The organism is Enterobacter sp. V87_3, from assembly GCF_029967835.1.
Taxonomy (GTDB): Bacteria; Pseudomonadota; Gammaproteobacteria; order Enterobacterales; family Enterobacteriaceae; genus Enterobacter; species Enterobacter cancerogenus.
This window is the reverse complement of sequence record NZ_JASCAM010000025.1, coordinates 113,627-170,168: the sequence shown is the minus strand read 5'-3', so window position 1 is coordinate 170,168 and position 56,542 is coordinate 113,627. Positions and strand designations below refer to the sequence as shown.

The 56,542-nt window shown below is 54.4% G+C and carries 54 protein-coding genes, 1 tRNA gene and 1 pseudogene (2 of these 56 cut by a window edge); 26 read left to right on the top strand and 30 right to left on the bottom strand.

The annotated features are described in order from the left end of the window. The 4 genes in view from QLG21_RS15010 to QLG21_RS14995 are tightly spaced (at most 53 nt apart) and all read right to left on the bottom strand, a layout consistent with a single transcriptional unit that may run on beyond the window. Positions 1 to 878: the 5' portion of a fimbrial protein gene (locus QLG21_RS15010; RefSeq protein ID WP_282484721.1), read on the bottom strand. The gene continues 187 nt to the left of window position 1, outside the view; 878 of the gene's 1,065 nt are visible here — the first part of the coding sequence; it begins with the start codon at positions 876 to 878; the stop codon falls past the left edge of the window. 15 nt (positions 879 to 893) lie between these two features. Further along, on the bottom strand, positions 894 to 3,386 hold the full coding sequence (locus QLG21_RS15005) for a fimbria/pilus outer membrane usher protein (protein ID WP_282484720.1): 2,493 nt from the start codon (positions 3,384 to 3,386) through the stop codon (positions 894 to 896). A 15-nt stretch (positions 3,387 to 3,401) separates the two neighbouring features. Continuing rightward, positions 3,402 to 4,094 (bottom strand): molecular chaperone, encoded by a 693-nt coding sequence (locus QLG21_RS15000; RefSeq protein ID WP_282484719.1) that lies wholly within the window; start codon positions 4,092 to 4,094, stop codon positions 3,402 to 3,404. Positions 4,095 to 4,147: 53 nt separating this feature from the next. After that, positions 4,148 to 4,732, bottom strand: coding sequence for a fimbrial protein (locus QLG21_RS14995; RefSeq protein ID WP_282484718.1), 585 nt, complete (start codon positions 4,730 to 4,732; stop codon positions 4,148 to 4,150). 372 nt (positions 4,733 to 5,104) lie between these two features. Here QLG21_RS14995 and QLG21_RS14990 point away from each other — a divergent pair, with 372 nt between their 5' ends. The 17 genes from QLG21_RS14990 (at position 5,105) to QLG21_RS14910 (ending at position 20,877) form a co-directional block, all read left to right on the top strand. Beyond that, complete coding sequence (locus tag QLG21_RS14990) at positions 5,105 to 5,917, top strand: helix-turn-helix domain-containing protein (protein ID WP_282484717.1); 813 nt, start codon at positions 5,105 to 5,107, stop codon at positions 5,915 to 5,917. A 3-nt stretch (positions 5,918 to 5,920) separates the two neighbouring features. Beyond that, positions 5,921 to 6,406, top strand: a complete 486-nt coding sequence (locus QLG21_RS14985; protein WP_006177661.1) for a hypothetical protein — start codon at positions 5,921 to 5,923, stop codon at positions 6,404 to 6,406. A 228-nt stretch (positions 6,407 to 6,634) separates the two neighbouring features. Beyond that, positions 6,635 to 7,258 carry a common pilus major fimbrillin subunit EcpA gene (locus tag QLG21_RS14980; protein WP_137903398.1) on the top strand — a complete coding sequence of 208 codons (624 nt, stop codon included), beginning with the start codon at positions 6,635 to 6,637 and terminating at the stop codon, positions 7,256 to 7,258. A 45-nt stretch (positions 7,259 to 7,303) separates the two neighbouring features. Next, a complete protein-coding gene (locus tag QLG21_RS14975; protein WP_282484716.1) occupies positions 7,304 to 7,981 on the top strand; it encodes a pilus assembly protein in 678 nt (225 codons plus the stop codon). A 6-nt stretch (positions 7,982 to 7,987) separates the two neighbouring features. Continuing rightward, a complete protein-coding gene (locus QLG21_RS14970) occupies positions 7,988 to 10,582 on the top strand; it encodes a CS1-pili formation C-terminal domain-containing protein (RefSeq protein WP_282484715.1) in 2,595 nt (864 codons plus the stop codon). Further along, positions 10,560 to 12,158, top strand: a complete 1,599-nt coding sequence (locus QLG21_RS14965; protein ID WP_101736748.1) for a receptor — start codon at positions 10,560 to 10,562, stop codon at positions 12,156 to 12,158. The genes QLG21_RS14970 and QLG21_RS14965 overlap by 23 nt, the downstream gene beginning before the upstream one ends. A 6-nt stretch (positions 12,159 to 12,164) precedes the next feature. Continuing rightward, on the top strand, positions 12,165 to 12,818 hold the full coding sequence (locus QLG21_RS14960; protein ID WP_006177666.1) for a hypothetical protein: 654 nt from the start codon (positions 12,165 to 12,167) through the stop codon (positions 12,816 to 12,818). Between the two features lie 73 nt (positions 12,819 to 12,891). Next, positions 12,892 to 13,086 carry a hypothetical protein gene (locus QLG21_RS14955; protein WP_006177667.1) on the top strand — a complete coding sequence of 65 codons (195 nt, stop codon included), beginning with the start codon at positions 12,892 to 12,894 and terminating at the stop codon, positions 13,084 to 13,086. A 23-nt stretch (positions 13,087 to 13,109) separates the two neighbouring features. After that, positions 13,110 to 13,295, top strand: coding sequence for a hypothetical protein (locus QLG21_RS14950; protein ID WP_001196016.1), 186 nt, complete (start codon positions 13,110 to 13,112; stop codon positions 13,293 to 13,295). Positions 13,296 to 13,361: 66 nt separating this feature from the next. Continuing rightward, positions 13,362 to 15,458, top strand: coding sequence for a peptidase domain-containing ABC transporter (locus QLG21_RS14945; RefSeq protein ID WP_282484714.1), 2,097 nt, complete (start codon positions 13,362 to 13,364; stop codon positions 15,456 to 15,458). Continuing rightward, positions 15,455 to 16,204, top strand: coding sequence for a hypothetical protein (locus QLG21_RS14940; RefSeq protein ID WP_006177669.1), 750 nt, complete (start codon positions 15,455 to 15,457; stop codon positions 16,202 to 16,204). Before QLG21_RS14945 ends, QLG21_RS14940 begins: the two co-directional genes overlap by 4 nt. A 6-nt stretch (positions 16,205 to 16,210) precedes the next feature. Beyond that, positions 16,211 to 17,461 (top strand): HlyD family efflux transporter periplasmic adaptor subunit, encoded by a 1,251-nt coding sequence (locus QLG21_RS14935; protein ID WP_088208968.1) that lies wholly within the window; start codon positions 16,211 to 16,213, stop codon positions 17,459 to 17,461. A gap of 222 nt (positions 17,462 to 17,683) precedes the next feature. Continuing rightward, positions 17,684 to 18,175: a type VI secretion system tube protein TssD gene (tssD, locus tag QLG21_RS14930; protein ID WP_282484713.1), complete on the top strand. Its 492-nt coding sequence runs from the start codon at positions 17,684 to 17,686 to the stop codon at positions 18,173 to 18,175. After that, positions 18,175 to 18,723 carry a DUF2778 domain-containing protein gene (locus QLG21_RS14925; protein WP_102891856.1) on the top strand — a complete coding sequence of 183 codons (549 nt, stop codon included), beginning with the start codon at positions 18,175 to 18,177 and terminating at the stop codon, positions 18,721 to 18,723. The genes tssD and QLG21_RS14925 overlap by 1 nt, the downstream gene beginning before the upstream one ends. Further along, positions 18,707 to 18,979 (top strand): hypothetical protein, encoded by a 273-nt coding sequence (locus QLG21_RS14920; protein WP_282484712.1) that lies wholly within the window; start codon positions 18,707 to 18,709, stop codon positions 18,977 to 18,979. Before QLG21_RS14925 ends, QLG21_RS14920 begins: the two co-directional genes overlap by 17 nt. Before the next feature lie 139 nt (positions 18,980 to 19,118). Further along, positions 19,119 to 19,898, top strand: a complete 780-nt coding sequence (locus QLG21_RS14915; RefSeq protein WP_282484711.1) for an MBL fold metallo-hydrolase — start codon at positions 19,119 to 19,121, stop codon at positions 19,896 to 19,898. 25 nt (positions 19,899 to 19,923) lie between these two features. Beyond that, positions 19,924 to 20,877 carry a helix-turn-helix domain-containing protein gene (locus QLG21_RS14910; RefSeq protein ID WP_282484710.1) on the top strand — a complete coding sequence of 318 codons (954 nt, stop codon included), beginning with the start codon at positions 19,924 to 19,926 and terminating at the stop codon, positions 20,875 to 20,877. Positions 20,878 to 20,881: 4 nt separating this feature from the next. Here QLG21_RS14910 and QLG21_RS14905 read toward each other — a convergent pair whose 3' ends face one another. From QLG21_RS14905 to QLG21_RS14890, 4 genes are all read right to left on the bottom strand, one after another. After that, positions 20,882 to 21,970, bottom strand: a complete 1,089-nt coding sequence (locus QLG21_RS14905) for an AAA family ATPase (RefSeq protein WP_006177673.1) — start codon at positions 21,968 to 21,970, stop codon at positions 20,882 to 20,884. 145 nt (positions 21,971 to 22,115) lie between these two features. Further along, positions 22,116 to 23,075 (bottom strand): DUF523 and DUF1722 domain-containing protein, encoded by a 960-nt coding sequence (locus QLG21_RS14900; protein ID WP_006177674.1) that lies wholly within the window; start codon positions 23,073 to 23,075, stop codon positions 22,116 to 22,118. A gap of 103 nt (positions 23,076 to 23,178) precedes the next feature. Next, the gene (uraH, locus tag QLG21_RS14895; RefSeq protein WP_088208973.1) at positions 23,179 to 23,589 is read right to left on the bottom strand and encodes a hydroxyisourate hydrolase; all 411 of its coding nucleotides are present in this window, start codon (positions 23,587 to 23,589) and stop codon (positions 23,179 to 23,181) included. Positions 23,590 to 23,690: 101 nt separating this feature from the next. Next, positions 23,691 to 24,416: a MerR family transcriptional regulator gene (locus QLG21_RS14890; protein WP_282484709.1), complete on the bottom strand. Its 726-nt coding sequence runs from the start codon at positions 24,414 to 24,416 to the stop codon at positions 23,691 to 23,693. A 118-nt stretch (positions 24,417 to 24,534) separates the two neighbouring features. On the opposite strand from QLG21_RS14890, the gene QLG21_RS14885 reads away from it, so the two are divergent. Next, positions 24,535 to 25,059: a lipocalin family protein gene (locus QLG21_RS14885; protein ID WP_137903403.1), complete on the top strand. Its 525-nt coding sequence runs from the start codon at positions 24,535 to 24,537 to the stop codon at positions 25,057 to 25,059. A 3-nt stretch (positions 25,060 to 25,062) separates the two neighbouring features. Here the strand turns inward: QLG21_RS14885 and QLG21_RS14880 are convergent, their stop codons facing one another. Genes QLG21_RS14880 through QLG21_RS14855 form a run of 6 tightly spaced genes read right to left on the bottom strand, consistent with a single transcriptional unit; the run spans position 25,063 to position 31,103 of the window. Further along, the gene (locus QLG21_RS14880; protein ID WP_282484708.1) at positions 25,063 to 26,073 is read right to left on the bottom strand and encodes a fimbrial protein; all 1,011 of its coding nucleotides are present in this window, start codon (positions 26,071 to 26,073) and stop codon (positions 25,063 to 25,065) included. Beyond that, positions 26,073 to 26,591, bottom strand: a complete 519-nt coding sequence (locus tag QLG21_RS14875; protein WP_282484707.1) for a fimbrial protein — start codon at positions 26,589 to 26,591, stop codon at positions 26,073 to 26,075. Before QLG21_RS14875 ends, QLG21_RS14880 begins: the two co-directional genes overlap by 1 nt. Next, positions 26,582 to 29,107: a fimbria/pilus outer membrane usher protein gene (locus tag QLG21_RS14870; RefSeq protein ID WP_282484706.1), complete on the bottom strand. Its 2,526-nt coding sequence runs from the start codon at positions 29,105 to 29,107 to the stop codon at positions 26,582 to 26,584. The genes QLG21_RS14875 and QLG21_RS14870 overlap by 10 nt, the downstream gene beginning before the upstream one ends. 24 nt (positions 29,108 to 29,131) lie before the next feature. Next, positions 29,132 to 29,809: a fimbria/pilus periplasmic chaperone gene (locus QLG21_RS14865; protein WP_101736756.1), complete on the bottom strand. Its 678-nt coding sequence runs from the start codon at positions 29,807 to 29,809 to the stop codon at positions 29,132 to 29,134. Between the two features lie 53 nt (positions 29,810 to 29,862). Next, positions 29,863 to 30,447 carry a fimbrial protein gene (locus tag QLG21_RS14860; protein WP_137903406.1) on the bottom strand — a complete coding sequence of 195 codons (585 nt, stop codon included), beginning with the start codon at positions 30,445 to 30,447 and terminating at the stop codon, positions 29,863 to 29,865. Positions 30,448 to 30,500: 53 nt separating this feature from the next. Then, positions 30,501 to 31,103 (bottom strand): LuxR C-terminal-related transcriptional regulator, encoded by a 603-nt coding sequence (locus QLG21_RS14855; protein WP_137903407.1) that lies wholly within the window; start codon positions 31,101 to 31,103, stop codon positions 30,501 to 30,503. An 845-nt stretch (positions 31,104 to 31,948) separates the two neighbouring features. Between QLG21_RS14855 and QLG21_RS14850 the strand changes: the two genes are divergently transcribed. The 3 genes from QLG21_RS14850 to QLG21_RS14840 all read left to right on the top strand — a co-directional run bounded on the left by QLG21_RS14850 (position 31,949) and on the right by QLG21_RS14840 (position 34,374). Next, entirely contained in the window at positions 31,949 to 32,761 is an 813-nt protein-coding gene (locus QLG21_RS14850) for a winged helix-turn-helix domain-containing protein (protein WP_282484705.1), read from the top strand. 19 nt (positions 32,762 to 32,780) lie between these two features. Further along, positions 32,781 to 33,242: a hypothetical protein gene (locus tag QLG21_RS14845; RefSeq protein WP_282484704.1), complete on the top strand. Its 462-nt coding sequence runs from the start codon at positions 32,781 to 32,783 to the stop codon at positions 33,240 to 33,242. Positions 33,243 to 33,372: 130 nt separating this feature from the next. Beyond that, entirely contained in the window at positions 33,373 to 34,374 is a 1,002-nt protein-coding gene (locus tag QLG21_RS14840; RefSeq protein ID WP_282484703.1) for a helix-turn-helix domain-containing protein, read from the top strand. On the opposite strand, the gene QLG21_RS14835 is transcribed toward QLG21_RS14840, so the two are convergent. Next, positions 34,359 to 34,796 (bottom strand): hypothetical protein, encoded by a 438-nt coding sequence (locus tag QLG21_RS14835; RefSeq protein WP_101736760.1) that lies wholly within the window; start codon positions 34,794 to 34,796, stop codon positions 34,359 to 34,361. The two genes, QLG21_RS14840 and QLG21_RS14835, sit on opposite strands and share 16 nt — an antisense overlap. Positions 34,797 to 34,904: 108 nt before the next feature. Here QLG21_RS14835 and QLG21_RS14830 point away from each other — a divergent pair, with 108 nt between their 5' ends. Further along, positions 34,905 to 35,345, top strand: a complete 441-nt coding sequence (locus QLG21_RS14830; RefSeq protein WP_282484702.1) for a GNAT family N-acetyltransferase — start codon at positions 34,905 to 34,907, stop codon at positions 35,343 to 35,345. 60 nt (positions 35,346 to 35,405) lie between these two features. Here QLG21_RS14830 and QLG21_RS14825 read toward each other — a convergent pair whose 3' ends face one another. The 4 genes and pseudogenes from QLG21_RS14825 to QLG21_RS14810 form a co-directional block, all read right to left on the bottom strand. Continuing rightward, positions 35,406 to 35,900, bottom strand: a complete 495-nt coding sequence (locus QLG21_RS14825; protein WP_282484701.1) for a YrhA family protein — start codon at positions 35,898 to 35,900, stop codon at positions 35,406 to 35,408. Between the two features lie 18 nt (positions 35,901 to 35,918). Then, a pseudogene (locus QLG21_RS14820) lies at positions 35,919 to 36,074 on the bottom strand (hypothetical protein); the annotation flags it as partial. Positions 36,075 to 36,131: 57 nt separating this feature from the next. Then, entirely contained in the window at positions 36,132 to 37,160 is a 1,029-nt protein-coding gene (rhuM, locus tag QLG21_RS14815; protein WP_282484700.1) for a RhuM family protein, read from the bottom strand. A gap of 58 nt (positions 37,161 to 37,218) precedes the next feature. After that, a complete protein-coding gene (locus QLG21_RS14810; protein ID WP_282484699.1) occupies positions 37,219 to 37,560 on the bottom strand; it encodes a SymE family type I addiction module toxin in 342 nt (113 codons plus the stop codon). A gap of 125 nt (positions 37,561 to 37,685) precedes the next feature. On the opposite strand from QLG21_RS14810, the gene QLG21_RS14805 reads away from it, so the two are divergent. After that, on the top strand, positions 37,686 to 37,877 hold the full coding sequence (locus QLG21_RS14805; RefSeq protein WP_282484698.1) for a toxin-antitoxin system HicB family antitoxin: 192 nt from the start codon (positions 37,686 to 37,688) through the stop codon (positions 37,875 to 37,877). A gap of 19 nt (positions 37,878 to 37,896) precedes the next feature. Here the strand turns inward: QLG21_RS14805 and QLG21_RS14800 are convergent, their stop codons facing one another. Beyond that, positions 37,897 to 40,266: an ATP-binding protein gene (locus QLG21_RS14800; RefSeq protein ID WP_282484697.1), complete on the bottom strand. Its 2,370-nt coding sequence runs from the start codon at positions 40,264 to 40,266 to the stop codon at positions 37,897 to 37,899. A 143-nt stretch (positions 40,267 to 40,409) separates the two neighbouring features. Then, positions 40,410 to 40,504, bottom strand: a tRNA-Sec gene (locus tag QLG21_RS14795). Between the two features lie 290 nt (positions 40,505 to 40,794). Here QLG21_RS14795 and QLG21_RS14790 point away from each other — a divergent pair. Next, on the top strand, positions 40,795 to 42,186 hold the full coding sequence (locus tag QLG21_RS14790) for a glycoside-pentoside-hexuronide family transporter (protein ID WP_058610858.1): 1,392 nt from the start codon (positions 40,795 to 40,797) through the stop codon (positions 42,184 to 42,186). A gap of 12 nt (positions 42,187 to 42,198) precedes the next feature. Further along, complete coding sequence (gene yicI, locus QLG21_RS14785; protein WP_282484696.1) at positions 42,199 to 44,517, top strand: alpha-xylosidase; 2,319 nt, start codon at positions 42,199 to 42,201, stop codon at positions 44,515 to 44,517. Between the two features lie 91 nt (positions 44,518 to 44,608). Here yicI and QLG21_RS14780 read toward each other — a convergent pair whose 3' ends face one another. The 7 genes from QLG21_RS14780 to gmk all read right to left on the bottom strand — a co-directional run bounded on the left by QLG21_RS14780 (position 44,609) and on the right by gmk (position 53,781). Then, entirely contained in the window at positions 44,609 to 46,297 is a 1,689-nt protein-coding gene (locus tag QLG21_RS14780) for an AsmA family protein (protein ID WP_282484695.1), read from the bottom strand. A 119-nt stretch (positions 46,298 to 46,416) separates the two neighbouring features. Next, the gene (locus tag QLG21_RS14775; protein WP_282484694.1) at positions 46,417 to 47,808 is read right to left on the bottom strand and encodes a uracil-xanthine permease family protein; all 1,392 of its coding nucleotides are present in this window, start codon (positions 47,806 to 47,808) and stop codon (positions 46,417 to 46,419) included. Between the two features lie 103 nt (positions 47,809 to 47,911). Further along, complete coding sequence (recG, locus tag QLG21_RS14770) at positions 47,912 to 49,993, bottom strand: ATP-dependent DNA helicase RecG (RefSeq protein WP_006177707.1); 2,082 nt, start codon at positions 49,991 to 49,993, stop codon at positions 47,912 to 47,914. Positions 49,994 to 49,996: 3 nt separating this feature from the next. Beyond that, complete coding sequence (trmH, locus tag QLG21_RS14765; protein ID WP_058610855.1) at positions 49,997 to 50,686, bottom strand: tRNA (guanosine(18)-2'-O)-methyltransferase TrmH; 690 nt, start codon at positions 50,684 to 50,686, stop codon at positions 49,997 to 49,999. Positions 50,687 to 50,690: 4 nt separating this feature from the next. Further along, on the bottom strand, positions 50,691 to 52,808 hold the full coding sequence (gene spoT, locus QLG21_RS14760; protein ID WP_006177709.1) for a bifunctional GTP diphosphokinase/guanosine-3',5'-bis pyrophosphate 3'-pyrophosphohydrolase: 2,118 nt from the start codon (positions 52,806 to 52,808) through the stop codon (positions 50,691 to 50,693). 19 nt (positions 52,809 to 52,827) lie between these two features. Then, the gene (rpoZ, locus tag QLG21_RS14755; protein ID WP_000135058.1) at positions 52,828 to 53,103 is read right to left on the bottom strand and encodes a DNA-directed RNA polymerase subunit omega; all 276 of its coding nucleotides are present in this window, start codon (positions 53,101 to 53,103) and stop codon (positions 52,828 to 52,830) included. Between the two features lie 54 nt (positions 53,104 to 53,157). After that, positions 53,158 to 53,781, bottom strand: coding sequence for a guanylate kinase (gmk, locus tag QLG21_RS14750; protein ID WP_006177710.1), 624 nt, complete (start codon positions 53,779 to 53,781; stop codon positions 53,158 to 53,160). A gap of 251 nt (positions 53,782 to 54,032) precedes the next feature. Between gmk and ligB the strand changes: the two genes are divergently transcribed. Next, positions 54,033 to 55,703 (top strand): NAD-dependent DNA ligase LigB, encoded by a 1,671-nt coding sequence (gene ligB, locus QLG21_RS14745; RefSeq protein ID WP_282484693.1) that lies wholly within the window; start codon positions 54,033 to 54,035, stop codon positions 55,701 to 55,703. A gap of 2 nt (positions 55,704 to 55,705) precedes the next feature. Here the strand turns inward: ligB and QLG21_RS14740 are convergent, their stop codons facing one another. Both QLG21_RS14740 and QLG21_RS14735 read right to left on the bottom strand, forming a co-directional pair. After that, positions 55,706 to 56,323 carry a trimeric intracellular cation channel family protein gene (locus QLG21_RS14740; protein ID WP_282484692.1) on the bottom strand — a complete coding sequence of 206 codons (618 nt, stop codon included), beginning with the start codon at positions 56,321 to 56,323 and terminating at the stop codon, positions 55,706 to 55,708. Positions 56,324 to 56,528: 205 nt separating this feature from the next. Then, positions 56,529 to 56,542 carry the final stretch of a YicC/YloC family endoribonuclease gene (locus QLG21_RS14735; RefSeq protein ID WP_042321337.1) on the bottom strand. 850 nt of this gene lie beyond the right edge of the window, so only the last 14 of its 864 coding nucleotides appear in the window; its start codon lies off the right edge, out of view; it ends in the stop codon at positions 56,529 to 56,531.

The following is a 56,542-nucleotide window of genomic DNA, read 5'->3' as shown; positions in this document are numbered from 1 at the left end:
GGCGTCTGGGGCGTATCCTGCTTGATGAGCCGTAGCCCGATGCCCTGCGCAGCGCTACTGCTGCTGTCGACCAGTACCGAATTGTCCGTGGATGACAGCTGTGTGCTGGAGAAGAACATCTCAATTGCCCGGTCTGAATTGCCGTTCACGCCCACGTTCTGACAGCCCATGTTCAGCGTAAAAGGCGTCAGCCCCGGCTGGGCGGAGGCGCTGAGCTGGGGAATACCCAGCGTCGGCAGATTTACGGTCAACCCGGCGTTATCAAAAGAGCAGGTTGTCAGCTTAGGCGCATATTTGATGGTCATCGGCTGGCCAAACATATCGCGGTTATCGTAGGGCCACTGAAAACCGTTGAACAGCCACTGCACAATTTTCACCATCTGATTGATCGGCCAGGTGATGATCTCCCAGAAGGACATGCCGCTCATATCGCTGACGAACATGACGTCGCTCATGTTGGCCGTGTCGCCCGTAAGGGTGGTGCCGCTTTGGTTCACCAGCGTGAAGCGGACCGTAAAAGGGGTGTTCAGCTCGGCCGCCGTGTGGCTCCCGCCAGCCGTCAGCGTTTTATTGGCCTGGGTGCTGGTGATTTCCGCCCGCACCATGTACTTGTTATTGCTGAACCCCAGGATCGTGGCATATTTGCTGTCGGTAGAAAGAATCGGCGTATAGGAGAACTCGCTGTTGCCGGTTGTACAGTTAAAGGTACCGCTGTACTGCGTGGTAAAGCTCCCCGTCCAGGTTGGCGTCGCCGGGCTGAGTTTGTCCGATAAATCCACGCTGATCGGCGTGCCATAGACAATGCTGCCCCCGGAGCAGGTGGCGTAGCTGGCGGTACTCAGGCAGGCCAGCAGCAGAAAGGTGAAGAACCGTATCATAGTGATATTCCGTGATTAATGGCAAACAGAGGGCGGGCTGTTCAGCCCCCACGCTGGCGAGGAAATTTCACACTTCCCGCCACGAAGATGAACGTTAAGCGTCTGCGGTGGCTGCTCGGCACGAATATAGAGAATGCTTGCCTGGCCGACGTATCCCACCGACTCACCGCGTTCATCCAGCACTTCGGTACCAAAAGGCAGCGGCTTGCCGTCCTGGCGCGTGGCCTGAAGTACCCAGGACTGACGTTTGTCGGTCTCAAAGCGGACGTAATTCACCGCGCCGTCATACGGGGCGACGTTTGCGATATTGCCGAGCACCTCTGCGCCCGTGCTGCCCGGCGTTTCGGACAAGGTGATAGAGTTTTTGCGATAAGGCGTGGCGTAGGGGACCAGCGCCACGCCGTCGTGGTTGGTCACGATACTTTCGTCGCCGTTGACCATCAGCCCTTCCGCCTGCGGCGCATCCACAATGGTCATGGTGGTGCCGGTTTCGTTGGAGGCGAGAACATGCCACGGGAACGCCACCAGGCTGCCGCGTCCGCTCAGCCCCGTTTGACGGTAGTCGGAAGATTCACTGTAGGAGCCGCCGAGCGTCGCGAAGTTGGAGCGGTACGCCGTGTTAACGCTCGCGGTGTTATTTCCTCCCCGGGCGTTGCTGCCGGAAAGGGTGTAGCTCAGGCGGTTTGATTCCAGCGCGTTGCCGCTCATGCTGATGTTGCTCTGCTCATAGTGGGAATCGCTGGCCGTCACGCTGGAGGTGATCCACGCGTTGTTGTCGAAGAGCGAGAACGGCAGGCTCAGGGAGAGGTAAAACCGCGTCTCCTCTTCGCTCTCACTGTTACGCACCCGGCTGGCCGACAGGGTATAGCTGGCGCGGCCAATGGCGTTGGAGTACCCCGCCTGATATTCGCGCGTGGTCTGCTGCGAGTTCCAGTAGTCGCGCTGTGTGCCGGAGATAAATACCGTGCCCCAGTTGTCAGCCAGGCGCTGGTTGAGGTTGAGCGTTAAGGTGTTTTTAGGCTGGGCGGCGCGCAGGGCATCCCAGGTGCCCAGCGACATCTCCGGTGCAACGCCAAACTGGTCTTTGTAATCGTCGTACTGTTCTTTCAGACGCCGGTAGCCTTCGCGCGAATAGAGCGCATCGCTGAAGCTGTAATAGCCTTTGGTGGAGTAGCGGTAGGCCGCCAGCGTGAAGTTGGTGGCGGTGGTATCAATAAATTTGCTGTACGACACGCGAAAGCTCTGGCCGCTGTCGGTGCGATCCTGCAGCGTGGTTTTCGCGTGGGTGACGTCAACGGAAACGGCGCCAAAGGGCAGGTTCCAGCCCGTGCCGATCAGCCCGGCCTGATAGTTATCGCTGAGTATCGTGCCGGTGTAGCCGGTAATAAGGTTATTAAAGCCGTAGCGCAGGGTCGCCTGCAGGAAAGCGGGTTCGGCATCGAGCGTATTTTGATGGACTTTACCCGCCACCACGCTGTACTGGCTCACTCCCTGTTTTAACATACCGGGCACGGCGGAAAACGGAACCGTGAAGGATTGCTGTGAGCCGTCGGCCTCACGCACCACAACCAGCAGATCCCCGGCTGAACCGGTGGGCTGGATGCTGTCGAGCGTGAACTGGCCGGGCGGGACGTTTTCCTGATAGATCACGTTACCGTTCTGGATCACCTTGACCAGCGCATTGGTGCGCGCCACGCCATGTACTACCGGTGAAAAGCCCTGCTGCGAGTTGGGCCGCATTTTCATGTCTGACGCCAGCGAAACGCCGCGCACACGAAGGGAATCAAACAGATCGCCAGGGATATAAAAGTCGCCCATCGTCAGGTTTGATTTGATCCCGGCAAGCGGGCGGCGCAGGTAGCGGGTGTTGTTTTGCCAGCTGCTGTCGCCGCTGGCTGCCCTGCGCCAGATGCTGCTGTCGCGAAACTGCCAGCCGAGCAGGTTCGCACCGGAATCCAGCCCGGCATAAAAATCATCATTGGTCTCTTTCGCCGACCCTTTTGCCCGGGTGTTGTACCAGGTGGTATTCCACGAGAGCATCAGCGCCGGGATCCCTTCGTCCCAGAACTGCGGCGCAATGTACCCCTCTTCGGTGCGTAATATCGCCGCCTGCGGAACGGTAAGCGCCAGGCTCAGGGTACCGGGATCGGTTTTAACTTCACCGCCCTGCACCAGGTCGTGCAGCTGCACCTGACCCTGGGGGATGGCGGGCGCGGGCAGGGATTTTGTGTTAATCCCCAGCGTTTGGGCATCCTTCCAGGCAAGCCGGATGTCATCGCGCTGCTCACCGTAGGTCACGTTATAACGCCCCTTCCAGCTCCCGTTGACGTAGATATCCATCTCCTGCTTACCCGCGGGCATGGCGTTGTTTTCGTAAAAACGTGACAAATCAGACTCACCGGATGCGCCAGCAAGCAGGGAAGGGTCAAACGACACCGCACCTGATTTATGCGAAAGCAGAAGCGAGCAGACTGCCAGAAGATAGAGCCTGTTTTGTTTCAATGTCATGGTGAGTCTTTCCGGTCACTGGCTGGTGAAGGTCCGTGTTTTGTAGGCACCCAGATCGTCTACGTACATCAGCTGGACGCTCTGGCCGCGTTTAACCTCGTTTTTTGTCGCTACGGTCAGCTGCCCAAAAGGCGAAACCATCGGCGATTCCTCGAGAAGCTTATTTTTGCCCCGGGAAATATTGGCGATCGTAATAAAGAACGGGCTGTTATTGCTGATGCGGAATTCATGTCCGTTGGCGACCAGCGTCAATTTTCCCACGGCGTCATCGAGCGTGCCCGTCAGCGATGTCGGACGATAAAAAAGCTTGATGCGGGACTTAATCGCCAGCTGAACGGTATTTTGGTTTTGCAGGTTTTCGGGTCTGGGTGGAATATCCAGAACGTTCAGGAAAAAGACCGATTCACGATCCGCAGGTAACGTTGCCGGCAATTTTTTAATGCGAAGCTGTTGACCGTTATGTTCGTTGACCTTAATGACCGGCGGAGATAACAGGAAGGGAACCTTTGCCGTTTCCGGGGTTGAATTAATATCGCCGTCATCAATCCAGGATTGCACCAGGGAAGGCGCATCGCCGGTATTGATTAACTGAACAATCACCTCTTTATTCTTTTCAGGATAAATAATTCGGGTGCCGTTAATGACAATATTGGCCCATGAGTGACCCGTGCTCAACAGCAGCATTGCCAGCAAAATAGCCTTACGCATGATTAAAACCTTTACAACAGGCTCTGCCAGAACAGAGCCTGAATAATGTGATATTACAGATAGGAAATTGTGTAGGTAACGTTAGAGCTTAAATCACCAACCGTCGCCGCGGTGGCGTTGGTTTTATAGTAATAAACATCCAGGGTCAGGGTTTCTGAATCTGGTGCTTTGGCCGTTCCCATAATATCGGTGGAGTAAGGCTGGTTCAGTGAAATAGGGGTAGAAGAACCCGGTTCCACTAATGCAAAACCAACGTTACGGGCTACGCTGGCATCGCTTTCATTGACGCTGTTATTCAGCAGGTATTTCCCGTCGGTGGAGATATTATCCGCGCTGGAGAAGTACACTTTCAGTGGTGTACCGGTGGTGCCCGCCGCAGGTGAACAACCGGAGAAGGTCAGAGCGATGGATTTCTTATTTTTGGTAATCAGACCCACTGCGGTGCCAGCGTCTTTAACCGAAATTGGAGCGAGCGCAACGGTAAAATCAGCGCTTTTGCCGCCGTTAATGGTACAGGTGGTATCGGTAATGGCCCCGGTAAAGTTAATTACGCCACCCGCTGAGTTATCGGCGGCAACCGCGCTGGTAGAGGCAATGGCTGCGGCCAGCATTGAAACGGTCATGATCGATTTGAACATGATAAACTCCATAATGTTTGTTTTGTATAAGATGAATGTTATTTGCAGCGCAGCACGCGGTGACCGGGCCAGGCGCATAGCGACTTGAGATACAAGCCTTGACGAGATTATGTTGCATCAAAATGACACATAACAAAACATTATTCCGAAGAAACGAAGTAATCGAGATTATAATCTTGCTGTAAGGTTTTTTTTAAGATCATAACCCAAATGTTATCTTACAAAGATTTTAATTAATGATTTAATAATCGTTAATTAATGAAGTTTTCTATATCCCCCCTCCAAATAATATTACATGACTTGACCCTACCCGCTTTAGACTTATTATTGCCAGGGAAATACAAAAACTTATAACAGTGGCGAAATAATATTATGAAGTATCTCATTGATCTTGCAATGCTTTATGAAGTGGACACCGGTATGATCATGATTAATGGAGAAGAGGAATCTTCCATTAAGTTATCTAACCAGGCCGCACGTTTACTTTACGAACTTATCATCAATAATGGTAAAACTCTCGACAGAGATGACCTGATAAAAAAGGTCTGGGAGGAGCACGGCTTCTCGGGTTCTTCCGTCAGTCTTAATGTTGCCATAAGTGAAATTAGGAAAGCGTTTCGTATTTTGGGGCGCGATCCGATGCTGATTAAAACGATTCGTGGGAAAGGATTTAGCCTGGCGGCGCATATTGAACACCATACGGTAAGACCGCCGGTCGCGCCGCCCGTGCCCGAACTCCCTAAGGCTGAAGAGACGGATTTGCTTATTCCGCAGCGCGATCCCGATCCCCCTAAACGATTTCAACATTTCCACACCCTGTTTATAACGCTATGTGTGGTGATGCTGATCGTCATTGCCGGAATAGCGGGCTTTCTGATTTATCAAACCTCCTCCTCGGCGGACAGCCTGAAAGAATCTGACATTCATCTGCTCGGCAAAGTGGATCGCTGTACGGTATACCTGGTCGATAAGAACATGTTCGAGCCGCGACAATACTATTTTAACCGCGTGAAAGAGGTCATCGCGAGCCGGCACATCGACTGCGAACATCAAACGGCTGATGCGTACTATTCAAATTTCAAAAAATCGCAGATGGAAAACTATTTCCTTGCGGTTTGTTACCAGCAGGATAGCGTCGATGACTATAAGAATTGCCTTTCTTACAGAAGCCTGACCGGGAGTTAAAATATGTCAAGGACCAAGCTTAGTGTGTTATTGGGCGTCGTACTGCTGCTGTCAATCATTGCTTTAGCGTTGTTTTACTTTATGAGACCTCAGGAGACGGGATTTGGCTGTCAGTCAGATACGGTTTCCTGGAAAACGTATTCTACGGGCGACTCTACCGATATGTCGTTAACCACGCTATTTATGTTCAACAGCACCGATGCGATAACGGTTATCCATAAAGGTGTGCTGAGAAAGGATGGCAAAAGTTATCTGATCGACAGAAATTACCTTCTTAGCGTCGAGAAAATTGACGGGAGTAACATCTACTATATTACCGATAAAAAGCTGAACAAATCTGAAGATGATGCGGCACCCGATGGTGTCGTCAACGAAATGTTGCTCGACAATATCAACTTCTTTTATATCACCAGTGTAAAAAGACACGCATGGCTAATTAAGGGGCTGGTTTTGCCTGTAATGATGTGTGTTGCTGTTCCCACGTCCTGATAATTCCTCATCAGATAAGAATCGATGAATATCTATTATCCACCCGGTGGAATATTTATTCATTATGTAACAACAAGATACCAGGGGTGTATTTTTATATTCATCTTTTCATGCAGGTGAGTGAATTTTTCTGTATTGCCTCGCTATTTTCGGGCTGACTATACTCCGCCTCGAAAAAGGGGCACCCCCTTTTTATACATGTGGATTCTTTTTTGAAGGACTAAATAAATGAACAAACTGAACGCTATCGTTCTGGGCTCACTGCTGTCTGTTTCTGCCCTGAGCGCGGTTAACGCTGCTGAAACCACGGCCTCTGCAACCTGGCAGGCCTCTGCGACGAAAGACAGCGAATCCGATCTGGTGGTTACCCCGACGCGTGCTCTGAACTTTGCCTACAGCGCAAATACCAAATCATTCAACACCGATACCGGTCTGTTTGATGTGGCCATTCGCGGCGATCACTCTTCTGCCACGACGTTCAAACTCGAAGCCATCCTCGACGATTCAAACAACACCCTGTACAGCGTTGGCGGTGAAGCGACCAAGCTGAAAGTGGGTGCTCGTTGGGGCGGAAACGACCTGGGCTCCGTAGGCGGTACCGTAGGGGCGAAATCTACCGCGTGGACCACGCTGGTTGATTCTTCTTCTAACACCGGCGTCTCTTCCGGCCTGTGGAACCTGACCACCAGCGCTGGCGCGGCGGCAGATACTGAAATCACCGGCCAGGACAAATTTGTCTTCTACGTTGATTCCGCTCAGGACAATGCTGGTGCGAAGAAAGAGTTCAAAGACCTGACCAACAGCCTGTGGGAAGGTACCGTGTCCGTTGCGTTCCGGGCAACCTGGGGCTAAGGCCTGACAGATCCAGGGGCGCAAGCCCCTGTTTAGGGAAATATCATGTTTAGCCTCAAATCTGCCATTTTCTTCTTACTGTTCGTCTCCTCTTCCGCGCTGGCGATTAACGTCGGCAAAATCACCACCATTATTCCTGCCGACGCGGATTCCACGTCGAAGGAATTAAAAAACGAAGCGGACAGCGTACGTATTGTCTCCATTAGCGCGCAGCGTATCAGCAGCCCGATGGATGAAGGTGTGGTGATTAACCCCGAGAAAGTGGACGAGCTCTTGCTCACCCCCACGCGCATGGTGATGCCCGCTGGCACCAGCAATATCGTCAAATTTTACTACCACGGTAACGCCGACAATAAAGAGCGCTACTACCGCATCACCTTTGTCGATGAAGGGGTGAGCGAAGAGCTGGACAACGCTGCGCAAAAGAACGGTAAAGGGATGACCCGCGCCGTGGTGAGCACCATCCTCGTGGTTCAGCCCCGCGACAAAAAAGTCGATTTCGTTTACGTGGCGGGAAAGATCACCAACAAGGGCAACACGTCGTTTCGCGTCAACGCAACGGGGACCTGCCTGAAGCCGAACCCGGAATCCCCGACCACGCCGTGTACCAAAAACTTCTATCTGATGCCCAATACCTCGCGTGCTATCGAGGATATCAACGTGACGGACAACCATTTTCATCTCGGAATTTGGGACCTGAAACGGTTCATTCCTGTTAAGTAAGGATGCATGGTGAAAAATAAATTAGTGTTGCCGGTGTTGATGGCTTGCGCATCCGGCACGCTGCCCGCGCTCGCGTCTGCCGCTCCAGGCTCCGTGGTTATCGCTAATTACCGTTTTCCCGACGCGCTTTATGGATTACTGGAGCAGGGGATCAAAATCCCCGTCTATTTAGTCAATACGCGATCAGAGGCAGCAACGCAGGGAAGCGACGGCAGCAATACGCATGAATACGTGCGTATCGGTGATGTGACCCTTTTCGCGAAAGATCTCAAGCTCGGGCTGCGTGACGTGCAGGTCCAGGAGTCTGATAACGGCATTCGTCTCTCGAAAGAGATGCGCAAGCTGCTGAAGAGCATCAATAACAAGCAGTTTGATGACCAGATGCGGATCCCCGTCAGCGCGGGATCGTCGTTTACGCTCGATCAAAAGAAGATGCGCCTGCTGCTGAACCTGTCGAAGAACGACTATGGGGTGAATATTCGTCCACGCGAGGTGGATATTGACGCCCCCGAGTCGGACGACCTGAGCGGCACCTTCTCTTATAACCTCGGGGCTTACCACACCGAGAGCGGTTACGGCGACGGCTGGTCCTCCGGGTATCTGAATGCGAAAAGCTGGATCTCGATGGGGGTCGATCACCTGCTCATCGACGGCTCAGGCTATGTGAACGAGAACAGCAGCGATACCCAGATGAATGCGGCCATGTGGGAGCGCGACTACCAGGGCATGCGCTACGCCGCAGGGATGCTCAACGGCTGGGCGATGCAGTCTCTCGCCAGCGTGAGCGGCATCGCCGGGGGGGAAGTGTACGGCGTGTCGGTGGGCAACCAGGCCAACTCGCGCAAGCGTGACAATACGCTCTCCCTGACGCCGGTGGTGGTGTACTTCCCCACGGCGGGTGAGGCGCGCATTCGCCGCGACGGCCAGCTGATCGGCATTCAGCGCTTTGACGTCGGCAACCATGAGATTGACACCAGCAGCCTGCCTTACGGGATCTATAACGTTGAGGTGGAAGTGGTCAGCGGCAGCCGCACCGTGTCGCGCAGCATGTACTCCATCAATAAACCCTTCTCCAGCAACGTGTCGGAAACGCTGCGCTGGCAGATGTGGGGCGGCCTCTACAGCCGCGATAAATCCGTCGTTAACTATAAAAAATACGCTAAGCGCAAAAACGAGCAGGACAACACCTGGTACTACGATTACAACACCAAACATAAAGACACCATGTCGCTGGTCGGGGCGTCGTTCAGCAAGCGCAGCGGGATGGTCGACTGGAATGCCTCGGCGTACATGATGCGCGAGTACGCGGTCAGCGAACTGTGGGCCTCGCTTAACCTGACGAACATGCTCTCGGTCAATACCCAGACGATGGCGGCCACCGATGGCACCTACCGTGCGAACTATGGCGTGAACCTCAGCCTGCCGTGGCAGATTGGTTCGGTCTGGTACTCCCACGAGCAACTCTCCAGCGGCAAGTTCCTCGATATCTATGAAAGCAAGGGTAACACCTGGGGGGCGTCGTTGAGCTTGCCCTCCTTCGGATTACCTTCTGCGGGCAACCTGAGCGTGATGCGCCAGGAAGACAAAATGTATCGCTATAAACGCGATCAGCTGGATTATTCCCAGGGGCTATATGCCGGGCGATACGGTACCGCGCGCCTGCGCGTCGGATTGTCGCGCAACAAATACGAAGGGTATTACGAAGAGAAAGATCGCTACGTGATGCTCGACTTTTCTATTCCTCTCGGAAATAGCGTGTCGGTGGGCGTTTCCCATAACCGCGACACCGGCACGGCGCTCAACGTAAGCGCCAGCCGCCAGTTCGACGGCGATTACCTGAAATCGGCCACCGCCAACGTCTCGAAGGCGTTTAACAGCACCTACGATCGCAGCGTGAGCGGCGGCGGCAGCGTGAACTTTGATACGCCGTGGAACAGCAACATCCTCAGCGTGCAGAGCGGCATGAGCAAAGGCTGGAACTCCACCCTGACCAGCGACGGTAGCGTGGGCTGGTCGAAAGAGGCCATCGCCGCCGGGAAAGGGACCGACAGCGCGGGGGTGATCGTCAGCACCGGTCTTAAATCCGACGAAGCGCTCACCCTGAAGCTCAATGGCCGGGCGGAGCGGATCAAAGGGGATAAAACCTGGCTGTCGCTGCCTGCCTATCAGGCTTACGACCTCGAAGTGATGAACAGTGAAACCGGCACCGAAAGCTATGAGATTGGCGCGAACGCGCGTCGCCACATCACGGTTTACCCGGGTAACACGGTGGTGATGAAGCCGCAGGTGAAGAAAATCGTCACGCTGTTTGGCCGGCTGGTGGACGCCAACGGCTCCCCGATTGGTGAGACGCAAATCAAAAACCACGTCGGCCTGACCCGCACGGAAAATGACGGACGCTTTGTGATTGATGTGGATAAAAACAATCCGATTCTGAGCATTGCCACGCCGGACGACAGCGTCTGTGAGGTGCGCCTGGACATCGAGTCCAACCGCGGCGCGCTGTGGCTGGGGGACATCTCCTGCGATAAGGGCAATTACGTCTGGCAGGAAGCAAAAGGAACACGGGAACGTGACGATGAAAAAGATATTCGCTCTTAATTTGCTCCTGATGAGCGCGGCGGCTCAGGCGCAGCAGTTGCCCTATTTCGCCATTAATAATCCCGACAACAACGGGACGGGGAATACCGCAGGGCTGTTTAGCCTGAACAGCACCTCGACCGCCTTTTTACACGGTTCGCGCGAGTGGCCGACGCTGAGCGCAAAGGCCAACAACGGGGTAGCTACCTACATCCCGGACAACAGCTACAGCGGGCCTGCGGGCAGTGCGTTGACGATTAACTTTTCCGTAACCGGCTCCAGCGCCTCGCCGTTTTTTAAAGGGACGTCGTGCTCATCAAGCTGCGGTACCGCCGGCTACACCCCGACCACCAGCTACAGCGACACGTCGATGGTGGTGAAGCCGCCGGTGATGGAGCCGGGGACCTCCTATGGCCGCTGGGTGTTGGGCGATCCGTTCTTTAACGCGCTGCTCAACGCCGCGCCGGGTGACGAGGTGACCATTACCTCCACGCCGCAAACGTCGTCCATCAACAAAGTGACGACCACCAACACGCTGCACAAGGTGGGGACAATGACGATGACCAACTCCCGGGAGTTGGACCTGGGAATTGACCCGATCAGCGGCGAGGTCACGATTGTTGACGGGTCGACGGGGGCCGCCTGCACCAAATACACCCGAAATACGATATCGGGGGTGCTGTGCGACCTGATGGAATACACCTTTATCGGCGAGGATGTTACCGGCTACAGCCCCGGACTGGCGCTCACCTCATCACGCGTGAACAGCGTGCTGCAGTCGCACATGAGCGGCGGCACTGGCCTGGCCGCCGAGCTGACGTTTGATGAGAGCAACTGGTACAGCATCTCCGGCGGTATCCAGAGCGATACCCGCGTGCTGGCACAAACCTTCCTCGCAGCGCCGCAAAAAAACGGCGGCAAAGCCTACCTCAAAATCTTTTTGCCAAAGGCGCTGATTTTGAGCGTGGCGCAGGCGGGTGACGGCACCGGCATTGGCAATATCGTTAGCCTGTGCCTGACGCCGGGCAACAGCTCGCTGGCGGCGGACTTCTGCTTCCAGCCGGGCGGCGGCGTGGTGATCAACCCGATCGAGCCGGGGCTGGAGATTGTGCCGGATAACCCTGACTATACGCTCGACCCGAACGGTCTGGGCGGGTCCGGCACGGGGATCATTGGCGAAACGCCCATTGAGATCCCCTACACCATTACCTACAGCGGCGCACAAAGCGATGCTGCCGTGGCGGTAACGGTCAAAGTGACCGGGCCAACGCGGAGCCTGAACGGGGTGGATTACTGCGCCTTCAGCGGCAACGGTTTTACCGTCCCGATCCCGGGCAACGTGCTGGTGGGCAAAAGCCAGACGCTGCTGGCGCATAACTGCAAAGGCGAGGTCCTCCAGGTACCAGCACCTGCCACCCACGCGTCTGAGTGGGACAAAATGAGCTCCGGGGTCACGGACCTGTGGCTGTGGAAAACGCCGCTGGTACTGCAGTTTGTGATGGATAACCCGGTATCGAAAACAACCTATGACGGGAATGACTGGTTTGGCGAAGTAACCGCGCAAGGGAAAATAGACGTCAGTGCATCCTGGAATTAAACGAATATGACTGCAAAAATCCTGGCTATTTTCGCAATAAATTGCTTCATTTCTTTCGGGGCAAATGCTTTAATTATCGAAAGTCTGAATATTGATTTTTTGCCAGAAAAGGAAGTTGTTTTTCAGCCTATAAAAAACGATACCAGTGAAAGGCAGAATTATACTGTCTCACTTATCCAGGTAGACGTCCCTAAACAAAAAGGGAAAGAGACTGAAATAAAAGATGGCGAGCTGATGTTCTCGCCAAAACAATTGACGCTGGGGAGCGGCGAGCGCGCCGGGTTTAAGTTTTACTATACCGGCCCGCACGACGATAAAGAGCGTTATTATCGCGTAAAATTCACCGAGACGCCGCTACAGGCGCGGGTTGTAATGAGTAAAGGCCAACGCATTCAGTCGGATGTGGTGGTTTCGCTTGAGGCGATTTTGATTGTCCGTCCGTGGACAAGACATTTTGATTATGCGTTTAGCAACGGGGTGGTAAGCAATACGGGGAATACCTATTTTAAATATGTTTCCTCGGTCGGGTGCAGCACGCAATATAACAACTCAAAATATCTTCCACCGGGACAACGGCTGGAAATAGATAATGCCGGGCAGCCAGCAAGGCGGATGATTATTTATGGAAATAAAATCATTCCGCTTTCTACCTGCCCGTAGCAACCGCTTTCCTTCATAAAAGGAAATTAACCTTTGGTCTAAAGCCAAAGATCTCAATCAACAGGAGAATAAAATGAAAGCGATTTCATTCACAGAAGCGAAAGACATTATCGGTGGCGCGCTGAACCCGTTCGCGGGTCTGGTTAAAGGTGCACAGCTGGGTTACGACACTGGCGCAGGCATCATGGGTATGGTGGGCGGCGTTGTTGGCGGGATCCTGGGTGGCGCAATGGGCTTCCTTGGCGCGCTGGTTGGCAGCTACAACTAATTCACGATTACAGGAACAGAAACATGCAAGTTATCGATTTTAAGAAAGCACAGGCCATCATCGGTGGTTGGGATCCGTTTGCCGCTGCAATTCAGGGCGCAAGCGCGGGCTATAACGCAGGCAGCCAGATGTTAGGCGCGCTGGGCGGCACCATCGGCGGCGTGTTCGGTCTGGTGGGCGGCTTCATCGGCGGCTTCTTCAGCGCATAAGTTTTCGACCTATGCTCCTATGGCCCGCCTTGCCGGGCCATTTTTTTATTTCAGCCACGGATCATTATGTTTTCGCTTTTTCAGTATAAGAAGCAGGGTAAAACCCCTGTTATTCGTCAGCATGAATTTACCGAATGTGGTCTGGCCTGCCTGGCGATGGTGATGGGGCATTACGAGCACCATGTCTCTGTAAGCCAGCTACGCCGGGAGATCTCGGTGTCTGCCGACGCGGGCACCTCGATGGCGGAATTGATGACCCTTGCCAGCGATAAAAATATGACGGGCCGGGTGTTAAAAGGCGAAATCACTGAAATAGAAACCTCGGAGCTGCCGCTTATCGCCTTCTGGCGCGGGAACCATTTTGTGGTCATCGTGAAGGTCGACAGCCGCAGCGTTACCGTCCACGACCCTGCGAGCGGCGTACGTCGTTATCGCCTTAAGGAAGCGGAAAAACTCTTCTCCGGCTATGTGCTGGAGCTAAAACCCACCCCGCGTTTTGAAAAGAAAACGCCGGACGACACGCTGACCCTCGGGCGGCTGGCGAATAAATCCCCGAGCCTGTTCCAGCGCCAGCTGCTGCTGTTCGTGCTCTCTATTTTTACCCTTATCACCATGCTGGCCAGCCCCACCTACGTGCAGCTGATTATGGATGAGGCGATTGCCCGCAGCGACAGTGACCTGGTGATCCTGCTCACCGCCATCTTTGCGATCGTCTTTATTTTTGAAGTGATAGGCAAATTCCTCAAGCAGCTGCTTGAGATCCTGATGCGCAACATCGCCTATGACGACCTGAGCCAGTCCGTGCGCCACTATATGCTGCGCACCCAGACCAGCTGGTTCCGCTCGCGTCCGCCGGGCATCGTGCTGGCGATTGAGAAATCGCTCCACGCCTGCGCGGAATTCATCAGCAATGGCTATGTACAAATCCTTTTTTCCTGCCTGATCGCTTTCACCAGCCTGCTGTTTATGCTGCTGTATAACGTGAAGATTGCGGTGCTGACCCTGCTGCTGATGGGCGTCTTCTTCCTGATCCGCTTTTCACTGATTGGCCCCTATCAGCGCGCCGTGGATGATTCCATTGAACGCACCGCGCAGTATGAATCCCTGCTGGTGGAGACCCAGAAAGGCATCATTACGCTTAAAGCAAACAATATGGAGCAGGCGCGGGATGCGGTGATGGATAAATCCCAGCGCGAGCATATCGCCGGCCTGATGCGCAAAGAGCGGCTGCTGGCCCGCTTTGACGTGGCCTCGCTGCTGGTGATCAATGCCGAACAGCTGCTGGTGGTCTGCTTTGGCGCGTGGCTGATTCTGGAAGGGCAGATGAGCATCGGGATGCTGTACGCCTACATCAGCTATAAACGCTATTTTTCCGACGCAATGGTGCAGGTGGCGCAAAAGCTGCTGGACAAAAATGCCCTTAAGGGGCCGCTGGATCGCGTAGGCGACCTGCTGTTTGCCCCCTCTGAAGCCAGCCAGTTCGGCAAACGCATCGTCACCTCGCCGGTGAGCCTGGCGTTTGAGGACGTTTCGTTTGCTTATCCAGGACGCGATGCCACGCTTAAACACATCAACATGACCCTGAAGCAGGGCGAAGAGGCGGTGATTGTCGGCCAGAGCGGTTCCGGCAAAACCACGCTGCTGCGGCTGATCTCCGGCATGCTGCTGGCGACGTCGGGTTCGTTGCGGATCAATGCGATCCCCATTCACGAGTGCGATCTCTCCTCGCTGCGCCAGCAGATCCGCATCGTCCATGCGGACGATATTCTCTTTACCGGATCGATTCTGGACAACATTGCCTGCTTCGACAGCGCCCCGGATAAAGAGCGGGTTATCGCGGCCTGTCGGCTGGCGGAAGTCGATAGCGTGGTGGCACGTCTGCCGCACGGCTATGAAACGCAGCTGCTGCCGGGGAATACCTTTTTCTCCGCGGGAGAGATGCAGCGTCTGGTGCTGGCGCGCGCGCTGTACAGCCAGCCGAAGCTGCTGCTGTGCGATGAAGTGACCGCCAACCTCGATAAAACCACCGCGCAGAAGGTGCTGGCAAACCTGCGAAGCCTGGGGATCGGGCTGGTGTTTGTCACCCACTCGCCTGACGTGGTCGGCTGCGAGGGGCGGTGTTACACCATGGAAAACGGCACCCTGCGGGAGAGTGAGCCATGATGTTGCTTCCGCGGATCTACGCTCATCTTTGTGCCCGTCAGGTCGGGCGCACGCCGCTGGGAAGCCGGATTACGCAAAACTACAGCCAGTTTATGCGCTGCGCAGAGAGCGATGTCCCGGCCGAATTCCTGCGCGAGAATGCCCGCGAGCTGAGCGGATTCGGCTTCGTGGAGCAGGTTTTCCCGCCCGCGCTCTGGCGGCGTAACGTGCGCTTCGATCTGCATCCGCGCGTGGCGGCGTTTACCCGTGAGCAGGACTTCTACGCCTCACAACGCACGCTGCTGCTGGGGATGCGCTGGGCGGGGTTTGGGCTGGTGATGGACGCGCTGTTATCCACAGCGCCGGACGATGTGCGCTTTCAGTGCATCAGCCACTATCCCGCGCTGCACAAGCTGATGGCCGCGCATGAGGCGCGTCGCGCAGGGTCCTTCTTTGCCCGCCAGCGTCTGGTAACGGTGCTGATGATGGACGAGCGCCTGCCGGGCGCGCCGCTGTTTATGGCCCGGGCGGGCGATCAGGCGGCGTGGCTTACGGATGTCTCAACGCGATTTCTGACGCGATACGGCTACAGCATTCGTACCTTGCTGCCCACCGGTTCGCTCCATTCCCCGGCGTTTGGACTGGAGAGCCAGCGCTATGCGCCAGCGGATTACCGCCAGGCCGCGACCGCCACGCTGAATGCGCTGCACAGCACCCCCACGCTCTGGAGTGCGTGGGACGATCTTTCAGTGATTTATCATGGATGACATGTTGTGAAATTAAAAAACCGTAGCCGACAGCGTCGGGCGCTGATCCCGAACCACTTTTCAAAGAGTTACCAGATTAACGCCCCCCGGTTAAAGGCCGTGCTGGCGCTGTTTATCTCCTTTTTTCTCTGCTTGCTGATTTTTTCCGTGGTGTTTAATTTTTCCGAAACCACGCTGGCGCGCGGGGTGCTGATCCCCGCGCAGGGCGATGTCGAAGTGCGGGCCAGAGAGTCCGGCACCATCGTCGATTTCGCGGTGCGTCCGGGCGATTACGTGAAGGAAAACGACCCGCTGTTTACGGTATCGCAGGACTATGGCGGCAAGCAGGGGTCGGTGGTGCAGTTCGACCGCCAGCAGATGGAGGCCGAGAAAAAGCGCAGTGAACAGCGTATTCAGGCCATTGATGACTCTATCGCCTCATACCGTAAGAATCTGGCGCAGCAGCTGAATATCACCGACCGGCAGATCGCCGTGTCGCGGGACAAGGTCAAGAAGCTGCGCGCGCTGCTGAAAAACAGCACGGATACCTACAACGCGTGGAAAGCCATCTCCGGGAAGGGGTATGTGTCGAAGGTTGACCTCGATAAAAGCCATAACGATGTGCTCAACGCCCAGCTGAACCTGACGCTGGAGGAGAGCACTATTCTCGATCTTGAGGCGCGGAAAACCAGCCTGTCGGACAGCACGCAGTCGCAAATCGACTCCCTGAGCGAAGAGCAGCTGTACGTGAAAAACCGCATCAGTGAAATTGACCGCAATCTCTCCAGCCGGGGCAGTTCGACCATGTCGATGCTGGCTCCCGCCGAGGGGTACGTTGTGGCCATCAATTTCCCGCCCGGACGCGCTATTACGCAAAACAGCGAGGTGGTGGTGGTGATCCGCAAAAACACCACCGCGACGATGGAAGGGTATCTCTACGTCCCGGCGACGGGCGTTGGCCGGGTGGCGAAAGGGGACAAGGTCAAACTGCGCTTCGACTCCTGGCCAGTGGATAAATATGGCTCGGTTGACGCCACGCTGTCCGATTTTTATGAGGTTAATATCGACGCCCATTCGGCGCTGATCCCGCTCCAGGAAGGGCAGAACTACTATCTCGCGAAGGTGCGCGTTCCTTCGTGGTTTAGCGACCCGGACAAGAAAAAACGGCTGCTGATGGGCGGAATGACCGTGAACGCGGATATCGTTATCGACCGCAAGCCGCTTATTAATTTACTTATCGCCCCGCTTGAAAGGGTGAGGAAGCGGTTTATTGATTGACATGTGAATGGCGTATAGCGTTGTGTTATACGCCTTAATAAATAAGCCATGTGAATTAAACGTAAGCGTAAAAAACAAAAATAAATTTGCTAACTCTGTGCTAAAAAATGATTGCGATAGATATTTTCATTTAAAGATTAACGGAAAGCATTTAACGCTTACATGATCCAGATAAAGGAGTGTATGAAAGGGCCATAATCAACCTGTTGAAAGGAAAGGCAAATGGCTGTTCCCGCTTATATCTGGATTTATAATGCTACAGGATCGCTTATTCAAGGAAGTAGCCGCGTTACGCTACGAGAGGGCGCGATAGAAATGCAGAGTTTTCACCACGGCGTGCACATTCCTTACGACCACACGTTTGGCAAACTCACCGGGACACGCGTACACGATCAGCTCAGTTTTACGAAAGAGTTTGATAAAGCTACGCCGTATTTAAACCGGGCGGTTTGCCAGAGTGAAAAACTGAAGCAAGCTATTATTAAATGGTATCGGATTAATGATGCAGGCCTGGAAGAAGAATTTATGCACATTATTCTGGAAAACGTCAAAGTGGTGGCCGTTACGCCGGTAATGCATAATTTTAAAAATACCGGAGGCCAAATCAATAATCCTGCCGAATCCATTTCACTGGCTTATGAGACTATTACCTGGCGCTATCTTGACGGTAATATCGCCTATACGGATGCATGGAATCAGCGGGTGATGGCTTAATGTTAACGTGCCGTGTGGATTTCAATCATCTTTATGACGAAGGTCGCGTGGCTCGTCTGGATGTCGGAGGCGTAGGTTCGTTCCCTGTTTTCAGTGGCCTGGGCAATCTCGTAAACAGGAGTGAGTGTTCATTCCTGGAGAACGCCACGGTACCACCGGGCAGCTACTGGATTGTTGATCGTCCGACTGGAGGGCTTCGTTCACGAAGTGAGACGTGGTTTAAGCACGCCTATACCGGGAATCATTACTACGACTGGTTTGCGCTCTTTCGCAAAGATGGTGTAGTGGATGACTATATGACATTTGACGTTGATCGTCGCCATCACTACCAACGCGGCCATTTCCGTTTACATCCTCCCCGGCCCGACGGTTCAGGCATCAGTGAGGGATGCATCACTTTTTTCCTGTCTCAGGATTTCTACAGGGTGCGTGCTGCACTGTTAAAAGCACACCGCCATCGTATTTTACAGGGAGACCAACTCTGGGCTTACGGTGAGATTACGGTGATTGGTCATACGCGGGGGGATTGCCGTGTCACGCCCGATTAAATGGACTTCTCGCGTCGTGGCGTTTTTAACTATCGCATTTGTGCTGATGCTATCAGGCGTATTTGATCCGCTGGCTGAAAGCCTGAAATATACCCTCACTAACGCGTTGAACGCCCTTCCGACGGATAAACCAGAACCTTACCCCAACCGCGTAGAGAACAGCTATTTTACGGTGTACGTAGCGTTAAATATGCTCGCAGCCTCGGTTGCTGTTTTTGTCTGTGAGACATTAATTGGGTTGGCTCGCAGCAGTTAACCCACTGATTTCCGGTGTTGAACGAGCCGCAATGGTCTCAGACAGATTGACCCGATTTCATCGATCATTGCCCGATAACCCACATCGTTACGCGCGGCATCTGGCTATCCTCCTTATCACATACACTGGAGGATAGCCCATGAACATCACCCACATTCGCAATGCCACCCAGATGATTACCTACGCCGGGAAACGCTTTTTAATCGATCCGATGCTGGCACCCAAAGGCGCTTACCCGGGCTTTCCGGGGACCGCCCGCGCGGAACTGCGCAACCCGATGGTAGAACTTCCCGTGGACGTGAAGACGCTGCTGGAGGCCGACGCGGTGATCGTGACCCATACGCATGACGATCACTGGGATCGCGAGGCTATTGCGCTGATCCCCAAAGATAAACCCATTTTTGTTCAGAACGAGCACGACGCCGCGCTGTTGCGTTCGCAGGGATTCACTCACCTGACAGTGATGACCGATGAGACGGCTTTTGGTGATATCCGCATCGCCAAAACCCACGGCGGCCAGCACGGTACCGATCGCGCTTACGCCGTGCCCGAGCTGGCTGAGCGGCTGGGAGAAGCCTGTGGCGTAGTGTTCCGTCATGCTGATGAAAAAACGCTTTATCTCGCCGGGGATACGATATGGCGCGAAGACGTGGCGGCGGATCTGCTGCACCATCAGCCGGATGTGGTGATACTTAACGCCGGTTATGCGCACGTTATTGGTTTTGGACCGATTATTATGGGCGAGCAGGATGTGCTGAGCGTGCATTTCCTGCTCCCGCAGGCGAAGCTTATGGCGGTCCACATGGAAGCGATTAATCACTGCCTGCTGACCCGCCGCGCGCTGCGGGAATATGCCGAAGCCAACCAGTTTAGCGATGCGCTGAGCATTCCACAGGACGGCGAAACCGTTATATTCTGAGCCTCACTGAGGGTAGGAGAGACAGATGCCGCTTACACACGTCGCGATTGTTGCGGTGGACGGGTTTAGCCCGTTCCACTACGCCGTTCCCTGCATTCTGTTTGGCGATACGGTCTCGGGTGAAACGCGTTTTAAGGTCACGATATGCGCCGAAAAGCCGGGCTTATTGACCTCGAAGGACGGTTTCGCGCTGAATGCGACGCAGGATTTTTCAGCCATTGGGCAAGCCGATATCGTCGTCGTGCCCTACTGGCAGCATGTTCTGGAGCGCCCGCCTCAGGCCTTGCTCGATAGCCTGGTGCAGGCAAAAAAGAGAGGCGCGGCGATTGTCGGCCTGTGTCTGGGGGCATTTGTGCTGGGCTATGCGGGGATCCTCAACGGCAAACGCGCCGCCACGCACTGGGAATTTGAACGCCAGTTCCAGTCGTTATTCCCGAAGGTGCAGTTGGATATCAACGCGCTTTATGTTGATGACGACCACATCATTACCTCGGCGGGTACCGCCGCGGCGCTGGACTGCTGCCTGTATATTATCCGCCAGCGCTTTGGCAGCGTGGTCGCTAACCAGATTGCGCGACGGATGATTGTGCCACCGCACCGCGAAGGCGGGCAGGCGCAATTTATTGCCCAGCCTGTGCCCAAAGATACCCGCGACGCGCGGATTAACTGCCTGATCGACTATCTTCAGCAGCACATCGCGCAACCGCATAATCTGGATTCTCTGGCGGCGATCGTCTCTATGAGCCGTCGCACCCTGACCCGCCATTTTACCCACGCAACGGGCATGAGCGTCGCCGACTGGCTCAGCGCCGAGCGCCTGCGGCGCAGCCAGATTTTACTGGAATCGGGCAATCTGCCGATTGAGAGCGTGGCTGCGGAGGTTGGGTTTGCGTCGGCGGTCACCTATCGCCAGCAGTTTAAGGCGCGCTTTGGCGTCAGCCCCATGGAGTGGCGCAAAACGTTCCGCACGCGTGCGTAACGCGCTATCCCAGCCGTTCCATCCTCGTTTCACCGTCCGCCATTGACAGCTGATACAGCGAAAACGAGCGCTGTTTTTCAATCAGGTTCGCCAGCTCCGGCGAGTGGCTGGTCAGCCAGATCTGCGAGTAGCGGCTGGCCTCGGCAATCAGGCTCGCCAGCGCGGGCAGCATCTGCGGATGCAGGCTGTTTTCCGGTTCGTTGAGAACGATAAATGCGGGCGGGCGCGGGCTTAACAGCGCCACGGCCAGACAGAGAAAACGCAGCGTGCCGTCGGAAAACTCGGTCGGCTCCAGCGGCCTGCTTAAGCCCTCACGCTGCATCATCATGCGGAAACGGCCATCCGTGTTATCGCTGTAAAACACGCAGCCGGGGAAGGCCTGGTCGAGGATACGCATCAGGAGCAGTTCATCGCCAATCTCCACGATGGTCTGGAACGCCGCGGCCAGGTTTGCCCCGTCGCTGGCCAGCACCGGCGAGCGGAAACCGACCTGCGGGGCGCGGATGGCCGAGCCGGACGAGACCGAAAATTCATGGTAAAAGCGCCAGTTGCGCAGGGATTCACGCATCTGTGACACTTCCGGGTACAGGTGCGGCTCACCGAGCTGGCCGAAGACCGATTCGTTCTCGTACAGCGTACCGCTGTGGGTCACTTTCTCGTGGTGCACGTTGTTGAGAAACACCGTCTGGTTTTTGCGCTGCATCAGCCGCGCCGATGGGCGGCGATGCTGATCGCTCAGCCAGATTGTCTCTTCTTTGATAACCGGATCGAGCTGGAACTGCGAGGGGTAAGGCAGCCGCTCAACAAAACCGACCTGAAGTTCATACTCATAGGTTTCGGTTTCTACCGCCAGGTTCATCCGCCGCAGCTGGTCGGTGCGGGTTTTGCCCGCCCAGAACACCTTCAGAATGCCCCCTTCGTTCGCCAGCGCCTGCGAGAACTGCCCTTGCGCCGCGCTGTGCATCAGGTGGATCGCCTTATAGATGTTTGACTTGCCGGTGCCATTCGGCCCGAAAACGATGTTGAGCTGTTCAAGCTCCAGCGACATCCGGCGAATGGAGCGATAGTTTTCGATATGCAGCGTTTTGATCATCTGGCAGTCCCGATTTGCGGATAAAGACCTGTATATAATGCCAGTATTTTTATGTGAAATGCAAAAAAAGACGACAGTGAGGTGTCGTCTAAACGGGGTACTGCTTTGGGCCTCTATGGGTCAATTTGGGCCCTTGCATACTGCCTTAGGTCACGGCGAGACGGAGACCCAGATCGTCCGGATAGGGGTCAAAATAGTTTTGCGTTTGCAGATAGCGGTCGGGGTATTCCGCCATATAGTGCTTCAGCAGCGTAAGCGGGGCGAGGATAGGCAACAGCCCGTCGCGGTAGTGGAGGATCACGTCGCGTAACTCCCCGCGCTGGCGGCTGTTGAGCTGGTTGCGGAAATAGCCCTGAATATGCATCAGTACGTTGGTATGGTTTTTCCGCGAGGCTGGCTTCTTCAGAATGGCCATCAGCTTGCTGCGGTATTCGACGAAGAATGCCTCAAGATCGTCCCACTGGTGCAGCGACGCCACGAACGGCCCGATTTCGCGATAGCCTGCCTGATGGTGCGCCAGCAGCTGGAGCTTATAGCGGCTGTGAAAATCAAGCAGCGCCCGGCGCGTCAGGCCGTTGGCCCGCAGGGTATTCAGTTCGTGAAGGGCAAACAGGCGCTCGACAAAGTTTTCCCGCAGAACGGGATCGTGCAGGCGGCCATCTTCTTCGACCGGCAGCCACGGGTAGGTTTCAAGGAGGGCGGCGGTGAACAGCCCGACGCCCTCCTTGCGGCCCCGATTGCCGTTTTCATCATACAGGCGCACGCGCTCCATGCCGCAGCTTGGTGATTTGGCGCAGACGATAAACCCGGCGAGATCGCCGATTTTAGGCAGATATTGTGCCGTAAAGTCGGCCATTTTCTGCGTAACGTCTTCATGCGGTGCTTTGCTGAAACGCATTTGCGTCTCGCCTGCGGGGGTTATCGTCAGGCGCAAGGCCGGGCGAGGCGTCGGCAGGCCGATGCCCATTTCAGGACATACCGGCCTGAAATTCACCCACTGGGCCAGCTCATCCATGACAAAGCCCATACGCTTATGCCCGCCGTCGAAACGCACGGCGGAACCGGTCAAGCAGCCGCTAATTCCCAGTACAGGTTTTGTCGTCATGGTGTAAGCCTCCAGAATCTCTTCTTTAAAACTTACACAACATGACTGATTTGTCCAAGTATTGGCACGATTATTTTTCCTAATCGTTGTAAATCAACGCGGTTTAGCTGCCCTTGTAAGTGGAGTAACCGTACTGGCTAAGCAACAGCGGGATGTGCAGCTTTTCGTTCGTGCGGGTCACGGTAAACAGCACCGGAATTTCCGGGAAGAAGGTGTCCAGCTTTTTGCCCTGGAAATAGTCCGCGGTTTTAAACGTCACTTTGTAGACGCCAGGCTGCATGTCCTGATCCTGCGGATAGAGTGATTTGATGCGGCCATCCTGGTCGGTTTTACCGCTGGCAAGCGGGGTCCATTTATCCTGCTGCTGTTTTTCGAGCGTGACGGTGACACCCGGCGGTGGCGTGCCGGTTTGCTGGTCGAGCACGTGCACGCTCAGGGTGCCCATCGGGGCGCTAAAGGCAACGGGCGCAAAGGCCAGCGAGGCGAGGATCAGCAGCGGGGTTGTTTTTTTCATCACGTTTTCCTGTTGTTGTGGTTAGGTCACAGGAAAACGTTAGCACTCCAGAGGCGGGAAAATATTCAACTTTTCGTGACAATTCCCACCGCAGAAAATGTTTAGAGGATAATCACCTCAAGGGAAACCTGCTGCTGCCACTGCTCAAGCTGCTTTTTGCGGGCAGCGTTGAGCTTTCCGCTGGTGACCAGAAGCCATTTGCGGTCCGGGAAAATCTCCGGCGCCAGCGCAGCAGGTGGAAAGGGCAGGACGTCGATGCGGTGACCCTGCCCGGTGCGGGCTAAGGCTTCGAGCCAGACTTCGCACGGATCGTTGAGGTGCCAGCCGCTGAGCAGGAAATTATCGCCGGGCGCTTTTTTATCGCCCTCCAGGCAAAACGAGGTGTAGGCGATGATAATGCCGTCGAGGATTTCACGCAGGGTCATGGCCGCAGGCACGTTGGCCGACATCTGGCTGCGCAGCGGGCGTAAGACGTTGGCAACCAGGTCGGGCCGGGGATATTCCCGACCGGCGTCGTAAATCGCCTGGCGCAGGGATTCGATTTTTCCCGCTTTCAGGCGCTCCAGCAGGGTTTGCTGCAGCGTTTGCCAGTTGTTGGTACGACGCGGGGCGGGGCGCTGCAGCAGGGATTTCACCTGGCCGATAGGGACGCCTTTTTTGACCCAGTCGAGGATGATTAACGCCTGCCGGACATCGTCTTCGCTGTACAGGCGATGCCCGCCCTCGGTGCGCTGCGGCTTGAGTAAACCATAGCGGCGCTGCCACGCGCGAAGCGTAGTGGCGGTGATCCCGCTGAGTCTGGCGAATTCGCCGATGGAGTAAGCCATGTCCGTGCCCGCAGAGAAAGAATATTCCCAATATACTACGAATTCTTCCCGATGGGATGAAGCGCCCGAGCGGTGCACTACACTTTAACTTCCAACCGCGCAAATGAAAGGAATTCTCATGAAGCTATGGCCTGTTGTAACCGGTGTCGCCATTGCCCTGACTCTGGTTGCCTGTAAATCCCCAACGCCGCCGAAAGGCGTGCAGCCAATTTCCGGCTTTGATGCCAGCCGTTATCTGGGCAAGTGGTACGAAGTGGCCCGCCTGGAAAACCGCTTTGAGCGCGGGCTGGAGCAGGTAACTGCCACGTACGGCGAACGCAGCGACGGCGGCATTAGCGTGCTAAATCGCGGCTACGATCCGGTGAAGAAAAAATGGAATGAGAGCGAAGGTAAAGCCTACTTTACCGGCGAGCCGACCACGGCCGCGCTCAAGGTCTCGTTCTTCGGCCCGTTCTACGGCGGGTATAACGTCATCAAGCTGGACGACAAGTACCAGTACGCGCTGGTCAGCGGCCCGAACCGCGACTACCTGTGGATCCTGTCCCGCACGCCAACCATCCCGGATGCGGTGAAACAGGATTACCTGAACACCGCGCGTGGTCTGGGCTTTAACGTCGATCGGCTGGTCTGGGTGAAGCACTAACCGTTACTGGTACGAAAACGTGATGCTCGCCAGCGCATTTGCGGTGCCGGGCACCAGTTCGCCCGTGCGGATGTAGTGCGCCTGAAACGGCAGCGACAGCGTTTGTGCCGAGGTGAGCGTCTGGACAGCGAACTGGTTAGTGGTGCCCGCGCCGGAGCTGTCTGGCCCCATCATCAGCGGCCCGGTACCGTTGTAGAAGAACTGCACGCCCACGCCTGAGGCCGTGGAGTCACCGGTTAAGGTGACAACGGACGAGGTGTTTGAGGGCGTGGTCTGATCGGTCATCACCGCGTGAACCGCCACGTTTGCATCGCAGGTCAGGCCAATGTTAAAGGTGCCTGATGGCGACGTGCTGCCTACGGTGGGCAGCGTGCGGATATCAATTGTCCCCAGATTGACGTTCGCGCTTTTGGTTTCTACCGTGCAGCCGCTGGCGGTAACCGTGATGGTGGTGGGGCTGATAATCACCTGCGCGGTTTTGGTTTCGTTGTTGTAGGCGGTCAGGACCGCGGCGTTGATGGTCGGGATTTGATATACGCCGGATTTCAGCGCCGTGCCGGTTTTGATAAAGGTGACTTTTGCCGACCAGCCTAAATCAGCGGCGTAGCCGTTGGTGCCATCTGCAGGATAGCTTTGGGTGATCCCGGTTTGCAGCGGGACGTAACTGGAGCCGTTAAAATCTTTCAGCCCGATGATATAGCCCACGCCGGGCACGCCGGTTTCGAAAATGGTGTAGTTCACCCCATCGACGGTGACCGTCATGCCGCTTGAGATGGCGCTGCTGCTCGGTTCCAGGGTGCCTTTCGAACAGGTAAATACCCACCCGCACCAGAAAACCTGCTGAACGTCTGCGGTCGCGCTCCAGGTTGAGCCGATAATATTCCCCGGTACCACCGAATCTGCGGGGCCGCTGTAGGTCATCGGCTGGGGAGAGAGCGTGATATCCGATTTCCATTCCATCGCGAGAACGGGGGTACAGGCCAGTAACCAGCCGATCAGCACAAAAATACGCATTATCGATACTCCGTAGTCCAGGTCGCCACTGCCGATACCTCGCCGGCACTGACGGGCGCGCCGGTGGCCGCCAGCCGCGCATAAAAGGTCATGTTGACGCTGTCATCACCCGCCGTGCCGTAGGCGGTTGTTTGGGTGTTCAGCGGGATCAAGGCGCTCTCGTTATCGAGAATTTGTACCGCCACGCCGGTAGCACCGCCCTGCGCAATTTTGATGAGCTGGGGGTCGTCATCGTCCGGTGTTCCGCTGAAGCGAATTTTCACCCCCGCAAAGGTAGGGCCGCACTCTTCAAGCGTCAGCGTGAAGGGTGCTTTGATATTGCTGACCGCGCCCGCTTTACTGAACTGCTTGATGCCAATGGTGCCCAGCGGCACGTTTTTCTCGAGTGAATCCGCCGCGACAACGCAGGTGTTGCCGATCAAATTCCCGGTGACGGAAACCAGCACGTCGTAACCGCGAACGGGAACCGTAAACGCCATCAGCAGGGCGATGCTGGCAAGACGAAAGGCTACTGGCATACCACCTCCTGTGAATAAAGGCCGGTGCGCGCGTTGTAATTCTGCGCGTTTAACCGGTAATGGATGGTGCAACGCTGGCCGCTGCCGCGCCCCCATTCCGCCCGCAAGGTACCCTCTGGCGTCAGCCCGGAGAGATAAAGGCTGCCGCCATCCCCGACGATGCCGCTGACGTTTTCATCGTCCAGCGATACCAGCGTGCCGAAAGGCAGCACGTCATTGCGGTGGCGCACGATGAACATCGCTTTTGCCCCCCGGCGGGTGGTGAGGGTTGCGCGCACCAGCGCGCCGTCGGTGGGGGTTTTATTGACGATGGCGTTTTCCAGCTCCACGTCATTGCCCACGGTGGTGACGTCCAGCGCCACCTGATTCACCCGATACGGTGTGGCGTAGGGGATCACCGCGTAGCCCCGGCTGTCGGTTTTGATGCCTTTGTGGTTAAGTACGGCGACATCGCTGGCACCCGGCGCTTTCACCAGAATGTTGGTGTTGCCCAGCGGCTGGCTTAGCGTCAGACCATCTTCATGCAACACTGCGCCACCGCTCATGCCGTAGCTGAGGTTGCGCGAATTTTTCGCGTAGGCGTAGCCGAGGTGGTAATCCCCCCGCTGGCCTTCGTACTGGAGCGTCGCATCGCCGCCGTATTTCTGCTGCGTGCCGTAGCGCTGGTTCACGCTGTAAAACAGGTTTTCCTGACCCGGCATATAACCGCTGACGCCCGTGCTGGTGGTGGTGCCGCCAGACCCCGCCTGCGTGGTGGTGACGCGGGCGCGGGTCGCCAGCGTCGGATTACCAAACGGCAGGGACAGGGACACCGCCATCAGCGTGTCTTTTTGATTGTCATACAGGCTGGTGCTGCGCTGCAGGCTCACGCCGAGCGAGACGTTGCGAAACGTGGCGTTCCACGCCAGCTGCAGGCTCTGCGTTGTTTTCGGCGTGCTCCAGTACGTCTGCTGATCCCACGACAGCGACAGCGCGCCGTACTCTCCCATCGGCTGCGACAGCAGCAGCTGGTTCTTCGCTTTGCGTGACATATGCAGGTTGTAGACGGTGTCATAGTGGGTGGTTAGGGTGCCGTCATCTTCCACGACCTGCCGGGCAGTGCCGCCCGCCATACCTTTGTAGGTGGTATCGCTCAGGGTATAGAACCCCTGCGTCGAGTAGCGCAGCGAGAAGAAGTTGATGCGCGTGCCCATCTCATTCAGCAGCTTGCTGTAGCGCAGGCGCACCGAATCGCCGGTGTAGGTTTTGTTGTCAGCCAGCTGGCTGCGGGCATGCGTGATATCGGCGGACCAGGCCCCAAAACGGCCAAGGTTCTGCCCGGCACCGAGCGCCAGGCCGGTGTAACGATCGGAAAACTGCGCGCCGCCGTAGAAGGTCAGCCCGTACTGCCAGCCGTAGAACAGCTCGCCCTGTGCAAAGGTCGGCGCATCCTGATTGCCGGTCGGGCGATATTTTCCCGCGCCGAAGGCATATTTCATCTGCCCGTTGCGCACCAGGTTTGGCACGCTGGCAAAGGGCAGGGTGTACTGCGTAATGCTGCCGTCGCTCTCCTGAACGGTGACCGCCAGATCGCCGCCCGACGAGGTGGGATAGAGATCTTTCAGCACAAACGCCCCCGGCGTGACGGACGTTTGATAAATGATGTTGCCGTTCTGGCGCACCGTGACGGTGGCGTTGCTGCGGGCGATACCGCGCACTTCGGGCGCGTAGCCGCTCAGGCTGGCGGGCAGCATATTGTCGTCGGTTTTCAGGGCAATACCGCGAACGCCCACGGAATCAAACACCTGCGCCGACGTATAGGTTTCGCCCGCATAAAACTGGGCGCGCAGGGCGGGAATATCCCGCTGCAGCCAGGTTTGTACGTGGGTCAGCTCGTTAGCGTCTTTGGTCCAGGTGGTGAAATCACGCAGCCGCCACGCGCCAAGGTTGACGCCGCTGTTGAGGCTGACGAAAAGCTGGCTGTCGCGCGTGCGCGTCTCGCCCTGATACTCATTGTTTGAGCCATTCAGCACGTAGTTCAGCCATGCGGCAGTGATCCCCGGCTCCCAGCTTTCCGGGCTGACGTAGCCGCGCGGCAGGTTGCGCATCATGCTCTGCGGTACGGTAAAGCTCAGGGTTAGCGTCTTCTGATCGTAGTCAACGTGGCTGCCCGGAAAAACGCTCTGCAAAACAATGCAGCGCTGGGCGAGCGGCAATGCGCCGCCCTTCGCCTGATGAGGATCGATACCCAGGGCATCAATTTGCTGCGGCGTGACGCAGGGCTGCGCATCGCCGGCCCCTTGTTCATCCGCACGGAAGGCCACGTCGCCGGTGAAGGCGTAGGCATTATTGATGTAGACGTTAAGGTTGTACTCCCCCGGCGGCAGCGCGCTCCCGGCGTTGACCCAGGCGAGATCGGCGCTGTTCGCGCTCTCGCCGTTGAGAAACGCGGGGTTAAATTGCAGCTCACTTTCGACAGCCATGGCTTGCCGAATGACCAGGGACATCGCCATGGCGCACAAGGTTTTTATTTTCACGTGGTCACGCCCTCGGGATGCTGATTAAGGGGATAACGACGAGCGGGTCACGGGCGTCCATGCTCCGTAATCGTTAATGGTCTGGTAGCTCACGCTATTTGCATGGCTAAAGCTTTCCGCCAGCGTCACGCTCCCCTTCGGAGGCAGCATGACCGGCTTAACCGGCTTGCCGTCCACCTTCACATTGATGGTGGTGAGGTAGTACGGCGTAGGGTTCGTCAGGGTGACCTGGCCCGCGCGGAAACTGCCGCGGAGGGATTTCCACGCTTCGCCCGCGCCTTCCCTAAGCCCGTCCGGGCGGTAGAAAATTTTGATGCGGTTGGCCGAGGCAAACTGCAGGGAGTTGCCCGAGCTGTTTTTCATCTGCTGCGGGATCGCTTTTACCGTTATCCAGTAGAGCGTTTCGCGATCCTGAGGCAGGGATTTGCCGTTAAACATGATTTTCACCACGCTCTCGCTGGCCGGTTTTAACACGTACAGCGGTGGCGTAATGACGAAGTCGTGGCTGCGTTCGCCGTTTTCACTTTCTATCCAGGACTGGATCAGGAAGGTGGCATCGGGATGGGTGTTTCTCACCTGCAGCATGGACTGTGTGGTGGAGCTGGAGTAGACCATTCGCGTTGCGCCAAGCCCGACGCCGCCTGCATGGGCGGCCGTTGCACATAACGAACCTGCCAGACAAATCCATGGTAATACGCGCATAGTGTTTCTCCTTAAAACGGTGTCAGGCCCGGCCCGCAGACCGGGCCTGATGATTACGAATAGGTCACGGTGTAGGTTGCCGTTGCGCTGGCATCGCCTGCGGTGGCATGACCTTCCGGGGAGATGTACTTCGCGCTGAAGTTCAGGACGTTAGGGCCGGCACGCAGGGGCACCGCGGCGGCTGCCTCTCCCAGACGCACGATGTTGCCTTTTTCGTCATACAGACGGATCGCAACGTTTTGAGCCGAGTCAGCGCTGCCGTTTGACCCGACGGCCAGACTGTGGGCATCGGCGCTGTCCGGCGTGCCGGTAAAGGTCACGGCGATGGTGGTTGCGGCAATCGGGTTCGCCTCCGTGGAAGCAGAGGTATCCGCGATTTCGCAATCCTCCAGCGTGATGGAGAAGGCTTTTGCCGTGCTAGCCTCGCTGCCCGCCGCTGCCAGGGTTGCGGTACGGACTTCACCCATGTCGACGTCAATGTTGGCGCTACCCGCGCTGATGGCGCAGGCGGAGGTCACGACGCTACCGTTAAAGTTAACCGTACCGCCGCTGGTGCCAACGGCCAGGGCATTGCCCGCTGGCAGTAAGGCCATAGCAGCGATTGCCAGCACTGTTTTTTTTGTGAATTGAGCTTTCATTGTCTTGATTCCATTGTGTTGTTATTACGAGATTTGCTCTGAAGTTGGCAGGTCTAACTGGTTAAAAAGACCAGCAAATCTGTCTTGTTCCTGAGCCCAAGTTTTTTTATCGCTGAGCTTTTTAACGCGCTGACACGACGGTAAGAAAGCTTCTCCATTTCGGCGATGTAGCGCATATCCAGACCTTTACGCAGCTCCTTCAATACCCTCCATTCACCCGGCGTCAGCGATAACGCCGTTGATCTCTGTTTTGGCCGATAGCGGTTATCGACCAACCGCATTAAATTAGTTCGCCAGTGATAAAGCGGATCCTGAAGCGACATATAGGCGTCTATATCTCCTCTGACCCACAGCATGGAGTTCGCGGGGGCGGAATAAAGACAAATCACTGTTTCCGGATGCTCGGCTTTAATTCTTTTCAAATAGCGTAAGTAGTCGTATCCCGTATGGTATTTATCAGCCCCGGACATAAAGAGAATATCTATGCGGGTTGTGGCTAACATCGCATTAAGCTGCTGATAATCTTCCGTCGATATTTTTACCTGCACCTTTGAGTTAATCTTCATTAATAAAGCGGTAATGCCCTGGCGTGCATAATGATCGCCACCCATCAACGCAATATGAATCGGTCTTTTTATATAGGGTTCATTCGCCATGTTATTCCCTCGATTTATAATTGTAATGAGGCGAACCAGTATGTTGATATCGGCCTGTACTTTCGAAGCAATCACGTTGTGCTGTGTAGGGCTAGTATAAGTCGGCCAAAAAAGAGGTAACCTGAATTAATCTAAATTTATATTAATCTTTAAGATTGATAATGGTAACGCCGTTTTCCTCTTACTGGTTCTGTGCTGCGTGTTGTTTCAATTAATCATACCTGCGCTTTTTCATGCTACTTACGCTTTGATAAATGTTTTGTAAGCCTTTTGTCTGCTCATGTAAGAGCAGGCGGCGGCTTGCTGACAATGAATAACAAATGGCGGGAATTTATCCTGGTTTAAACGAATGCTCTGGCAGGGTGAGTGCGATGTTTATACTCCTAACTTATTGATATTTAGCATGGTTCACAAAATATCAGACGTGTCTCTGTTGAATGATTCAGACACGCATGTCCATTGCGTACAATTTGGTTATTTGTCTATTTTTGTCAATGTCAAGATGGCGTGTTAACGCTATTTCAACGCGGCCGTGCTCGCCCGGCAAAAGGCGGTTTGTGAGAAGTTTCTGAGGCATTAACGCCACTTCACAAAAAATGAGAGAGAATCAATAAAGGCCCCGGGAAGCCCGTCAGCAGGCGCTTTAACGCAAATGGCGAACTTCTCTCGCTTCAGTGAAGTTAAAGAGAAAATAAGAAATTAAGAATTTTCGCTACTTGCTAAGATATACAGCGTTAATTTTATCAGTCACATTGATTTGGACGTGAAGGGAGAACGTTTTTCTTTATGTAAACAAGAAAACGATAACATCATGAGAGTGTTTCAGGAGGACCGTCGCTGACCCTATGCACAAGCACTACATAATAAATAATATTGTTGAGTTTCATCCTGCAGCCAGCACGCTTCGCGATATCAACAATCCGGATCGTGTTGTCGTGCTGAATTCGCCTGCGGGCCGTTGCCTGTTGTTATTAATTGAAAGAGCGGGGTCGATTGTCACCCAGCAGGATTTTCTCGATATTGTCTGGCAACGCCGCGGTATGCTGGTTTCGCCGAATACTTATTACCAAAATATCTCGATTCTGCGCAAAGGGCTGAAGAAAATTGGTTTTGACGTCGATCCTATCGTCACCATCCCCCGCATCGGCTTAACGCTGGCAAGCGACACGCAGATTGTGATTAAAGAGCCGGTCACGCCCGCGCCGGAAATGGCGGTGCCGGAAACGGCGGTGCAGGTGCAGGATACCGCCGACTTGCGCCTTAATGAGGAGCCTGGAGAGAATGCACTGCCCGAACGGGACAGCCGCCTTGCTCGTGCTCGCTGGCTGGCAGGGATGTTAATGGTCCTGCTGGTGTTGCTGGTGAGTGTGGGCATCATCGGCCATAGCAACGCGCGTGAAAACCGCTTTATTGAGGATTATCATTTTGCCACCACCATAGGGGCCTGCCAGGTGTGGCTGGCAAATGGCATCCAGACGCAGAGTGAACGTGCCAAAGCGCTGGCCTATGTCGATCAGTTTAAAGCCGAATGTGCAGACTACCCGTGGATCTATATCAGCTGGTATGAATTGTTACCGCGCGCTTCCGTTATTCGCTGTGACAAGCCGATGAAAGAGCCTAACCGCTGCATCTCTGATTATTTTATTGAGGACCGCTAGCATGACCCGTCATCGTCAAATGCTCTCCCTGCTGGCTCTCTTATTTATCGCCGCCGCCGTGGTGCTGGGCTATTTTTTGTGGCAGCGATACGCCATAAAACCCTTTTCCTGTCAGGCTAACCTGGTACAGCACCATAAGGACGAGAAGGTGTCGCTCTGGCTGAATTACCGGTTTGACGGCAAAAGCGGCACGCTCAGTATGAACGGCAGACTGAAAAGCGAACCCGGCTCGATTATCGACCGGAAAATATCCTTCCGCGTGGCGCGGAAAGACAATGTCTGGTTACTGACGTCTGAAAATAATTTGACGTTCCCGGGAGATAACGTCGGGGATCGCCTGCTGGAGAAATACGAACCGCAATTTTTTGTTTATTCCGGGAAAAGTATTTATATCCGCATTAATGAACAACAGAATGATAACTATATTTTTACCTTAGGAACATTACCGACATATGTATGTCGAAGTACCAAAAATGAATAATTTTGAAAAGATTATGCAATAAAAACCTTTATTCTCATTTATGCTTTATTTAGTATCTAAGAATTACCTTAGAAAAATAAAAGCAACCGTTGTGTTGCAATAATGTAATTACTCTAAATTTGGCAAGTTAATGAAAATGATAGTTGAACCGTCCGGGGGCAGTATCGCTGCGCCCACTACACGGCTGCATATCGGGTTGCTGCTGTGGCCCCGGTTTTCGCTGCTGGCGTTATCCGGATTGATGGAGGCGCTGAGGAATGCGGCAAAGCGTGAGAAGACACGTGCTTTTGACATTACGCTCATCAGCGAGCACCCCGATATCCCGCTGTGCAGCAATGTGGGGGTGAGCATCAGACCCGATGCAGCGCATGCCCCGCCTGAGAACTTTAATTATGTCGCGGTGATTGGAGGGGGCCTGAAGTATCTGGCGCAAGGGTACCCGGGAGACAGAGAGTATCTTGCGCATGCGCATCACATGAACGTCCCGCTGATAGGCATCGGCACCGGCAGTTTTGTGCTGGCGCAGGAAGGGCTACTGAACGAGCGGCGAGCGTCCATTCATCCTTTCCACCTTGAGATATTCCAGCACGCTTTTCCTCAGGTTTATGCGGAGCAGGGTTATGATTTTATTAATGAAGGGGATGTCCTGACCTGCCCGGGCGGTATTTCGACCATTACCCTGGCCACTGAGCTGATTCGGCTTCATGCCGGTAATGACACGGCGAAGACCGCCGCTCAGCAGCTCTCCCTTGCCCCGCTTGAGAATGTCACTCCCCGACCAGCCAGCCTTGCCCTCATTCCTGATTCGCGTTTGCGTCGCGTGGTGCTGCTCATTGAACAGTACCTCACCCGGCCCCTTACCCCTGCGGGGCTTGCCAGCGAGGTGGCGCTTAGCGAGCGGCAGCTCAATCGCCTGTTTCATGCCGAGTTTGGTAAAACGACTCGAGAGTTCATCCGCAGTGCCCGTCTTCGTTATGCCTGCTGGCTGCTAAAAAATTCGCAGCAGAGCGTAACGGACATTGGCCTGCGGATGGGCTTTAGCGACTGCGCGCACTTTATCCGCCATTTTCAGACGGAGTATGGCTGCACGCCGGGCGTCTGGCGCACGTCGCAGGGTTATGAGCACATGTAGTTGAACGGACCTGGCGGGCAGGGACGCAACACGCCGTCAACGGTGTCGTTTTTGAAGGTGTACATCCCGCCGAAGAACGGATCGACAATCAGCCAGCCGGGCACGCCCAGGAATATCACGTTCCCCAGGGTGTACCAGTGGCTCAAGCGGGTATCCAGCGGCACGATAAGCGAGTAGTAGCCGTCCTGTTTGAGCGTGAGCGTGTACTCGCGTTTGCCAAAGTAGCTGCCGTCCGACTTCGTAAGGGTGACGGTCTGCGGCGTGGTGCCGGTTTTGACTATCGCACCGCGTTGATCGGCGATGATAAAGAACGCGTTCGTCGGCTGGCTGTTTATGGTCACGGTTTCTTCGTTATCGCCGACAATGGCGGCGCAGCCGCTCAGCAAAAGCGGGAGAAGCAGCAGCAGGGTAAGTTTTTTCATTGATATCGCTCCGGTGTCTTATCCGAGCAAAGCGACACCGTTCGGGTGAAAGTTAAACGCGTGAAGGATGCACTTGAAATAACGGGGCTATCCGAACAGAATCCCGTCATGAAAATAGAAACCGCCGTCCCTTCACAATTTGAACGTCTCACCGCGATCTGGGAATCCGCCGTTCGCGCCACTCACCATTTTTTACAGGAAAGCGATATTGCGGCACTGCGGCCGTTATTGCTCAACACCTATCTGCCTGGCCTGACGGTTGTCATCGCGCGTGATGACGCGGGCATAATTCACGGCTTTTTAGGCGTCGATGCACACCGGATTGAAATGCTGTTTGTCGACGACGCCAGCCGGGGAAAAGGTGTGGGGAAATTATTGCTGAAATACGCCATCGCAGAACTTGGCGTAAACGAAGTGGACGTGAATGAGCAAAACCCGCAGGGCGTGGCGTTTTACCGGCATATGGGGTTTGAGCAGGTGGGGCGCTCAGAACTGGACGGGCAGGGCAATGCGTTTCCGTTGCTGCATATGCGGCTGGCGAACGAATAACGACGCGCGACTCTCTTCAGCCTGTCTGAACAGGCTGAAGGGAGCAAACGGCCACAACGATTACATTACTGACGCCAGTATCCCATTTATGAAATCACTGAAGCTACTGAACGATTCAAAAACGTTCTCAGTGGCAATATTGTCTCTGATTTCAAATTTGTTCGTTGAGCTGTTATAGGTAAATAACGAGATACTATCTTCACCAAGAACTAACTTATCTGAAATGTCAGGGTCGATAAAGTCATCGTTGTTACGATAATATTCATTCAGGATGAATAAATTTTTCACAATAGGTTCTGGAGTCGCCAGACTGAACAAGGTTACGCCATCATATTCAAAACCATCCATAATTTCTAAAAATGTCAGATAATCAGGTTGGTTGGCAAACAACACATTTAGTTCATCTACTAATGCTTCTAAAACAGGTGACGTATTGGCAGTGTCTTGTCTATCAATCATGCTTTCGATAAATGATTTTGGGATGGGGTCCTGGATCGGATATTCCCATTTAGCCATAACGTCTTTTAATGCGATTAACGTGTCCTCGAGCTTCATCTTATAAGTCCTTGTAAATTAGTTATGAGGATAGACAGAACCAGAGGGGATCGCCCAAGGTGTGATTTTGCTGTCTCCTGGTGACATTCCTTTTGTCGCGGCTCTTTGCATGTTCGTGAAAATTTTATGATAGGGTTCTTTTTCCATCAAGAATTGAGCGACTAAATGAATAAAAACGGGTGGGGAAGACGTTTCCGTTGCTGCATATGCGGCTGGACAGGGATACTGTGATTAGCACTTTGTCTTATTCTCCCACTTTAATAAGTCGATGATATCTTTCTCTCCTTCGGCTTCTTTCAACAGGCGCTGCTTTTTTTCAAACTCAACATATTCTGAGCACGCCTTTTCATCAGCCGCTTTCTTGCTGATTTTGCCTGCTCCTTCCAATACGTCCCGATCGTTGAATTGCAGGAACTGATCGAGTTTGGTTTGCCAGTCTTGTAAAAATACCTGCTTGCGGCGTTTGGCCTGATCTTCGGCAAAATCCAACCACATATTCACGACGCGATTAAGTTCGCTCACCTCATCCTGAGACAGATAATTTTTTGCGGTGGTGACATCGCTTTTGCGGACGTCTTCGCCTTTATAGCTGGTCAGCCCCATATGCGGTTGGCTGGCATCTGCGCGGTGGTGAATCAACTCAGCTGCGGTGTAGCCCGTGCAGGCAAAATGCAGTTTATTCTGGATGGTCTGAAAGAATTGCGTGGTTTCTTTGAGCGACGGCTGATAGTCAGCGGCTAGCGCAAAAATTTCCCTTACGCGAAGATAGACCCGGCGTTCGCTGGCCCGTATATCGCGAATGCGTTCCAGCATTTCATCAAAATAGTCGGGTACGGCGGAAGAGCCGACAGGCGGATTTTTCAGGCGCTCGTCGTCCATAACGAAGCCTTTAACCAGGTATTCCTGAAGCGTTTGGGTGGCCCACTGGCGGAACTGTGTACCTCGCGTGGAGCGGACGCGGTAACCGATTGCGAGGATGACGGGTAGGCTAAAATACTGAACGTTATATACTTTACCATCGCTGGCAGTTGTTCGGTAAAACCGAACAACTGAATTTTCGCTCAGCTCACCCTCATCAAAAATATTCTTGATATGCCCACTGATCGTTGCTTTGGCTTTGCCGTATAACTCACAGATCGTGGCCTGTGAGAGCCACAAAGTATCGCTTTCAAAGCGGCATTCAATGCGAACTTTTCCATCCTTGCTGGCAAACATGACAAACTCACCAGCGGGTGAATTTATTAATTCTTCATATGTCATGCTGCCTCCGCGTCATAATGTAGATGCCTGTAAGTTCGTAGTATGCCAGAAACGACCGCTAAGCCAGGTGGTTTGTATTTAGTTTTGCGAGGTGCTTTCCAGGAAGCTGGGTTTGAATCGCAGCGAGCGCGTCTTCTATCTCACTGAGCTTCGCCTTCGTCCGGTTATAATCATCCTGCAACCTCTGCTCCTGCTCGTTATATGCCACCAGAACGATGCACCCCTTCATCACCTTGACCGTGACCTGCTGTCCGGTATCAAACCCTGCGGCACGCAGCCACTTTCCGGAAAGAATGATTTTCGGCGTGGATTTGTCTAAAACATTCGGGCGGTATCCCACAATTAGTGAGTGCTCGGTTCCGGATTGGTCGGTGTCTGGGGTAGAATGCGTATCAGCCATAATCAACTCCTTGATAGTTGGTGTGGTTAGACGCTCCGGTTGTGTTCCCGCACTTCGGAGCGTTGCTAATACAGGAGGATTAGGTGGCCTCCTATGTGTGTCAGAGTAGATGGATAGGTGGCCTCATGTCAATCATATCGCGCGAAAAAAAACCAAAAGGCGGCGGGCAGTCTCCGCAGTTTAAGATGCGAATTGATCCGGCATTGAAGGAGCAGTTGGATGCTGTGGCGGCTGAGGAAGGTGTGAGCCTCGCCAGTTGGTTGAAAGAACTGGCGAGGGAGGCTTTGCGAAGAAAAGATATTACACCTAAAGGTTAACAGAACTATAAATATAATATTACAAAACAAATTCCGAATATTGTTTAATATATCTTGATAAATTCATTTTTTTCGAGGGGCGGCGCAGTGGGATTGATTTAACATTATTAAAAGTTTTAATTAATTGATCCCTGTATGCTCCGTTGTTGGTTTCTTCGAATAATTTAAGATATGATTTTGATAAATAATTAGAGCATATAAACCATGGTTCTATCTGAGTTTTTTCAAAACCATCTCTTGCATCTTCAAGATAGCGAATAGCTCTACTATAAGAACTTCTTCTCTCGCAAAGGAAAATGCCATATAACATTAAAAGGGAGTAATATGCATTAGTATTTATCAAATATCTGTAATCATATTCGATAGATTCGATTGCTTGTTCGTAATTTTTTTCAATAACGTCAAGTATATCATCGTTGTTTTTATGGAATTTTAAATAGGCATCTTTTAAAATTCTTGCAAATTGAATCGGTACATAGGGATGATTTGTTATCATTGAATGCTCTTGCATTTCTTTTAATACTTTATCATAACCTGGTCTGTCGTTACGCAGCATGCAACTTTTTGCTTTTCCATAAAGGTCGAAAGTTTGAGCTATAATTATTTTATCGATATAATTTTTAGGTTGCCACTCATTAACGTTATCTCTTAATCGCTTATTGGCACTCAGAGTGGTATCAACATCGGTAAGTGTCCGTTTTATTTTCTCTTTATGAGTTCTGATTTTATCTTTTAAATCAGCGAGTTGAAAACGATCCGGCATTAGCTTGATAAAAACAAATCTTTTAGCAAACTCATTAAGTTCATAAAACTCACCTGTTTTATTGAGAATTAATCGCTCACAAAGAGAGTTGCATAATCTTTCAGATACAGGAATATCTATTTTAGCTAGCTTGCCAACAGAATACAGGTCTATTTTTTCGTTATAAAGACTTATTAATATAACAACATCTCTGACTGGCATTTTTTTCTGTTCAAGCGCTGAGAATGCACTATCAAATGTATTTTTATACATAAAATTCGAAATGATCTCTGCATCTTTTGAACTATATGAGGCAAGGTTATTTACGATAGTGTCGAATTCAACAACCCTTCTGTGAAGTGAATTTAATACTTGTATTATAATTAACGAATTACCTTTTGATAAATCGAGTAACCTATCAGTTTGTGAATTAGATAACGACACATTCAATATTTCACTATCAATTATATCATGAATGAATTTTCTGCCTTTATCATTTGTTATAAATTCTTGGATATTTATTTTCTCTTCACAAGGTTCCTCATTCCTTGAAGTTATAATAAATTGGATAGTTCTTGGCATTCTTTTTATGAAAGAAAATATTTCTTCTTTCTCATTTCCTGCCAGATTTTCAATGTTATCTATGGCAATTATCCCGCCAGAATATTTTTCTTCAATCATACTAAGATTATCAACTTTTAAATCTTTTTTTATCAAATCTTGTAATTCATTAAAGCTTTTAAATTCTGGTTTTCTATCATCAATATAAAGTTCACCTGTTGAGTAATTGCTTTTCAAATATTCGTCTTTACTGGAATAAAAAAGAATAAAATCAACTTTGTTATACTTTCCGTCTTTCTTGTCTTTTAATAATTTTTGTAAGAATTCAAGTGTTAATGCGGTTTTTCCCACTCCACCATATCCGTATAATACGACAGAACCAGCTAAACGTATAGAGTCATTATCCCCTAAAATAGATTTATATAGTGTTGAAAGCTCTTCATCTCTTCCTATTAATACCTTGTGTGATGCTTTTGCAATGCTAAGATTATTAGTGACTTTATCATCATTGTAATTTAATAATTTATATTCCTTTATTTCTCTTTCAATTATGGTTTTGCCACAGTACCAAAAATATTTATCGTCAAGCCCTGTCAACATATGCTCAACAAATGTCAAAGTCTTATTGGCATCAGAAATAGGTGTGAGATATGAGGCCGGATGTGAGAAGTTATTTCTTAGTTTGTGATATAATGAGCATGAATAGTGAAAGTCCTCGACAGAGGGGAATTTCTTGATCAATGATTCGTTTGAAAAAACTCTATTAAAGAATACCATTATCAAGTCAATTAATGAAGAAACATATGGTACATCATTGTTATATTTTTGCGTGCGATAATTTGTTTCACATGTCAATATTTCATTATGTATTGATTCATGGTGTTTTGTGAGATCATTAATTTTTGCATTCAATCTCCTTGAAAAAATCACATCGTCAGTAATTGTTATTTTTTGAAGTTGAGTTTTGAACTCTAAGGGAGTCGGATATGCTTTTATTATAATGTCTGAAATGAAACTTCTAAGAGCGACTTCACTGTTTTTTATAATCCACTGGAGCTTATCTTCCTGAACTTTAGTAATGTACATAACAATTCCTTATAATACTATTAGGTCATCTTTTGATGAAAAAGATGCTTTAAATGAATACTGAATTGAAAATGCTACTGTCGAATAGTGAATGAATTCTATGGATAAGAAAAGGATTTTTACAACTGATATATATGAATTTATGGCGGAAGATCACAGGAGTCGAACCTGCCCGGGAACGCTGGCGTCCCCAACTGGATTTGAAGTCCAGCCACCTCACCGGAGATGACGATCTTCCGCGCCTCGATTGCTACATGGAGGCGGGGCGCATTATAGCTACTTTCAGGCATTTACCACATCCCCCAACACGCTTTTTTCACAGCTCTTTTGACCTTAACCCGCCTGTTTCAGTTAATTCCTAAGAAAATCCTCAGGTTAGCTTTTCGTGCTCGTCAACTTTTATCGCGATCACAAAAAACAAGAAACATAACTTGCTAACCAGAAATCAGAATACCCGTCTTCGAAACAATGGTTTAAAAACACGGTAACCGGTCTCAGCGCCCCCTACAGCGTGAAGGATAAAAAAATATGAGCGAAGTACTGTCTGTTAAAGAGAAGATTGGCTACGGCATGGGCGATGCCGCCAGCCATATCATTTTTGATAACGTCATGTTGTACATGATGTTTTTCTACACCGATATCTTTGGTATCCCCGCCGGGTTTGTCGGCACCATGTTCCTGCTGGCGCGCGCCCTGGATGCGATCTCCGACCCGTGCATGGGGTTGATCGCCGACCGCACCCGTAGCCGCTGGGGCAAGTTCCGTCCGTGGATACTGTTCGGCGCGATCCCGTTTGGCATCGTCTGCGTGCTGGCCTACACCACGCCAGACCTCAGCCTGAACGGCAAAATGATTTACGCCGCCGTTACCTACACCCTGCTGACCCTGCTCTATACCGTGGTGAATATTCCTTACTGCGCGCTGGGCGGGGTGATCACCAACGACCCGACGCAGCGTATCTCCCTGCAGTCCTGGCGCTTTGTGCTGGCGACGGCGGGCGGGATGCTCTCCACGGTACTGATGATGCCGCTGGTGAAGCTGATTGGCGGGGAAGACAAAGCCTTTGGTTTCCAGGGCGGGATCGCCGTGCTGTCGGTGGTCGCGTTCCTGATGCTGGCATTCTGCTTCTTCACCACCAAAGAGCGCATCCAGGTGCCGCCGAGCACCACCTCCATGCGTGAAGACCTACGCGACATCTGGCACAACGACCAGTGGCGCATCGTGGGCGTGCTCACCATCCTCAACATTCTCGCCGTCTGCGTGCGCGGCGGCGCGATGATGTACTACTGCACCTGGATCATGGGCTCGCCAGAAGTGTTCGTCGCGTTCCTCACCACCTACTGCGTCGGCAACCTGATTGGCTCCGCACTGGCGAAACCGCTCACCGACTGGAAATGCAAGGTCAGCATCTTCTGGTGGACCAACGCCGCGCTGGCGGTGGTGAGCGTGGCGATGTTCTTCGTGCCGATGCATGCCACCGTCCTGATGTTCGCCTTCATCTTCGTCATTGGCGTGCTGCACCAGCTGGTGACGCCAATCCAGTGGGTGATGATGTCCGATACCGTCGACTACGGTGAATGGACTAACGGCAAACGCCTGACCGGCATCAGCTTCGCGGGCACCTTGTTCGTGCTCAAGCTTGGCCTGGCGCTGGGCGGGGCATTAATCGGCTGGATGCTGGCAGGCGGCGGGTATGACGCGGCGGCCAAAACCCAGAACAGCGCGACCATCAGCATCATCGTTGGCCTGTTTACCCTGGTTCCGGCCATCTGCTACGTGCTGAGCGCCATTATCGCCAAACGCTATTACACGCTGAAAACGCCGTTCCTGATCAAAATCATGGGCGAGCTGGCGCAGGGCGCGCGCCGCAATCAGCAGGAATTTGAGAACCTGCCGGTCAGCAAAGAATTACAGAACTAAGAGGACGAGAAGATGAAAATCAGTGATGGAAACTGGCTTATTCAACCGGGCCTGAACGTGACGTATCCGGTTCAGGTGTTCGATGTGGAACAGCAGGGCAACGACCTGGTGGTGTACGTGGCACCGCGCGACGTGCGCGAACGCACCTGGCAGCTCGATACATTGATGTTCACCGTTCGCCTGTTTGCCCCGCAGGAGGGGATTGTCGGGGTGCGTATCGAGCATTTCCAGGGCGCGCTGGATAACGGCCCGCACTATCCGCTGAACGTTCTCAACGACGTGAAGGTCGAGATTGAAAACAACGCGGAGTTTGCTGAGCTGAAAAGCGGCAGCATCAGCGTGCGCGTGACCAAAGGGGAGTTCTGGGCGCTGGACTTCTTGCGCAACGGACAGCGGATTACCGGCAGCCAGTTGAAAAATAACGGCTACGTGCAGGACGGTAACACCGATCACAACTACATGTTCGAACGCCTGGACCTGGGGGTAGGGGAAACGGTCTACGGCCTGGGCGAGCGTTTTACCGCGCTGGTGCGCAACGGCCAGACGGTAGAAACCTGGAACCGCGATGGCGGCACCAGCACCGAGCAATCCTACAAAAACATCCCGTTCTACCTCACTAACCGCGGCTACGGCGTGCTGGTGAACCATCCGGAAAACGTGTCGTTTGAGATCGGCTCAGAGAAAGTCTCTAAGGTGCAGTTCAGCGTCGAAGGCGAATATCTGGAATATTTCGTGATCGACGGCCCGACGCCGAAAGAGGTGCTCAACCGCTACACGCAGTTTACTGGTCGTCCGGCGCTGCCGCCCGCGTGGTCGTTTGGCCTGTGGCTGACCACCTCATTTACCACCAACTACGACGAAGCGACGGTTAACAGCTTTATCGACGGCATGGCCGAACGCGACCTGCCCCTGCACGTCTTCCACTTCGACTGTTTCTGGATGAAGGCCTTCCAGTGGTGCGATTTTGAGTGGGACCCGGTGACCTTCCCGGACCCGGAAGGGATGATCCGCCGCCTGAAGGAGAAGGGGCTGAAGGTCTGCGTGTGGATCAACCCCTATATCGGCCAGAAGTCGCCGGTGTTTAAAGAGCTGAAAGAGAAAGGCTATTTGCTCAAGCGCCCGGACGGTTCGCTGTGGCAGTGGGATAAATGGCAGCCGGGGCTGGCGATTTACGACTTTACCAACCCGGAAGCCTGCCGGTGGTATGCCGACAAGCTCAAGGGCCTGGTGGATATTGGCGTGGATTGCTTTAAAACCGACTTCGGCGAGCGTATCCCGACAGATGTGCAGTGGTTCGACGGGGCCGATCCGCAGAAGATGCATAACCACTACGCCTACATTTACAACGAACTGGTGTGGAACGTGCTAAAAGAGACGGTGGGCGAAGACGAGGCGGTGCTGTTTGCCCGCTCGGCGTCCGTCGGTGCGCAACAATTCCCGGTTCACTGGGGCGGCGACTGCTACGCCAACTATGAATCTATGGCAGAAAGCCTGCGCGGCGGGCTGTCGATTGGTCTGTCCGGCTTTGGTTTCTGGAGCCACGATATCGGCGGGTTCGAAAACACCGCCCCGGCGCACGTCTATAAACGCTGGTGCGCGTTCGGGCTGTTCTCCAGCCATAGCCGCCTGCACGGCAGCAAATCCTATCGTGTGCCGTGGGCGTACGATGACGAATCTTGCGATGTGGTGCGCCACTTCACCCAGCTAAAATGCCGGATGATGCCGTACCTGTATCGCCAGGCGGCGCTGGCCCGCGAGTTCGGGACGCCGATGCTGCGCGCAATGATGCTGGAGTTCCCGGACGATCCGGCGTGTGATTATCTTGACCGTCAGTACATGCTGGGGGATTCGGTGATGGTTGCGCCGGTGTTCTCCGAAGCGGGTGACGTGCAGTTTTATCTGCCGGAAGGGCGCTGGACGCACCTGTGGCATAACGACGAACTTCAGGGCAGCCGCTGGCATAGGCAGCAGCACGATTTCCTGAGCCTGCCGGTCTATGTGCGTGATAACACCCTGCTGGCGCTGGGCAACAACGATCGCAAGCCGGACTATGCGTGGAATGAGGGGACGGCCTTCCAGCTGTTTAGCCTGAATGACGGTGCAACGGCGGTCAGCGACGTCCCTGCGGCGGACGGCTCAGTGGCGTTTACCCTTAAGGCGTCACGTCAGGGCGACAGCATTACAATTACAGGGGCTGGCGAGGCGCGGAACTGGTCAGTCTGCTTGCGCAACGTGCTGAAGGTGGGCAGCGTGAAGGGCGGTTCACACGCAGGTAGCGAGTGGGGCGTGGTGGTGAAAGCCGAGGGAAATGAGGTGGTTGTTCACCTCTGAGCTGAAAAAATGCCCGGTGGCGCTTCGCTTACCGGGCCTACGATGCAGTATTTTTCTAGGCCGGGTAAGGCGCAGCCGCCACCCGGCTTGTTTATTGCACAGGTGTTGATACCACTCCACCCGTCATTGTCTGCTGCACCTGCTGTTTATCCATATTCACCGCACTCAGCTTCCCGTTAACCGTTGGCTTCAGCGGTGCGTGGGCCTGGATGCTGCCGCTGGCGGTCAGCTGCATATTGCCGTCGCCCGCGATTGGCAATGCGGGCCATCCCCACTGGTTGATGATATTGAGCGGTACGCCGCGGCCATTCAGGCTGACGGTGGTTTGACGCTGCGCCAGCTGTGAAACCGTCGCCGTCGCTTCCAGAATGCCTTTTTCCGTAAAGGCGCTAAGCTCGGTAATGTTCACCGTCGCGGCGTTCGCATTCATCGCCAGGGACGGACGCCGGACGTCAACACGGTTAAAGGTGGCCGCCGCACCGTTGAGCGTGGCGCTGCCGCCCCACACGCCCCACTGGCGATCTTTAGCCAGCTGCAGGTTCGCGCCGTAACCGTCAAGCGAGGTTATCTGCCACGGGAAGACCGGATCGATATCAATGACCAGATTGCGGCTCAGGCCGAATTTTTTCAGCGTCACGCTGTTCAGCCACTCCGGCAATGGCTCCATCCACAGCGTTTTCCAGTTTTCGGGCAGGGTGTACTCCAGCCCGGCGATGGCGGCGTCGTCCAGGACCAGCGCTTTACCGTCGCGCAGCCAGTTGCCTGACGTGCGGACCATACCGCCTTCCCAGCGGGAGGTGAACTGACGCAGCGCGATGCCCTGCGGGGAGAACTCCGTATTCAGGATAGGATCGAACAGATGCAGCGAGCCGTAGATAAACTCGCTGGCGTTCATCGACAGACGCCCGTCCTGGCTCTGCCAGTCGCCTTTGGCGAGCGTCAGGTTGCGCAGGCTTAAATCAAGATCGGTCACCGCCCAGTCCGGCCCCTGAAGACGCGCGTCGGTCACCTCCAGCCGACCAATCTGCAGGGACGGAACGGTGGTGAGCGGCGCGAAAAAATCGGCGAGCGTTTTTTCGCTCTGCAGGCGGATATCATTCAGATGCAGGGTATCGATAACCCAGCCGCCATCGGCGTTGCGCTGGGCCGAGCCGGTGAGCGAGCCGCGCGCCATATCGGCACCGATGGTGTTAAGCACCACCTCCTTGCCGTTGAGTTTGCCCTCTATCAGCACGTTGGTCGCCGGGACGCCGTTCAGGGTGAGCGAACCCGCGCTCATCTGGATCTGCGCATTTTTGCCCAGCACGTTACCCGCCTCGGGCTGCCACGGGCTCACGCCGCCCGTCACTTTTTGCGCGCTCAAATCCCACTCGGTATTCGGGCTGTTAAAAGCCATGTTGTTCAACTGCAGGCGGTCTGCCTGGAAAGGCAGCGGCGCGGTCTGCGGGGAGAGGTTCAACGTCCCGTCAAACAGGGTAATGGTGTCCATATGCAGCGGATCGGTAATTTGACGGCTGCTCAGACCAATATCGACCGTTTTGGCGACCAGCGTGGCGGGTTTGCCATCGCGCCCGAAGGTGACGTTTTTCAGAACGATGTGGGATGGCGATGAAAAGCGGTGATCCATCTGGTCGAAATTGAGTTCGTAGGCGGTATTTTCCGTTACCCAGCTGCTGGCCTGCGACGCGCCCCAGCGTGTCTGAAGCAGAAAATAGAATGCCAGCACTACAATAAGCAGGGCCACCAAAAGATAGACAAGTAGCTTTCCAATAAATTTCATGGTCTTCCATCCCGTGAAACGCACATAGAGGAGTTATGCACGATTTATGCGCAATCCTCAAGGCGGGAATGGTGTAAAGAGATGTCACGGCAGGCGTTGACAGCCTGCCGTGATGGCGATCAGTTCTTTTCAGGCGGGAACACAAGGTTCAGAACGATAGCGGTGATCCCCCCGGCGGCGATGCCGGAAGAGAGCAGGTTTTTCACCCAGTCAGGGGCAAACTGCAGGATCAGCGGCTGCTGAGAGATGCCAAGACCGACGGCCAGCGACAGGGCGATAATCATGATCGCGCGGCGGTTCAGCGGCTCGCGCGAGACGATACGCACGCCGGACGCCGCAATGGTGCCGAACATCACCAGCGTTGCGCCGCCAAGCACTGGCTCAGGGATGTGCTGCACAAAGCCGCTTACCGCCGGGAACAGACCGAGCACGATCAGCATCAGGGCAACCACAAAACCCACGTAGCGGCTGGCAACGCCGGTCAGCTGGATCACGCCGTTGTTCTGGCCGAAGCAGGAGTTCGGGAAGGTGTTGAACACCGCCGAGACGAACGAGTTCAGGCCGTTCGCCAGCACGCCGCCTTTAAGACGCTTCATGTACAGCGGGCCGGAGACCGGCTGCTCGGAGACGTCGGAGGTGGCCGTAATGTCGCCGATGGTTTCGAGCGAGGTGATCATAAAGACCAGCATCAGCGGCAGCAGCAGACCCCAGTCAATGCCCAGGCCGTAGTACAGCGGGGTGGGGACAGTAATGAGCGCCGCATTGGCAGGGGCGGTGTTCTCCGGCAGCATGCCCAGCGCCCACGCCATCAGGTAGCCAGCCGCCATCGCAATCACCAGCGATGCCACGCGCAGATACGGGTTACGCTGACGGTTAAGCAGAATGATAATCGCCAGCACGATGCCTGCCAGCAGCAGGTTTTTTGGTGCGCCAAAGGTGTGGTCGTTCATCGCCGCATAGCCACCGCCGATGGACGTCAGGCCAACCTGTATCAGCGACAGGCCGATAATCATCACCACCACGCCGGAAACCAGCGGCGTGATCACCCGGCGCGCCAGGTGCAGCACGCGGGAGATGACCATCTCCGTGCAGCTTGCCAGCATCAGCGTGCCGAACAGCGCTGCCATCATCGTCGGGACGTCCGCACCGCCGGTTTTCAGTGCCGTACCGCCCATGATCAGCGGGGCCACAAAGTTAAAACTGGTGCCCTGAATCGACAGCAGCCCGGACCCTACCGGACCCCACGCTTTAATTTGAATAATGGAGGCCACACCGGAGGCGAACAGGGACATGCTGATGATGTGCTGAGTATCCTGAGCCGGTAAACCGAGCGCCTGGCAAATCAATAACGCAGGGGTGATCACCGCCACGAACATTGCCAGCAGGTGCTGACACGCGGCGAACAGCGTTTGAGGCAGCGGCGGGCGGTCCTCAAGACGGTAGATCAGTTCACTGTTTTGCTTCTGCGCAATCGGTTGCGCATCAGGAGACTCTATGGTGTTAACGGACATCGGCGGCAATCCCACGGTGGAAAAGCGGGCATTTTATCTGACCAGTTGGTAAAAGCAAACGATTGCATTTAGAAATTTTTCTGAGGGGGATTCTGTGGCGTTTTCAGGCGTTGGAGTAGCGCTCGGTTTCAGGCATCCAGCGTTCGATAAGCGCTGCCGCCTGCTCGGGGTAGCGTTCATGAATATGGCGGGCGAGGCGCTGAACTTCGGGGATCATGGCCTGATCGCGCATTAAATCCGCTACCTTAAACTCGGCGTTGCCCGTCTGACGCGTGCCCAGCAATTCGCCCGGCCCGCGGATTTCCAGATCTTTTTGCGCAATCACGAAACCATCGTTGCTGTCGCGTAAGACCTGCAGACGCATCTGCGCGGTTTTGGACAACGGCGCTTTATAAAGCAGAACGCAGTGGGAGGCCACCGCGCCGCGGCCAACGCGCCCGCGCAGCTGGTGGAGTTGCGCAAGACCCAGGCGCTCCGGGTTTTCAACAATCATCAGGCTGGCGTTTGGCACGTCCACGCCCACTTCGATGACCGTTGTGGCAATCAGAAGATGCAGCTCGCCCTGTTTAAAGGCCTGCATGACCGCCTGCTTCTCGGCGGGCTTCATACGCCCGTGCACCAGGCCAACGTTCAGCTCCGGTAGCGCCAGCTTAAGCTCTTCCCAGGTGGCTTCTGCGGCCTGCGCTTCAAGCAGGTCAGACTCTTCAATCAGCGTACACACCCAGTAGGCCTGACGCCCTTCCTGCATGCAGGCGTTGCGCACGCGGTCGATAATATCGCTGCGACGCGTGTCCGGGATAGCGACCGTCGTCACCGGCGTACGGCCCGGCGGCAGCTCGTCAATGGTAGAGGTATCGAGATCGGCGTAGGCGGTCATCGCCAGCGTGCGCGGGATAGGCGTGGCGGTCATGATCAGCTGATGCGGATGGTAGCCCTGTTGCAGCCCCTTTTCCCACAGCGCCAGACGCTGATGCACGCCAAAGCGGTGCTGTTCATCGATGATCACCAGCGCCAGGCCGTTAAACTGGACCTGTTCCTGGAAGATGGCGTGGGTGCCAACAATCATCTGTACCTGGCCGCTGGCAATCGCCTCCTGCTGCGCAAGACGGGCTTTGCCCTTCTGCTTGCCGGCCAGCCAGCCCACCTCAACCCCAAGCGGGGCGAACCAAGCGCGGAAGTTATTGGCGTGCTGTTCGGCCAGCAGTTCGGTCGGTGCCATCAGTGCCACCTGCTTGCCGTGGGCAATGGCGCGCAATGCGGCCAGCGCGGCAACCAGCGTTTTACCGGAACCGACGTCGCCCTGAACCAGACGCATCATCGGCACGTCGAGTGCCATATCGCGCTCAATTTCGGCGGTGACACGCGCCTGTGCGCCTGTCGGCTTAAATGGCAGCGAGGCCAGAAGCTTATCTTTGAGCTCATCACGCTGGCTTAACGGCTGGGCGTGGAAGCGCTGCGCTCCCGCACGCAGGGCCAGCATGCTCAGGTTGTGAGCCAGTAATTCCTCAAGGATAAGCCGCCGCTGGGCGGGATGCGTGCCGCTTTCTAAATCAATGAGCTGGAGCGTCGGTGGCGGACGGTGCAGGGTACGCAGCGCCTCCGGCAGGCTCATCATGCCCTGCGCCAGCTCCGGCGGCAGTAACTCGGCGATGGCACAGGTATCAAGCAGCTCAAGCGCCTGATCGGTCAGCTTGCGCAGCGTCGCTTGCTTGATCCCTTCGGTCGTCGGGTAGACCGGCGTGAGCGTCTCCTGGAGTTCCGGCATGCTGAGATCGCCCTGTACGCGATACTCGGGGTGGATCATCTCTGCGCCGTATTTTCCGCGTTTGGCTTCGCCATAAGCCAGTACCCGCCTTCCGGTAGCAAGGCTGTTTTTCATCGCCGCGTTGAAGTTGAAAAAGCGCATAGTGAGAATGCCGGTGCCGTCGCTGATTTGACAGGTCATCATTCGACGTCCGCCGAACGTGATGTTGCAGTTCAGCACTTCGCCCTCAACGGTAGCGTAAATTGCGGGCAGGAGATCGCCAATTTTGTACAGCTGGGTGCGGTCTTCATACCGCAGGGGGAGGTGAAGCAGGAGATCCTGCACGGTATGCAGGCCAATTTTTGCCAGCTTACCGCTTTGCGCCGCGCCCACGCCCGTCAGGCTGTTGAGCGGGATAGCATCCAGCAGGCGGCCTTTCATCGGTTATCCTGCGTACTGCATGGTAGACCACCACTCGGCATCGGCTTCAATTTCGCCCTGCGCGTTGACGTGGGGGTAAGGTAATTTTTTCTGTTTCGCCACGCGGGCCAGCACCGGATAGCCCCCTTCAAACAGCAGTCGCTGCTGTTCTTCTTCCGGCAGCATGCTGCTGCTGCGCGCGTACATTCCGGCGTTCTGACGCTGGCGCTGTGCTTCATACAGGATCAGCGCGGAGGCAACGGAGACGTTGAGGGACTGTACCATGCCGATCATCGGGATGATGATATCCCGATCCGCCAGATCCAGCGCTTCCTGGCTGATCCCGGTTTTCTCCTGACCCATCAAAATGCAGGTCGGGCGGGTGTAGTCGATCTCGCGAAAATCTACGGCTTTATCGGACAGGTTGGTCGCAAGCACCTGCATGCCACGGCCCTTAAGATGGGATACGGCATCGCCTATTGTCTGGTGAGATTTAACCGAGACCCAGCTATTACTGCCTGCGGCAGCCGAGACCATCGTACGCATACGCGCGCCCGGCCAGACGGCGTGGACTTCGTGCACGCCGACGGCGTCTGCTGTACGGACAATAGCGGATACATTGTGAGGCTTATGGACCTGCTCCATGCAGACCGTCAGGTCAGGCTGGCGCCTGGCGAGCATTTCACAGATACGTGCATAACGTACTGAATTCATAAGCCTAGTTTCTGTTACGAGTGACTTTGATAACGTCTGGCATCACGCGGATTTTGCGCATAATGTTCGCCAGATGCACACGGTCGCGCGCGGTCAGGCGAATAAAGGCGCTATACACGCGGCCATCTTTCTCTTCCGTGTTCAGGCTTTGAATGTTGGAAGAGGCGGTGTTGATGGCAGCCGTCAGGTTTGCCAGGGCACCCTGGTGGTTGAACATATCCACCTTAATTTCGGTGATAAATTCCTGCGCCGTCTCTTTATCCCATTCGACCGCCATAAACTTCTCCGCTTCTTTCTGATAGCCGCGGATGTTACGGCAGGACTCGTGGTGGATCACCAGGCCTTTGCCCGGGCTGACGTGGGCAATGATCGGGTCGCCGGGGATAGGTCGACAGCATTTCGCGAAGGTAATGAGCACGCCGTCAGCGCCTTTAATCGGCAGATGACCGTGGCCTTGCGTCGTGGACTGCGGCACGGAGGCGGTGTCGCCCTGCTGCAGGTTCTTCGCTACCACCACGCTCATGGCGTTACCAAGGCCGATCTCGGCCAGCAGGTCGTCCAGCGAGGCGAGTTTCATGCGCTCCAGCTCATGCTGGATGTTCTCTGGCGGGATCTCCGCGAGCTTACGGCTGCCGCCCAACGCGTGGTTGAGCAGACGGCGACCCAGGCTTACGGAGTCATCGCGCTTGAGGTTTTTCAGCAGCTGACGAATTTTGGCGCGCGCCTTGGAGCTGACGACAAAGTTCAGCCAGGCCGCGTTCGGACGTGCGCCCGGCGCGGTAATAATTTCCACTGTTTGACCGCTGGCGAGCGGTTGCGACAGCGGGTAAGGCTGTCTGTCGACGCGCGCGCCCACGCAGGCATGACCGATATCGGTATGCACGGCGTAAGCAAAGTCGACCGGTGTGGCACCAGCAGGCAGCTCGACGATGCGCCCTTCTGGTGTGAAAACGTAAATCTCATCCGGGAAGAGATCGGATTTCACGCTCTCAATGAATTCAAATGAGCTACCCGCGCTCTGCTGCAGTTCCAGCAGGCTTTGCATCCAGCGCTGGGCGCGGATCTGTGCGGTAGTGCTGCTTTCGCCACCGTGCTCTTTATAGGCCCAGTGTGCCGCGACACCCATTTCCGCCATCTGGTCCATATCTTCGGTGCGGATCTGCACTTCGACAGGCACACCGTGCGGCCCGATCATCGAGGTGTGCAAAGATTGATAGCCGTTCGCTTTTGGAATGGCGATGTAATCTTTCACGCGCCCCGGACGCGGTTTATACAGGCTGTGCATCTGCCCCAGCACGCGATAGCAGGTGTCCGAGTCCTGGACGATCACGCGGAACGCGTAGATATCCATGATCGAGTGAAAACGCTGCTCTTTGAGCACCATTTTGCAGTAGATGGAGTACAGGTGTTTTTCGCGACCGCTGACGCGGCAGGGGATCCCCGCTTCCTGTAAACGTCCTTCAATCTCAGAGAGGATTTTTTGGATCATCTCTTTACGGTTACCGCGCGCGGCTTTCACCACCTCTTTAATTACGCGATAGCGGTTCGGGTACAACGCTTCAAAACCCAGCTCTTCCAGCTCGGTTTTAATGTGATGAATACCTAAACGATGCGCCAGCGGACTGTAAATTTCGAGGGTTTCACGGGCAATGCGGCGACGTTTGTCCGGGCGTAATGAGCCCAGCGTGCGCATGTTGTGCGTGCGGTCAGCGAGTTTGATGAGAATGACGCGGATATCCTGCACCATCGCCATAATCATCTTGCGGAAGTTTTCGGCTTGCGCCTCTTTCTTATCGCGGAAGTTCAGCTTATCAAGCTTAGAGACCCCTTCCACCAGTTCGGCAACGCTTTTGCCAAACAGCTGTTCCATATCCTGGTAAGTGGCAGGGGTATCTTCGATCACGTCATGCAGTAGGGCAGCCATCAGCGTTTCGTAGTCGAGTTTCATCTCGGCCAGAATACAGGCTACCGCAACCGGGTGCGTGATATAGGGTTCACCGCTTGAACGTGTCTGGCCCTCGTGAGCGTCACGTGCAACGAGATACGCCTGCTGAAGACGCTTAATCTGGTCTTCAGGCAGGTAGGTTTGAATCAGTTGATTCAGGCTTTCAAACAGATACAAGGGCGACCCGCAGGTTTAATTAACGACGACCTTCAGCAATGGCGGTTACGGCCTGCAGTTCTGCGGCTTCCTGCTCTTGCTGCTCCTGGCGCTCACGCACGTCGAGGATCTGGTTGTTGATCAGACCTTCTTCGATTTCGCGAAGTGCAATAACGGTGGTTTTATCGTTTTCTTCCGGTACCAGCGGATCTTTACCGCCTACCTGCATCTGACGAGCGCGACGCGCGGCGACCAGTACCAGGTCAAAACGGTTACCAATTTTCTCTACAGCGTCCTGAACAGTTACGCGTGCCATACTTAAAATGCTCCACAGGTGAAGAAATGACTGGGCATGATACTGAAAGTGGGTTCAGTCTGCCAACAGTTTGGTGATTAATGCGTCATGTCGCTGCTTCTGGCGGCTCATACGCAGACGTTCTGCACGAAGGATGGTCTTGAGATCGCTCAGCGCGGCGTCAAAATCATCATTCACAATAAGGTAATCATATTCCGCGTAATGGCTCATTTCTGCAACTGCCTGCGCCATACGCTTTGCAATCACCTCTTCGCTGTCCTGACCACGACCGCGCAGACGGCGATCGAGTTCATCTTTCGACGGCGGCAGTATAAAAATGCTGCGCGAGTCCGGCATCTTCTTGCGGATCTGCTGCGCGCCCTGCCAGTCGATATCCAGGAACACATTGACGCCCGTTGCCAGCACCTGCTCAATGGTTTCACGCGAGGTGCCGTAGTAGTTACCGAAAACTTCAGCGTGCTCAAGAAACGCGTCTCTGCCAATCATCGCTCTGAATTCGTCGTGATTCACAAAGAAATAGTGCTCACCGTGCACCTCACCCGGACGCGGTGCTCGCGTGGTGTGAGAAACAGAAACCTGTGTGTCGTACAACGGTTGGGTTTTTAACAGTGCCTGAATAAGGCTGGATTTACCCGCGCCACTAGGGGCAGAAACAATATAAAGCGTGCCTTGAGCCATGAGAGTCTTTTGTATGTGTTAGCGAAGAAGTCCTACATACGGGCTTATTATACACGTCGGCGCTGTGTGACGTAGCCTTTGTCACACTTTTTCCCATGGTTTATTAAATTTTGCGTGCCGTTTTCAGGTTTCATCTTTGGTTTTCAGCAACAAAAAGAAAGCCTGGATGACGCCTCGCAAAGTGAAAGGTTGCTAATCGCGTTGTTTTGCGCGCCGGGTTATACCACTCCCAATGCAAAGGAGGGGTGGCAATGTGGCGATGGATAAGCAGTGTGATGCTGTTGTGGTGCGGTTGTAGCGTGGCGGTATGCCCCGTCTGGTCGCAGGGGAAGGCAGAGAAAGAGATTGCGGCGTTGAGCGCGCAGAAAACACGCTGGGATGAGGCCTACTGGAAAGAGGGGACAAGCGAGGTGAGTGATGAGATTTACGACCAGCTCACCGCCCGCCTGGCCCAGTGGCAGCGATGTTTTGGTAACGCACCTGCGGAGTCGTCCCTTCCCGCGCTGAAGGGAACGGTCAAACATCCCATCGCCCACACGGGCGTTCAGAAGGTTGCCAGTAAAGAGGCGCTTCGCCAGTGGATGTACGCCCGACGCGATCTCTGGGTGCAGCCAAAAGTGGACGGTGTGGCGGTAACGCTGGTGTACCGCAACGGGACATTAATTCAGGCCGTCAGCCGTGGGGATGGCGTAAAAGGTGAAGACTGGACCGCGCAGGTACGCGCAATGCCATTGGTGCCTCAATCCACCGAAGGCGCGCTGGCGAACAGCGTTCTGCAGGGCGAGTTGTTTCTGCTGCGTGATAACCACCTCCAGCAGCAAATGGGCGGAATGAACGCACGGGCTAAAGTTGCCGGGGCGATGATGCGACACGCGGATGCCTCGCTTCTGAAGCAGATCGGCGTGTTTATCTGGGCCTGGCCTGATGGACCCAAAACCATGCAGAAGCACCTTACGCAGTTATCGCAGTCAGGCTTTGATTTAACGGCCCGCTATACCTTGCCAGTCCAGTCAGCAGACGAGGTCGAAAAACAGCGTGCGCACTGGCTTACCTCGCCTCTGCCCTTTGTCACGGACGGCGTTGTGGTGCGTTCGGCCGTTGAACCCGCCGGCGACCGCTGGCTACCCGGAGAGGGGAATTGGGTCATCGCGTGGAAATACACCCCGGTTTCGCAGGTAGCCGACGTGCGGGACATTCAGTTTGCTGTGGGCAGAACGGGAAAAATTTCCGTCGTCGCATTACTGGCACCCGTGCAACTGGATGATAAACGCGTGCAACGGGTGAGCCTGGGGTCGGTGGACCGATGGCAACGGCTGGATATTGCGCCGGGCGATCACATTCTGATTAGCCTGGCCGGGCAAGGCATCCCGCGGTTTGAAAAGGTGATCTGGCGTGGGGTTGAGCGGCAAAAACCACGCCCTCCGGCGTCGCAGTTTCATTCACTGACCTGTTTTTATGCCTCGCCAGAATGTATGGATCAGTTCTTTAGCCGGTTAACGTGGCTAAGCTCGACGCAGGGGCTGGACGTTAAGGGTCTGGGGGAGGCTGGCTGGCGTGCGCTTTACCAGGCGCATCATTTTGAGCATATCTTTTCGTGGTTGCGCTTAAACCAGGCGCAGATCCAGTCGACGCCGGGATTTTCCGCCGCACGCGGTGTAGCGCTTTGGCATCGTTTTAACCTGATTCGTGAACAACCTTTTATCCGCTGGATCACGGCGATGGGTATTCCGGTAACCAAAGCCACGCTGAATGCCGCCGGGGACACATCGTGGCAGGCAATGCGCAGCCGTCGCGCCGAAGAGTGGCAACACCTGCCGGGGACCGGAAAAGAAAAAGCGCAGCAAATAGTCGGGTGGTTACACCATCCCCAGGTCGAGGCGCTGGCAGCATGGCTTGCCGAACAGCGCATCAACGGATTCTGAAATCAGTGCACGTTGTGTTTGTAGTGGAAAACGGGCAACCCCAGCTTCAGGCGCAGCGCCAGCATGCGTGCCGTAAAGCCAAAAAGCAGGGTGGAGATCACCACGACGTCATGGTTGGAGACGTAATGCTGCAGAGCGATATACAGTACGGCTGCCGCGAAGGAGATGCCGGCGTAAAGCTCCTTCTGAAAAACGAGCGGGATACGTTTGCAAAACATATCGCGCAGCACACCGCCAAACACGCCGGTCACGACGGCGGCAATGGTGGCGATAATCGGGCCTTCCCCCATATCCAGCGCAATTTGCGCCCCGATAATGGAAAAGACGATAAGCCCTATGGCGTCCAGCACCAGGAACAGGCGGCGCAGGTGGGACATCACGGGAGCCACAATGGTCGTCAATACCGCGGCGGTGGCCACGATAACCACGTACTCCGGGTGTTTTACCCAACCCAGTGGATAGTGGCCCAGCAAAATGTCACGTACCGAGCCGCCACCCAGCGCGGTGGCAGTGGCGATGATGATCACGCCGAAGGTGTCCATGCGCCGGCGCCCGGCTGCAAGCGCGCCCGTCATGGCCTCTGCGGTGATACCAACGAGATAAAGAATATGAAGCAGCATATAACCTCCGGTGTGAGCGCCCAGAGGTTAGCGAGTTGTGCGCAGGATCACGATTGAGATTTTCTAAGGTGATGTACTTTGCCCTACAAAATCTAATCAGATTTTGATGAAAATGGCTTATAGATGGCGGTAGGCGGGAAAGGGGTAGAGAAAAACGGATTAGAATAAATAATGGGTGATATCGAACGATACCACCCGAAAGTCGTTACTCGATATTCT

What these genes read in the sequence shown, in the direction of transcription:
- QLG21_RS14885 (WP_137903403.1), top strand. Translation starts at nt 24,535, where the DNA reads ATGAAGCTATGGCCTGTTGTAACCGGTGTCGCCATTGCCCTGACTCTG.
- QLG21_RS14855 (WP_137903407.1), bottom strand. Translation starts at nt 31,103, where the DNA reads ATGGCGAATGAACCCTATATAAAAAGACCGATTCATATTGCGTTGATG.
- QLG21_RS15000 (WP_282484719.1), bottom strand. Translation starts at nt 4,094, where the DNA reads ATGCGTAAGGCTATTTTGCTGGCAATGCTGCTGTTGAGCACGGGTCAC.
- QLG21_RS14980 (WP_137903398.1), top strand. Translation starts at nt 6,635, where the DNA reads ATGAACAAACTGAACGCTATCGTTCTGGGCTCACTGCTGTCTGTTTCT.
- QLG21_RS14830 (WP_282484702.1), top strand. Translation starts at nt 34,905, where the DNA reads ATGAAAATAGAAACCGCCGTCCCTTCACAATTTGAACGTCTCACCGCG.
- QLG21_RS14975 (WP_282484716.1), top strand. Translation starts at nt 7,304, where the DNA reads ATGTTTAGCCTCAAATCTGCCATTTTCTTCTTACTGTTCGTCTCCTCT.
- QLG21_RS14905 (WP_006177673.1), bottom strand. Translation starts at nt 21,970, where the DNA reads ATGATCAAAACGCTGCATATCGAAAACTATCGCTCCATTCGCCGGATG.
- recG (WP_006177707.1), bottom strand. Translation starts at nt 49,993, where the DNA reads ATGAAAGGCCGCCTGCTGGATGCTATCCCGCTCAACAGCCTGACGGGC.
- QLG21_RS14990 (WP_282484717.1), top strand. Translation starts at nt 5,105, where the DNA reads ATGAAGTATCTCATTGATCTTGCAATGCTTTATGAAGTGGACACCGGT.
- QLG21_RS14900 (WP_006177674.1), bottom strand. Translation starts at nt 23,075, where the DNA reads ATGACGACAAAACCTGTACTGGGAATTAGCGGCTGCTTGACCGGTTCC.
- ligB (WP_282484693.1), top strand. Translation starts at nt 54,033, where the DNA reads ATGTGGCGATGGATAAGCAGTGTGATGCTGTTGTGGTGCGGTTGTAGC.
- QLG21_RS14985 (WP_006177661.1), top strand. Translation starts at nt 5,921, where the DNA reads ATGTCAAGGACCAAGCTTAGTGTGTTATTGGGCGTCGTACTGCTGCTG.
- QLG21_RS14940 (WP_006177669.1), top strand. Translation starts at nt 15,455, where the DNA reads ATGATGTTGCTTCCGCGGATCTACGCTCATCTTTGTGCCCGTCAGGTC.
- QLG21_RS14850 (WP_282484705.1), top strand. Translation starts at nt 31,949, where the DNA reads ATGCACAAGCACTACATAATAAATAATATTGTTGAGTTTCATCCTGCA.
- yicI (WP_282484696.1), top strand. Translation starts at nt 42,199, where the DNA reads ATGAAAATCAGTGATGGAAACTGGCTTATTCAACCGGGCCTGAACGTG.
- trmH (WP_058610855.1), bottom strand. Translation starts at nt 50,686, where the DNA reads ATGAATTCAGTACGTTATGCACGTATCTGTGAAATGCTCGCCAGGCGC.
- QLG21_RS14925 (WP_102891856.1), top strand. Translation starts at nt 18,175, where the DNA reads ATGTTAACGTGCCGTGTGGATTTCAATCATCTTTATGACGAAGGTCGC.
- QLG21_RS14825 (WP_282484701.1), bottom strand. Translation starts at nt 35,900, where the DNA reads ATGAAGCTCGAGGACACGTTAATCGCATTAAAAGACGTTATGGCTAAA.
- QLG21_RS14890 (WP_282484709.1), bottom strand. Translation starts at nt 24,416, where the DNA reads ATGGCTTACTCCATCGGCGAATTCGCCAGACTCAGCGGGATCACCGCC.
- QLG21_RS14875 (WP_282484707.1), bottom strand. Translation starts at nt 26,591, where the DNA reads ATGCCAGTAGCCTTTCGTCTTGCCAGCATCGCCCTGCTGATGGCGTTT.
- QLG21_RS14950 (WP_001196016.1), top strand. Translation starts at nt 13,110, where the DNA reads ATGCAAGTTATCGATTTTAAGAAAGCACAGGCCATCATCGGTGGTTGG.
- QLG21_RS14965 (WP_101736748.1), top strand. Translation starts at nt 10,560, where the DNA reads ATGAAAAAGATATTCGCTCTTAATTTGCTCCTGATGAGCGCGGCGGCT.
- QLG21_RS14860 (WP_137903406.1), bottom strand. Translation starts at nt 30,447, where the DNA reads ATGAAAGCTCAATTCACAAAAAAAACAGTGCTGGCAATCGCTGCTATG.
- uraH (WP_088208973.1), bottom strand. Translation starts at nt 23,589, where the DNA reads ATGAAAAAAACAACCCCGCTGCTGATCCTCGCCTCGCTGGCCTTTGCG.
- QLG21_RS14955 (WP_006177667.1), top strand. Translation starts at nt 12,892, where the DNA reads ATGAAAGCGATTTCATTCACAGAAGCGAAAGACATTATCGGTGGCGCG.
- QLG21_RS14790 (WP_058610858.1), top strand. Translation starts at nt 40,795, where the DNA reads ATGAGCGAAGTACTGTCTGTTAAAGAGAAGATTGGCTACGGCATGGGC.
- tssD (WP_282484713.1), top strand. Translation starts at nt 17,684, where the DNA reads ATGGCTGTTCCCGCTTATATCTGGATTTATAATGCTACAGGATCGCTT.
- rhuM (WP_282484700.1), bottom strand. Translation starts at nt 37,160, where the DNA reads ATGACATATGAAGAATTAATAAATTCACCCGCTGGTGAGTTTGTCATG.
- QLG21_RS14960 (WP_006177666.1), top strand. Translation starts at nt 12,165, where the DNA reads ATGACTGCAAAAATCCTGGCTATTTTCGCAATAAATTGCTTCATTTCT.
- QLG21_RS14810 (WP_282484699.1), bottom strand. Translation starts at nt 37,560, where the DNA reads ATGGCTGATACGCATTCTACCCCAGACACCGACCAATCCGGAACCGAG.
- QLG21_RS14865 (WP_101736756.1), bottom strand. Translation starts at nt 29,809, where the DNA reads ATGCGCGTATTACCATGGATTTGTCTGGCAGGTTCGTTATGTGCAACG.
- rpoZ (WP_000135058.1), bottom strand. Translation starts at nt 53,103, where the DNA reads ATGGCACGCGTAACTGTTCAGGACGCTGTAGAGAAAATTGGTAACCGT.
- QLG21_RS14910 (WP_282484710.1), top strand. Translation starts at nt 19,924, where the DNA reads ATGCCGCTTACACACGTCGCGATTGTTGCGGTGGACGGGTTTAGCCCG.
- QLG21_RS14780 (WP_282484695.1), bottom strand. Translation starts at nt 46,297, where the DNA reads ATGAAATTTATTGGAAAGCTACTTGTCTATCTTTTGGTGGCCCTGCTT.
- QLG21_RS14740 (WP_282484692.1), bottom strand. Translation starts at nt 56,323, where the DNA reads ATGCTGCTTCATATTCTTTATCTCGTTGGTATCACCGCAGAGGCCATG.
- QLG21_RS14805 (WP_282484698.1), top strand. Translation starts at nt 37,686, where the DNA reads ATGTCAATCATATCGCGCGAAAAAAAACCAAAAGGCGGCGGGCAGTCT.
- QLG21_RS14915 (WP_282484711.1), top strand. Translation starts at nt 19,119, where the DNA reads ATGAACATCACCCACATTCGCAATGCCACCCAGATGATTACCTACGCC.
- gmk (WP_006177710.1), bottom strand. Translation starts at nt 53,781, where the DNA reads ATGGCTCAAGGCACGCTTTATATTGTTTCTGCCCCTAGTGGCGCGGGT.
- QLG21_RS14970 (WP_282484715.1), top strand. Translation starts at nt 7,988, where the DNA reads ATGGTGAAAAATAAATTAGTGTTGCCGGTGTTGATGGCTTGCGCATCC.
- QLG21_RS14995 (WP_282484718.1), bottom strand. Translation starts at nt 4,732, where the DNA reads ATGTTCAAATCGATCATGACCGTTTCAATGCTGGCCGCAGCCATTGCC.
- QLG21_RS14835 (WP_101736760.1), bottom strand. Translation starts at nt 34,796, where the DNA reads ATGAAAAAACTTACCCTGCTGCTGCTTCTCCCGCTTTTGCTGAGCGGC.
- QLG21_RS14840 (WP_282484703.1), top strand. Translation starts at nt 33,373, where the DNA reads ATGAAAATGATAGTTGAACCGTCCGGGGGCAGTATCGCTGCGCCCACT.
- QLG21_RS14945 (WP_282484714.1), top strand. Translation starts at nt 13,362, where the DNA reads ATGTTTTCGCTTTTTCAGTATAAGAAGCAGGGTAAAACCCCTGTTATT.
- QLG21_RS14880 (WP_282484708.1), bottom strand. Translation starts at nt 26,073, where the DNA reads ATGCGTATTTTTGTGCTGATCGGCTGGTTACTGGCCTGTACCCCCGTT.
- QLG21_RS14800 (WP_282484697.1), bottom strand. Translation starts at nt 40,266, where the DNA reads ATGTACATTACTAAAGTTCAGGAAGATAAGCTCCAGTGGATTATAAAA.
- QLG21_RS15005 (WP_282484720.1), bottom strand. Translation starts at nt 3,386, where the DNA reads ATGACATTGAAACAAAACAGGCTCTATCTTCTGGCAGTCTGCTCGCTT.
- QLG21_RS14845 (WP_282484704.1), top strand. Translation starts at nt 32,781, where the DNA reads ATGCTCTCCCTGCTGGCTCTCTTATTTATCGCCGCCGCCGTGGTGCTG.
- QLG21_RS14775 (WP_282484694.1), bottom strand. Translation starts at nt 47,808, where the DNA reads ATGTCCGTTAACACCATAGAGTCTCCTGATGCGCAACCGATTGCGCAG.